The organism is Magnetospirillum sp. LM-5 (assembly GCF_902729445.1).
GTDB lineage: Bacteria > Pseudomonadota > Alphaproteobacteria > Rhodospirillales > Magnetospirillaceae > Magnetospirillum.
Genome location: NZ_CACVCE010000012.1, coordinates 112,485 through 168,854 on the forward strand (window position 1 = coordinate 112,485; position 56,370 = coordinate 168,854).

A 56,370-nucleotide genomic window follows, 5' to 3' on the forward strand; every position below is an offset into this window, starting at 1 on the left:
AGGGTCTGCTGGCGCTGGTCGAGGCGGCGGGCGTGGCGGTGTGCGCCATTGCCGGTGCCCTGGCGGCGGCCCGCCATCGCATGGATTATTTCGGCTTCATCGTCGTGGGGGCTGCGGCAGCCCTGGGCGGCGGCACCGTTCGCGACGTCGTGCTGGGCCTGCAGCCGGTGTTCTGGGCCGGTCGCCAGGACATCTTGCTGGTCGCCATCGTCGCCGCGCTGGCCACCTTCTGGCTGGCCCGCCTGGTGGAACGGTGGGCCAGGGCGCTGGACTGGTTCGACGCGGTCGGCATGGCGCTGTTCACCGTGGTCGGCACCGAGAAGGCCCTGCGCGCCGGGGCGCCGCCCGTGGTGGCCATGGCCATGGGGGTGGTGACCGCCTGTTTCGGCGGCGTCATCCGCGACATCTTGTGCGGCGACAAACCGATGCTGTTCCACAAGGAAGTCTATGCCACCGCCTCGCTGGCCGGGGCGGCGGCGCTGGTCGGCATGACCCTGTCGGGGCTGGGCGGCGGGCCTGCCGCCTGGGCGGGCTTCGCCGCAGCCCTGGCGGTGCGATCCGCTGCGATTGTGTTCGGCTGGTCGTTTCCGCCCTATGGCGGGCGGTGATGGTCAGATTCGCCACATTCGGTCGGCACCCAACGCGATCGCGCATCGCAAAGTACTGCCGCAGATTGTTGCTACCTTCAATAGAATATGCTGTCATTGTGGGCTCGACGTTGATCCGCTCCACAATCTCCGGATGTTGGCATGCATCTTGTCTTGTTCTCGCCAAAAGTCATTTTGAAATCGGATGTGGAGGCACTCTGGGCAATTCAGCCGCGCCGGATATGCTTCGCATCTACGCATCGCGACCAACCGAAGCGATCTGCTCCACCTCATGTGGGAAAGTTCGAGGTTCCGTTCGACAATACGGTGGGCCGACAATTTGAGGCGGATACGGGACTGACATTGCGCCCAAGTAAGTTCCAGGGTGTATGGCGTCCGATCCAGTCCGAGGACGAGTTCGTGGCGATTCAAAATTGGACTGCTCGCCAAGGGACTCGCGTGTTCATTCGCGATTGTTTGGACATGTCCGTCGCTCTGGATGTCAATCTGGTGGATAACCAATCTGGCCAGTACACGGAACTGGGCGCTTTGGAGGCTCGAGCGAAGGCGCGTCAAGATGACGCGGCAGTGCAGGAGTTGGCACAAGCCTGCTATCGGGCCATCTGCAACTTGTCTGGCTATCGCGATGCCCGTTACGTCGCTTCCGTTCCGGCTCGCCTTGGAAAAGGGTACGATCTGCCGGCTGCAATTGCCGATAGGGTGTCGGCTCTTTCCGGTCTGGAGAATGTAACCAACAGATTTACATTCGCGCATGACAAGGGGGCGCTTAAGGGCCTCCCTCTTGACCAGAAATGGGATGCCCTGGAAAAAGCTGGGCTGACCTTTTCGCCGAACCTTCCCCGGGGGGCTTCAATAATCCTGATCGACGACAAATATCAGTCCGGGGTAACGATGCAATTCGTCGCCTCGCGGCTTTACCTCGCCGGCGCTTCGGAGGTGCTTGGGCTTTGCGTCGTCAAGACCTTGCGCGATACCGATAACCAGTAGGAACGGAGAGGTGGTATGTTTCGGCAGACGTGTTTCGTAAAATTTGGTTGATACGGTGATGGCTTTCGATAGGCCCGACGTCGTGCAGTTGGTTCCGGGGGCTCCCTCATATCCCGAGGCGGTCTCGATGGTGTTTGGTCGCAAGTCGCCAGCCTTATGGGCTCTGGGTAACATCGGATTGCTTGGGCTTCCAGGCATCGGCTTTTGCGGGTCGCGAAAAGCCAGTGAAAAAGGTATGGCTACGGCGACCGACTGCGCCGAGCAGGCTGCGGCGAATGGCTTTACGGTGATTTCGGGAAATGCTGCGGGCGTGGATTTCTTTGCGCACGAGGCGGCCCTGAGGGTTGGAGGGTGTACAGTCCTCGTTTTGCCTGAGGGAATCGATCACTTTCGAATTCGGAAAGACTTGCGTGCTGCTTGGGATTGGCGGCGCGTACTTGTTCTTAGTCAATTTCCACCGGATGCTGCATGGCAGGCCTATCGAGCCATGGAGCGCAATGCCCTTATCGTCGCCTTAAGCAAGGCGATGATCGTGATTGAAGCGGGGGCCACCGGTGGGACTCTCAATGCTGGGTTGGCGACATTGTCTGCTGGCAAGCCACTATTTGTCGCAGTCTATGAAGACATGGGCGGCTCGGCCGTTGGCAACGCCGCCTTACTGGAGCGTGGCGGTATGCCCTTGGCCAGAAGTCGCACCACCGGGCGCGCCAATTTAGAGAAGGTCCGTGCGGCGACCCAAGGCTTTGGCGTCGGTATTGTGCCGAGAGGGGCGCAACCCGCACTTCTTTAGCCAGAGGTGTCGAAGTTTAGTCGCCGGGTAGCCCCCCCCTCCATCCGACCTGCCCATGCCAAAAACGTCGAACCACCCTGTTGGGTAGGTTAAAACCTGACCCGGGTAGGCAAATTCGAACGAGTCCAAGGGTTTAGGCTGGCGCTGGCCGGTGGCGACTCGCAAGCCGAGAGAATATCGCGAATATCAGCCGATTCTAATGTTGCGGCGCGGGCGTCATCCCCCTTGCCCTGGGGCGCGAATCGCGTTACCTAAGCCACCCGGGATGCCGGCCACGTGTAATTTCGCGGCCCACCCGTTCGACCAGAACTCCGAACCACAGTTCGAGGGAACCTCATTCATGGCACGCAAGAAGATCGCTCTCGTCGGCTCCGGCAACATCGGCGGCACGCTCGCCCACCTCATCGGCTTGAAGGAGCTGGGCGATGTGGTGATGTTCGACATCGCCGAAGGCGTCCCCCAGGGCAAGGCTCTGGACATCCTGCAGTCGACTCCGGTCGAGGGCGTCAACTGCGCCTATTCCGGCGCCAACGACTATTCGGCCATCAAGGGCTCGGATGTGGTCATCGTCACCGCCGGCGTGCCGCGCAAGCCCGGCATGAGCCGTGACGACCTGGTCGGCATCAACCTGAAGGTGATGGAATCGGTCGGCAAGGGCATCAAGGAAAACTGCCCCGACGCTTTCATCGTCTGCATCACCAACCCGCTGGACGTGATGGTGTGGGCCCTGCAGCATTTCTCGGGCGTTCCGAAGAACATGATCTGCGGCATGGCTGGCGTGCTGGACTCGGCCCGCTTCCGGACCTTCCTGGCGGAAGAGTTCAATGTCTCGGTCGAGGACGTCACCGCCTTCGTGCTGGGCGGCCACGGCGACACCATGGTCCCGCTGGCCCGTTACTCGACCGTCGCCGGCATTCCGCTGCCGGACCTGGTCAAGATGGGTTGGACCACCCAGGAGAAGCTGGACAAGATCATTCAGCGCACCCGTGACGGCGGCGCCGAGATCGTCAATCTGCTGAAGACCGGTTCGGCCTTCTATGCTCCGGCCGCCTCTGGCATCGCCATGGCCGAAGCCTATCTGAAGGACAAGAAGCGGGTCCTGCCCTGCGCCGTCGAGGTCAAGGCCGGCACCTACGGTCAGCCGGACGACGTGTTCGTCGGCGTGCCGGTGGTGATCGGCGCCGGTGGCGTCGAGCGCGTGGTCGAGATCGAGCTGAACGCGGAAGAGCAGGCCGGCTTCAACAAGTCCGCCGACGCCGTCCGTGGTCTGGTCAAGACCGCCAAGGGCCTGATGGGCATCTAAATCCCAGTCACAAGGGAGCAAACCCCCTATGAATATCCATGAGTATCAGGGCAAGCAGCTGCTTTCCAAGTACGGCGTCGCCGTGCTGAAGGGCGGCGTCGCCTACACCCCCGACGAGGCGATCCAGGTCGCCAAGGACCTGGGCGGCCCGGTGTGGGTCGTCAAGTCGCAGATTCATGCCGGCGGCCGTGGCAAGGGCACCTTCGTCGGTGACTCGTCGGGCAAGGGCGGCGTTCGCGTCGTCAAGTCGGTCGAGGATGTCGGCAATGCCGCCGACGCCATGCTGGGCAAGGTGCTGGTCACCAAGCAGACCGGCGCCTCGGGCAAGGAAGTCAAGCGCGTCTATATCGAGCAGGGCTGCGACATCCGTCGCGAACTGTATCTGGGCATGCTGATCGACCGCGGCACCTCGCGCATCACCATCATGGCCTCGACCGAGGGCGGCATGGAGATCGAAGAGGTCGCCCACAAGAGCCCGGAAAAGATCCTGAAGGCCGCCATCGACCCGGTGCAGGGCTTCCAGCAATATCATGGCCGCCAGCTGGCCTTCGGCCTGGGCCTGACCGGCAAGCAGGTCGGCGCCGCCGTCAAGTTCATGGCCGCCATGTACAAGGCGTTCGTGGATCTGGACTGCTCGGTGGTCGAGATCAACCCGCTGGTGGTGACCGGCGACGATCAGCTGATCGCGCTGGATGCCAAGGTCAATTTCGACGACAACGCGCTGTTCCGTCACAAGGACATCGAAGAGCTGCGTGACGAGTCGGAAGAAGATCCGTCGGAACTGGAAGCCGCCCGCCACAGCTTGAACTACATCAAGCTGGACGGCTCGATCGGCTGCATGGTCAATGGCGCCGGTCTGGCCATGGCCACCATGGACATCATCAAGCTGTACGGCGGCGAGCCGGCCAACTTCCTGGATGTCGGCGGCGGCGCCACCAAGGAGCGCGTCACCACCGCGTTCAAGCTGATCCTGTCCGACGCCAACGTCGAAGGCATCCTGGTCAACATCTTCGGCGGCATCATGCGCTGCGACGTCATCGCCGAAGGCGTTGTCGCCGCTGCCCGTGAAGTGTCGCTGAATGTCCCGCTGGTGGTTCGCCTGGAAGGCACCAACGTCGAGCTGGGCAAGAAGATCATGGCGCAGTCGGGCCTGCCGATCATTGCCGCCGACAACCTCGCCGACGCCGCCGAAAAGGTGGTCAAGGCCGTGAAGGAGGCTGCATAAGATGGCTGTTCTCGTTAGCAAGGAAACCAAGGTGATCTGTCAGGGCTTCACCGGAGCCCAGGGCACCTTCCATTCCGAACAGGCGATCGCCTATGGCACCAAGATGGTGGGCGGCGTCACCCCGGGTAAGGGTGGCACCAAGCACCTGGACCTGCCGGTGTACGACACCGTCGCCGAGGCCAAGGCCAAGACCGGTTGCAACGCCACCGTGATCTACGTGCCGCCGCCGTTCGCCGCCGACGCCATCCTGGAAGCCATCGACGCCGAGCTGGAGCTGGCGGTGTGCATCACCGAAGGCATTCCGGTCGCCGACATGCTGGCCGTCAAGCGCGCCCTGGTGGGTTCCAAGACCCGCCTGGTCGGCCCGAACTGCCCGGGTGTCATCACGCCGGGCGAATGCAAGATCGGCATCATGCCCGGTCACATTCACCAGCGCGGCAAGATCGGCATCGTGTCCCGTTCGGGGACCCTGACCTATGAAGCCGTCGCGCAGACCACTGCCGCCGGCCTGGGCCAGACCACCTGCATCGGCATCGGTGGCGATCCGATCAACGGCACCAACTTCGTCGATTGCCTGGACATGTTCCTGGGCGATCCCGAGACCCAGGCGATCATCATGATCGGCGAAATCGGCGGCGACGCCGAGGTCCAGGGCGCCGAGTTCCTGCGCGCTTCGAAGATCAAGAAGCCGGTCGTCGGTTTCATCGCCGGTCGTACCGCTCCTCCGGGCCGTCGCATGGGCCATGCCGGTGCGGTGATCTCGGGCGGCAACGACACCGCCGACTTCAAGATCGAGGCCATGCGTTCGGCCGGTATCGCCGTGGCGGATTCGCCGGCGGCGCTCGGCTCGACCATGCTGAAGGTCCTGAAGGGCTAAAATAAGAAGCGGCCCGACGGTACGCCGGCTCGTCGGGCCGCCTTTTTTCTGTCAGTGTATATCGCGCCGTGGTGACCAGCGGCGCCCGGCGGCGTAGCCCTCGTGTCTCCTGAAACGTGAAAGGGATGCGGGATCAACCCGCGTCAGCCCCCATGACGAAGCAGTTCGACGAAACGTCCTTCCTGTCCGGCGGCAACGCCGTGTTTCTGGCCGAGCTTTATGCCCGCTACGTCGAGGATCCCGCCGCGGTCGATCCGTCGTGGCTGGCTTTCTTCCAGAATCTGAAGGATGACGGCACCGCCATCGCCCGCGACTTCAAGGGCACCGATCAGGCCAAGCGCGACCTCAAGGTCATCGGCGCCATCGACCCCGAAGCCGCCGCCGCCGCCGTCGCCGCCGCCAAGAAGGCGGGCAAGGACGGCAAGGCCGCCCCGGCCGCTCCCGCCGCCGCTCCCTCGCAAGCCGAAATCCGCCAGGCGGTGATCGATTCGGTCCGCGCCCTGATGATGATCCGCGTCTATCGTGTGCGCGGCCATCTGGAAGCCGACCTGGACCCGCTGGGCATCGCCGCCCGCGAGCCGCATCCCGAGCTGGATTACCGGTCCTACGGCTTCACCGATGCCGACCTCGACCGTCCGATCTTCCTGGACAACGTCCTGGGTCTGGAAACCGCCACGTTGCGCCAGATTGTCCAGATCGTGCGCGCCACCTATTGCGGCAAGATCGGCGTCGAGTTCATGCATATCCAGGACCCCGACCAGAAGGCCTGGCTGCAAAAGCGCATCGAAAGCGTGCGCAACCACACCGACTTCACGCCGCGCGGCAAGAAGGCGATCCTGGAGCGCCTGGTCGAGGCCGAGGGCTTCGAGCGCTTCCTGCAGCTGAAATATACCGGCACCAAGCGCTTCGGCCTGGAAGGCGGCGAATCGGTCATCCCTGCGCTGGAACAGATCCTGAAGCGCGGCGGTCAGCTGGGCATCGAGGAAGTGGTGGTCGGCATGGCCCACCGCGGCCGTCTGAATGTTCTGGCCAATTTCATGAAGAAGCCCTATCAGGCGATCTTCTCGGAATTCCAGGGCAACCCGGCCAATCCGTCGGATGTCCAGGGCTCGGGCGACGTCAAGTATCACCTGGGCACCTCGTCGGACCGCGATTTCGACGGCAACGTCGTCCATCTGACGCTGCAGGCCAACCCCAGCCATCTGGAAGTGGTTGATCCGGTGGTGATCGGCCGCGTGCGCGCCAAGCAGCAGCAGAAGAACGACACCGAGCGCAAGAAGGTCCTGGGCCTGTTGCTGCACGGCGACGCCGCCTTCGCCGGCCAGGGCGTGGTGCCGGAAACCATGCTGCTGTCCCAGCTGACCGGCTACTGCACCGGCGGCACCATCCACGTCATCATCAACAACCAGATCGGCTTCACCACCAGCCCGCAATATTCGCGGTCCGGTCCCTATTCCTCGGACATCGCCAAGGGCGTCCAGGCCCCGATCCTGCACGTCAACGCCGACGACCCGGAATCGGTGGTGCACGTCGCCCGCATCGCCACGGAATTCCGCCAGGAATTCCAGACCGACGTGGTGATCGACATGATCTGTTATCGCCGCCACGGCCATAACGAATCGGACGAGCCGGCCTTCACCCAGCCGTTGATGTACCGCAAGATCGCCAGCCATCCGACCACCCGGGCCATCTATGCCCGCCAGTTGGTGGCCGAGGGCACCCTGACCGAGGACGAGGCCAATGGCCTGGTCACCGGCTTCCAGGAGCTGCTGGAAAAGGATTACGAGGCGGCCAAGGCCTTCAAGCCCAACAAGGCCGACATGCTGGAAGGCAAGTGGCTGGGCATGGTCCAGCAGACCGACGAGGAAGAATACCGCGAGGACAAGACCGGCGTCGCCGTCGAGGTCTTGAAGGAACTGGGCCACAAGCTGGCCGAGATCCCCGAGGGCTTCAACGTCAACCGCAAGATCCTGCGCCAGATGCAGGCCAAGAAGGAAATGATGGACACGGGCGCCGGCATCGACTGGGCGACGGCGGAAGCGCTGGCGTTCGGCACCTTGCTGGTCGAGGGCCATCCGGTCCGCCTGTCCGGTCAGGATTGCGGTCGCGGCACCTTCTCGCAGCGCCATTGCCGCCTGACCGACCAGGAAAACGAATCCCGCTTCGAGCCCCTGAACCGGCTGCGCCCGGACCAGGCCCATTTCGAGGTGATCGATTCTCCGCTGTCGGAAGAGGCGGTGCTGGGCTTCGAATACGGCTTCTCGCTGACCGAGCCCAACGGCCTGACCCTGTGGGAAGGCCAGTTCGGCGACTTCGCCAACGGTGCCCAGGTCATCATCGACCAGTTCATCAATTCGGGCGAGTCGAAGTGGCTGCGCATGTCCGGCCTGGTGATGCTGCTGCCGCACGGCTATGAAGGCCAGGGGCCGGAACATTCGTCGGCCCGCTGGGAACGCTATCTGCAGCTGTCGGCCGAGGACAATTGGTCGGTGTGCAACATCTCGACGCCGGGCAACTATTTCCACGCCCTGCGCCGCCAGATTCACCGCAATTTCCGCAAGCCCCTGATCATCATGAGCCCCAAGAGCCTGCTGCGCCATAAACTGTGCGTCAGCAAGCTGGACAGCATGGGCGCCGGCACCCGCTTCTACCGCGTGCTGGGCGAAACCGACAATCTGGTGCCTGACGTCAAGGTCCGTCGCGTCATCCTGTGCTCGGGCAAGGTCTATTACGACCTGTACGAGGAACGGGCCAAGCGCGGCATCAACGACGTCGCCATCGTTCGCGTCGAGCAGCTTTATCCGTGGCCGAAGGACGCCATCAAGAAAGAGCTGGCCCGCTATCCGAACGCCGACCTGCTGTGGGTCCAGGAAGAGCCGGCCAACATGGGGCCGTGGACCTTCGTCGACCGCCGCATCGAGTATATCTGCGAGGAACTGGAGATCACCGCCAAGCGTGCCGCCTATTGCGGTCGTCGCGCCGCGGCGTCGCCGGCGACCGGCCTTTATAAGACCCATAATGCCGAGCAGGAATGGATCTGCGACATGGCGCTGTCGGGTGATGTCGCCAATCTGCCGCAACCCTTCCGTCGCGCCAGCAAGCTGTCGCGCCTGCACGCTTAAAGCCCGAGCGGCGTTTGAGCAGCCCGGCACGGGCATTTTTAAAGAATCGGGCCTGTTCCCCGCGAAGGGGACAGGCCCCGGAATAAGGGAACCAAAGCAATGACCGCCGAAATCAAGGTGCCCGCCCTGGGCGAATCCGTTAGCGAAGCCACCGTCGCCAAGTGGTTCAAGAATGTCGGCGACGCCGTCAAGGCCGACGAGCCGTTGGTCGAGCTGGAAACCGACAAGGTCACCGTCGAGGTGCCCGCCCCGGCCGCCGGCGTGCTGAGCCAGATCGTCGTCGCCGCCGGCGCCACCGTCGAAGTGGGTGCGGTGCTGGGCATGATCGGTGCCGGCACCGGCGCCGTCGCCGCTCCGGCCCCGGCTGCCGCTCCGGCTCCGGCTGCCGCTCCGGCTCCGGCCCCGGTCGCCGCCGCTCCGGCGGTTGCCCCGGCCTTCCCGTCGGCCGCCAAGATGGCCTCGGAAGCTGGGATCGACACGGCTTCCATCGCAGGTAGCGGCAAGGGCGGTCGCGTCACCAAGGGCGACGTCCAGGACGCCATCGCCAAGCCGGCCGCGGCTCCGGCCCCGGCTGCCCCCTCGGGCCCGCGCTCGAAGGCCGACCTGGAAGACCGCGTGCCGATGACCCGGCTTCGGAAGCGCATCGCCGAGCGTCTGAAGGAAGCCCAGAACACCGCCGCCATGCTGACCACCTTCAACGAGGTGGACATGGGCGCGCTGTTCGCGCTGCGTAACCAGTACAAGGACCAGTTCGAGAAGAAGCACGGCACCAAGCTGGGCTTCATGTCCTTCTTCGTGAAGGCCTGCATCGAGGCCCTGAAGGATTGGCCGGCGGTCAATGCCGAGATCGACGGCACCGATCTGGTCTACAAGAAGTACTACGACATCGGCGTCGCCGTCGGCACCCCCCAGGGCCTGGTGGTCCCGGTGGTGCGCAACGCCGACCAGCTGTCGTTCGCCGGTGTCGAGCAGGCCATCGCCGGCCTGGGCAAGAAGGCCCGCGACGGCAAGCTTTCCATGGAAGACCTGACGGGTGGCACCTTCACCATCTCGAACGGCGGCGTCTATGGCTCGCTGATGAGCACCCCGATCCTGAATACGCCCCAGTCGGGCATTTTAGGGATGCACAAGGTCCAGCAGCGTCCGATGGTGATGCCCGACGGCAAGATCGAGGCCCGCCCGATGATGTATCTGGCGCTGTCCTATGACCACCGCATCATCGACGGCCGCGAGGCGGTCAGCTTCCTGGTGCGCGTCAAGGAATGCATCGAGGACCCGCAGCGCATCCTGCTGGCGATGTAAGACCGCGGCCATCAAACCGTCATGGCCGGGCTTGACCCGGCCATCCACGTGGACCCCCGGGTCAAGCCCGGGGGTGACCCTGTGAGCAAGGGAAAACCCATGTCCGAAAACACCTTCGACGTCGTCATCATCGGCGGTGGCCCCGGCGGCTATGTCGCCGCCATCCGCGCCGCCCAGCTGGGCCTGAAGACCGCCTGCGTGGAAAAGCGCGGGAGCCTTGGCGGCACCTGCCTCAATGTCGGCTGCATCCCGTCCAAGGCGCTGCTATCGGCCTCGCACGCTTTTCACGCCGCCGCCCATGAATACGCCGCCTTCGGCGTCAAGGTGGCCAAGGTCGACATCGACGTGGCCGGCATGATGGGCCACAAGGACAAGGTGGTCGGCGACAACACCAAGGGCATCGAGTTCCTGTTCAAGAAGAACAAGGTGACCTATGTGGTCGGTGCCGGCCAGATCACCGCTCCGGGCCAGGTCAAGGTCACGGGCAAGGACGGCGAGAAGGTTCTGTCGGCCAAGGCGATCATCATCGCCACCGGTTCCGATGTCATGGGCCTGCCGGGCGTCGAGATCGACGAAGAAGTCATCGTGTCCTCGACCGGTGCTCTGAAGCTGGCCAAGACCCCGAAAAGCATGGTGGTCATCGGCGGCGGCGTCATCGGCCTGGAGCTGGGCACCGTGTGGGGCCGCCTGGGTGCCGAGATCACCGTGGTCGAGTTCCTGGATCGCATCCTGCCGACCAATGACGGCGAAGTGTCGAAGTCGATGCAGAAGATCCTGGCCAAGCAGGGCATGAACTTCAAGCTGTCGACCAAGGTCACCAAGGTCGAGAAGAAGGGCAAGGGCGCCATCGTCACCGTCGAGCCGGCGGCCGGCGGCGCTGCCGAAGAGATCAAGGCCGAAATGGTGCTGGTGGCCATCGGCCGCAAGCCCTACACCGACGGCCTGGGCTTGGACGCGGTCGGCGTTGCGGTCAATGCCCGCGGCTTCATCGAGGTGGACAGCCACTTCCGCACCAACATCCCGGGCATCTACGCCATCGGCGACGTGGTCGGCGGGGCCATGCTGGCCCACAAGGCCGAGGAAGAGGGCGTGGCCCTGGCCGAGCAGCTGGCCGGCCAGCACGGCCATGTGAATTACGACGTCATCCCGGCGGTGGTCTATACCTGGCCGGAAGTCGCCGCCGTCGGCAAGACCGAGGAGCAGCTGAAGGCCGAGGGCATCGCCTATAAGGCCGGCAAGTTCCCCTTCACCGCCAACGGCCGGGCGCGCTCGATGAACGAGACCGAGGGCTTCGTCAAGGTGCTGGCCTGCGCCACGACCGACCGCGTGCTGGGTGCCCACATCGTCGGCCCCAATGCCGGCGACCTGCTGGCCGAGCTGGTGCTGGCGATGGAATTCGGCGCGGCGTCGGAAGACGTGGCCCGGACCTGCCATTCGCACCCGGGCCTGGGCGAGGCGGTCAAGGAAGCCTGCCTGGCCGTGCTGGGCCGCGCGCTCCACGTCTAAGCGGATCGTTGTTGCGAAATCCCCCCGAGGGCCTGGCCTTCGGGGGGATTTTGTTTTTGAACGGCGCATGAACCGACCGTTCAGCCTGGGTTCCGGGGTGGGTTGCTACGGTTCTTGTCAGCAACCACCCCCCAGGAGTACCCCCCATGAAGACCTTGATTGCCGCGACCATCGCCGCCCTGTCGCTTCCCGTCATGGCCGTCGCCGACGACCGTGTCCCGGAAAATGTTCTGCCGCCCGCCGCGGTCATCCACCAGTTGGTCGCCGATGGCCATGACCTGCGCAAGGTGGAATATGAACGGGGCCGTTATGACGCCCTTGTCCGCACTGCCGATGCCCGTCTGGTCAAGATGGCGGTGGATCCGATGACCGGCCATGTGATCGCAGCGTCCGACCGCGCCAAGCACACCGACGTTCAGGCGGTTCCGGTCAGCGCCGTCGAGGCCATCGTCGCCGCCGCCGGAGAAGGCCATTACGACGTCACCGAGCTGGAGTTCCGCGACGGCCGCTATCGGGTCCAGGCCAGGGACGACGACGGCAAGACCGCCCGCGTTGAAATCGACGCCCAAACCGGCCAGATCGCCAGCATCAAGCATTAAGCGCCGGGGAGTGAACGAACAGACTCCCCCCGAGGGCTTTGGCCTTCGGGGGGATTTTGCTTGTTTGAACCACAGAGACACAGAGGCACAGAGAGTTCCTGCCGGACGGTGGTTTCATCGCGTTACCGCGAAGCAGTTATCTCTGTGCCTCTGTGTCTCTGTGGTTTCCCTCTTTCGGACACGTGTCATCTCGTGTCACTATTTCCGCCTGCGTCAGGGCGAGCGCTCTCGAGGGGACAAATCATGGAATTGCTGCTTTTCATTACCGTTGTGCTGCTGATCTGGTTCGCGAAGATTTACAATCAGCTGCAACGCTTCGGGAACGATGTGAAGCGTGCGCGTGCCGATATCATGGCCTCGCTGAAGAAGCGTCTGGACCTTGCCGGGCGACTTGTCGACATCACGCAGTCTTACGGCGAACACGAAAAATTCACGCAACTGACCACTGCCGAAAACATGTCGTCGATCACGGACGCGATGGTGGCGGCGCGCAAGGTCGATCAGGTCCTGAACCAGGTTTCCAGTTTGGCGATGGCGTATCCCGATCTGAAGGCCAATGCCACCTACCAGCAGCTGATGAGCCAGTTGCATGATATCGAGAGCGATCTGCAGAAGCGGCGCGAGGGATACAATGCCTCGGTCAGCCACTACAACGCCTATCGCAGTTCATTGCCTCAGACGCTTTTCGCCTCGTCGGTAGGCTTTCACGAAGCTCCGTTCTACTCGGTTGACGAGGCCGGGTTGGAAGCCCTTCCCGACTTCAAGACCGATGACGGCCAAATGTTGAAAGCAACGTTGCAGAAGATGGGCGACAAGGCGAGTGGACTGGTCAATCAGGCGGGCAAGCAACTCAACACCGCATTGGCCGAGGTCAAAGGCGGACAAGAGGGGCAGGGGCGACAGTAGCCGGCTCCCCCGCACCCTCACCCCACCTCGATATCCCCCATCGCCTCCTGCTCGGCGAACTTCGCCGCGAAGTCCTGCACCCGGCCTTCCTTGATCGCCGCCCGCAGTCCCGCCATCACCTCCTGGTAATAATGTAAATTGTGCCAGGTCAGCAGCATCGGGCCCAGAATCTCCTCGGCGCGGATCAGGTGGTGCAGATAGGCGCGGGAATAATTGCGACAGGCCGGGCAGGTGCAGGCTTCGTCCAGCGGGCGCGGGTCGTCCTGGTGGCGGGCGTTCCTTAAATTCACCGTGCCGCGCCGGGTGAAGGCCTGGGCGGTGCGGCCCGACCGGGTCGGCATCACGCAATCGAACATGTCGATGCCGCGCAGCACCGCGCCGACGATGTCCGATGGCCGGCCCACCCCCATCAGGTAACGCGGCCGGTCGGTGGGCAACAGCGGCGTGGTGAAATCCAGGGTCGAGAACATCAATTCCTGGCCTTCGCCCACCGCCAGGCCGCCGACGGCATAGCCGTCGAAGCCCATCGCCGTCAGGGCAGCGGCGGATTCGGCGCGGAATTCCGGGTAGATGCCGCCCTGGACGATGCCGAACAGGCCATAGCCCGGGCGCTCGACGAAGGCATCCCTGGACCGCCTGGCCCAGCGCATCGACAGCCGCATGGACTCGGCCGCTTGTTTCTCGGTGGCCGGAAACGGCGTGCATTCGTCGAAGGCCATGGTGACGTCGGCATCCAGCCAATTCTGGATTTCCATCGATCGCTCGGGCGTCAACAGGTGCTTCGAGCCGTCGATATGGGATTGGAAGGTGACGCCGTCCTCGGTCAGTTTCCTCAGTTTCGCCAGGCTCATCACCTGGAAGCCGCCGGAATCGGTGAGGATGGGCCCAGGCCAGTTCATGAAGCGGTGCAGCCCGCCCAGCTTGCCGATGCGTTCGGCGCCGGGGCGCAGCATCAGATGATAGGTGTTGCCCAGGATCATCTGGGCGCCGGTGGCCGCCACGCTGTCCGGCATCATCGCCTTGACGGTGGCCGCCGTGCCGACCGGCATGAAGGCCGGGGTGTCCATCGGGCCGTGGGCGGTGTGCAAGGTCCCACAGCGGGCGGCGCCGTCGGTGGCGTGAAGGTCGAAGCGAAAGGCGGTCACGCGAAGGTCTCCCGGTGCAGCAGGCAGGCGTCGCCATAGGAATAGAAACGATAGGAGCCGGCGATGGCGTGGGCATAGGCCGCCCGCATGCGATCCAGCCCGGAAAAGGCCGAGACCAGCATGAACAGGGTCGAGCGCGGCAGGTGGAAATTGGTCATCAACAGATCGACCGCCCGGAAGCGATAGCCCGGCGTGATGAAGATGTCGGTGGCGGCGTCGAAGGGCCGGATCAAGCCGTCGGGATCGGCGGCACTTTCCAGCAGCCGCAGCGAGGTGGTGCCGATCGCCACCACCCGGCCGCCATTGGCCCGGGCGCGGTTGATCGCATCGGCGATGTCGGCCGTCACCACGCCCAACTCGGCATGCATGCGGTGGTCATCGGTGTCATCGACCTTGACCGGCAGGAAGGTGCCGGCCCCGACGTGAAGGGTCACGGTCAGCCGGGTGGCGCCGGCGGCATCGATGGCGTCCAGCAAGGCCGGGGTGAAATGCAGGCCGGCGGTGGGGGCGGCCACCGCGCCTTGTTCCTTGGCGAACACGGTCTGGTAATCGGCGCGGTCCTGCTGGTCGGCGACGCCCTTCCTGATATAGGGCGGCAGCGGCATGCGGCCGAACTCCTCCAGCGCGGCCATCAGCTCGGGGCCGGCGCGGTCGAAGGCCAGGGTAACCTCGCCGGCCTCGCCCTTTTCGGCGATGGTGGCGGTGAAATCGGGGCCGAAGCGGACCAGATCGCCCGGCTTCAGCTTCTTGGCCGGCCGGGCGAAGGCCTTCCATTGGGCCAGGCCCAGGCGCTGGTGCAAGGTCACCTCGATGCCGGCCTCGCCCCGATGGCCGAACAACCGGGCCGGGATGACGCGGGTGTCGTTGCTGACCACCACGTCGCCGGGACGCAAAAAGCGCGGCAGATCGGCGACCACATGGTCGGCCAGACCGCTGGTCGTCACATGCAGCAGGCGGGCGCAATCGCGAGGATTCACCGGGCGCTCGGCGATCCGCTCGCGCGGCAGGTCGAAATCGAACAGGTCCACTTTCATGGTGAGGGTTTAGGCGGGATTGCGCCGGCCCGTCAACCCTCGCACAATGATCGGGTAATGATCGATGAAAAGAGCCCGAATGGACCTGTTCCCCCCGATTGAGCCCTATGCCTGGGGTGCCCTGGAGGTAGGCGACGGCCACACCCTTTACTGGGAGGAATCCGGCAACCCCCAGGGTCCGGCGGTCCTGTTCGTCCATGGCGGGCCAGGCGCCGGCACCGCGCCACCCTATCGCCGTTTCTTCGATCCGGCCCATTGGCGGATCGTCTTGTTCGATCAGCGGGGGTCGGGCCGCTCGGTGCCCTATGCCGAGACCCGCTTCAACACCACCGGCCACCTGATCGCCGACATGGAGAAGCTGCGCCGCCACCTGGCGGTGGATCGTTGGCTGTTGTTCGGCGGCTCGTGGGGCAGCACCCTGGCCCTGGCCTATGGCCAGGCCCATCCCGAGCGGGTCACCGGCTTCGTCTTGCGGGGCGTGTTCCTGTTCCGCGAAAGCGAAACCGAGTGGTTCCTGCACGGCATGGCCGCTTTCTATCCCGAGGCGCACCGCCGTTTCGTCGCCCATGTCCAGGGTGACGGCGGCGACGTGCTGGCCGCTTATCATCGCCGCCTGACCCATCCCGACCCCAACATCCACCTGCCGGCGGCGCGGATGTGGTCGGGCTACGAGGAAGCCTGCGCCCGCCTGGTCGCCCGGCCCGACCCGGTCGAGCCCGACGGCGCCGCCGCCCTGGCGATGGCGCGGATGGAATGCCATTACATGGTCCATGGCGGCTTCCTGCGGCCGGGCCAGTTGCTGGAGGAGGTCGGCCGGATCGCCCATTTGCCGGCCCGCATCGTCCAGGGCCGCTATGACGTCATCTGCCCGCCGGTATCGGCCTTCGACCTGGCCCAGGCCTGGCCCAAGGCGCGGCTGACCGTGGTGGCCGAGGCCGGCCATTCGGCGATGGAGCCCGGCCTGCGCACCGCTTTGGTGGCGGCAGTCGAGGAGATGCGGCGGATCTGTCCGTGATCAATCGTCGCGGGCGAACTGTTCGGTGTCCAGCGGCTGCGGCTGCTTGGGGTCGCCCGGCGCGGTGACCAGCACGATCTCGGGGATGGTGGTGGCCGCCTTCAGGCGCGCCGCCGAGATCTGGTGATAGGTCAGGGTGAAGGGCAGCAGGGCCGCCTGCATCGATTGGGTGAACACCCCGCAGGCGCGGGAATAGTGGCTGCCGCTGGCGAACTCGATGCGGAAGGTGCCGTCGGGCAGGCCGCCGACGCCGATATGGTGGGTGGCCGGCACGAAATAGGCGGCGACGGTGTGCCCGCCCATGGTCTTCAGCTTGACCACGGCGTCGCGTCGGCCGTCATTATGGATCAGCAGGCGATGCTCGCCGGTGGCGCGACGGATCAGCACCTCGCCGGCCTCGGGCGTCGAGCCGGGATTCTGGGCGCACCATTCCTGCTTGTGCAACGCCGAGGTCCCGGCATAGAGCGCCCGGCGGGTAACCCAGCCGACCACGCCCGACGGCGTGCGCACCTGGGCCCATTCCGGGCTGGTGACATCGACCACCTGGACGGTGGTGAAGCGGTCCAGCAGGGTCAGGACCGGCGCGCCATCGACCGGCGACTGGCGCAGCTTCAGATCCTCGATGGCGACATAGCGGATGTCGCCGATCTCGGCGGCCTGGACGCTGATGCCGGCGCGGGCGGCCATGGGCGGCTCCCACGGTTTCAGGGCGATCAGGGCGGCCACCCCCAGCACCAGCGGCAGCGCCACCAGCGGCAGCGCCTGAGCGAAGAACACCCCGCCATTCCACAAGGCCCAGCGATTTTTCAGGCGCCGGCCGCCCTGGCCGGTTTCGGCGCGCAATTGCTCGATCTGGCGGGCATGGACCGACAGGCGGGCGAAGCGCGACGCCTGCTCGGTCAGGGCGCGGGCCAGGTCGGTCTCGTCCAGCGCCAGGAAGGCCCGGGCCTGGCGGATCAGCATGCGGGCGTTCTGGTCCTTGGGCTTGGTGCCGCCAAACAGGTTTCTGACCAGTGCGATGGGGGTCAGGATCAGGCCGGGCAACGACCACCAGCCCAGCAGCCAGCTGACCGTCGAGGCCCTGGCGGCGATGCGGTCGGCGCAGTCCCGGCAAAAAATGCCCTCTTCGCGGGTGCGCCTGGCCCACACCAGGTAACTTTTTACCTGGTGGAAGATGACGTAACGCGGCTGCACGGTGATCTTGCCGCAGGCCGAACAGGCGAATGGCGTCGCCGGGTAATCATCGCCGTCATCGACCAATGGCGGGACCCCGGTGGCATGGTATTCGGCGCGGTAGACCACATCCTTCAAGACCCGGTAAGCCTCGACGATTGCTTGGAATTCCTGGCGTGCCGCCTCGGACGGATTGCGGTCGGGATGCACCTGCTTGGCCCGGTTGCGATAGGCAGTCTTGATGGCCGCCAGGTCCGCTCCGGGGAGCAGTCCAAGCACCGCGTAATAGCCTTTGGGGTCCGGGTAGGTGGTGGTCATCTGCATCGACATAGGGCCTTGTTGCCCTCAGTCTGCTGCAAGTGCCGTGCCGATTTAAACCACGATCTTCGTGGGCGGCGGAGCGTCCGGGGGCAATTCGACCCAGCGGCCGCCCGATTGGAAAGCGACCGAGCCCTTGGTGCCGACCAGTTCTGCGGCGTTGGTGAAGATGCCTAAGATGTCGTGGCGCATCTCGGGCGGCAGCGGCTGGTCGGTGCGGATGATCAGGTCGAACAATTTGTCGTCGCGCCGCACCAGCCCGTCCATCTGCATGCGGCCCAGCCGCGACAGGTTGAAATCCAGCAAGAAGCGTTCGCCGCCACCACCCTTGGCCGGGTCGGATTCGTCCTCGCCCTGGCGGCGGCGGACATAGAGCTGGACCGGATCGACCACCTGGCCGAACAAAAGCGGCAGGGTGAAGGCGGTCCATTCGCCGCCCGCCACCGGCCGGCCGCCCTCGGGTGCCATCTGTTCCAGTTCGGCCTTCAGCCGTTCGGCCAGATCCTTGCGGCCGGCCTTTTCCAATCCCCTGGTGGTGCCGTCGGGCAGGACCGCGCGGACGTCGCCCGACCGCATCGCCCCGGCGAACAGGGCGATGTTGGCGGCCAGGCGCGGTCCGACCTGCGGCAGCGACCGCATCAGCATGTCCAGCGCCTGGCGGTCTCCGGCCGCATTCAGGGTGGTCATGGTTTCGGCCAGGGTCGGCCAGCCCCCCGGGCGCAGTCCCGTCGATGCCGCCTGGCCTGGGCCGGCGGCGGCGGCAGGCGGCGGCGGTTCCGGCTGGCCGGCCAATTCCAGTTGCAGCCGCGTGCCGACCGGCAGATCGGACCCGGTCGGCAGCGCCAGGGTGCCGGCCGGGGTCTGCACCACCGCCTGGCCGCCGGGCGGATGGGCGACGACGGTGGCGGTCAACAGGCGGGGCGCCGTGGCGGCGGCCGGAACGGCAAGATCGCCCGGCAGGGTGGGCGGCGCCGACTGGGGCGCTTGGGCCGGCTGGCCGGGTCGGCCCGGCGACGCGGCGGCAGGCGCCATGGCGGTCTGCGGCGCGGCGGGGATGGTCTGGGGCGGGGTCTGCCCCGGCAGCTCGATTCCGGCGATGCGGACGGTCAGCCGGGTGCCCGCCGGCAGATCGGGCGGCAGGCCGGCGTCAAGGGTGCCGGGCTGGGCGGCGGTGGCCAGCGCCATCCCTTGGCCTGAGGCCGGGCGGATCATGGTGGCGGTCAGGCCGGCGGGAGCGCCGGGCAAGGACGCGGCGGGGGCTCCGGCTTGCGGCCCGGCCATGGGGGTGCCGGTCTGGGTGCCCGGCGTGCCGGGGGCTCCCGCCTGGCCGGTGGCGGCGCCCATGAAGGGGGGCATGGCGGTCTGCGGGCCGGCGAAGGGGGCGCCGGCCAGGGTGGGGGCGCCGGGCAGGGTCATGCCGGCCAGCGGGCGGCCGTTCACCGCCAGCAAGGTGACGCCCTGGTCGGTGACCTGCAAAAGCAGCCGAGCCCCTTCGGGGATCGGCGGCAGGGTCTGGCCGGGCAGGGCCTTCAACTGGACCATGCCATCGGGGGTGGCGACGGTCATCGCCCCCTTGGCGGCGCGGGCCTGGGCCACCGCTTCCATCATCGAGCCGAGCGCCGCATTGGCGATCTGGCCGCCGGTCACCGTCAGCGCCACCGGCCCGCTGACCGCCGACCCGGTAACGGGCAGCGGAGCGGGTGGCGGCGCGACGCTGGACATGGTCTAGCGCGCCTGGGCCAGCAGGCGCTCGACGATGGCTTCGACGTCGGCGGCGGCCTCGGAATTGGGCGAGCGGATCAGGATCGGCGTCTGGTTGCGGATGGCTTCCCGCACCTTGAGGTCGCGGCGGATCACGCCGGCCAGCGGCGGGCTGATCTTCAAGAAGCCCTCGCAGGCCTTCAGAAGGGTGTTGTAGATGCGCTCGCCCTCGCGGGTCGAGTTGGCCATGTTGACGACGATGCGCATGTCGGTGCCGGGCCGTTCCATCTGGGTGACCTTGATGAAGGCATAGGCGTCGGTCAGCGAGGTCGGCTCGTCGGTGGTGACCACCAAGATGGTGCCGGCCTGGGTGGCGAAGTTGCGGGTGGTCTTCTCGACGCCGGCCCCCAGATCGACCACCACCTTGTCATAGGAATTGGACAGCAGCACCAGATCGTCGCCCAGCAATTGCAGGCGCGACAGCGGGATGTTGGCCAGCGTGCCCGAACCCGAGCGGCCGGCAATGATGTCGAAGCCGCCTTCGGGGAAGCGCACCAGGGCCTGGTTCAGGGTCAGGCGGCCGGCGACCACGCTGCCCAGGTCGGTCTTGGGCATCAGGCCCAGCTGGATATCGACGTTGGCCAGGCCCAGATCGCCGTCGAACAACAAGACGCGACGGCCGGCCCGCGCGATGGCGTGGGCCAGGGTGATCGAGAACCAGGTCTTGCCGACGCCGCCCTTGCCGGACGCCACCGCGACGAGGTTTCGTCCCTTGGCGCGTTGAACCGGGCGAGGGGCCAGGGTCGGAGCTTCGGATGCCGTGGTCATGATAAGGGTGCCTCGTCGGTCCAGAAGTTTTGATCGAGATGGGGGGCGGGCGCCTGCGGCAACAGCAGACGGGCCAGGGAAATGGCGGAAATGGGCGATAATCCGTCGGCGACATGCGGGCTGGCCGAGACGTCGCACAGGGCCAGCTGGCCGGCTTCGGCCGCCGCCAGCATGCCGCCCAGCCGCCGGGTGGTGTCGAGCCGGGTGGTGAACAGTCGGGTGGCGCCGATGGCGGCGAAGGCCTCGGCCGCCTCGGCCGCTTCGGCCGCGTCGCCGCCGGCGGCCATCACCAGGATCGGTTCGATGTCGGCCGCCTCGATCAGCGACTGCAGGTAATCCATGTCCGAGGTGCGAAACGGGTTCAGGCCGGGGCTGTCGATCAGCACCAGGTCGAACATGCCGGTAACGTTCTCGACCGCCTGACGCAGGCTGTCCGGCCCCCGGGTCTTGACCAGATCGATGCCCAGGATGCGGGTGAAGGCGGCCAATTGCTCGACGGCGCCGGCCCGGATGTTGTCGCAGGTGATGATGCCGACATGGCGCTGCTTCAGCACCGAGCGGGCCGCCAGCTTGGCCACCGCCATCGATTTGCCCGAGCCATGACCGCCGATCATCATGAACGGGCGCAGCGCGCCATGGTCGGGCAGATGGGCGAACGAGAAGCCGGCTTCCAAGGCGGCGGCGCAGGCCAGGGTCGGGTCGGCGATGTCGGATGCCCGCGCCGCGTTGGCCAGCCGTTCGGCCATACGGCTTGGGAGTCCGTGGGTTTCCAGCGCTGCCTTGACGGCATCGGCCGACGAGGACGGCGCGCTTTCCTCGAACAACTCGGCCACCGCCAGATCGGCGTCGGCCGGCTCCAGCGCCGCGGTGATCCGCACCCCCTTGGCGCCGGCGGCGCGCTGGGTCGAGACGATGATCGCCTCGTCGCCCAGTTCGGTGCGCACCATCTCCATGGCCTCGGCCATGGTCGGCGCGGTGAAGGATTTCAGCCTCATGGCCTAGACGTCCCCCCGGTCATATCTGTCCCCGCCCCGCTCATATCTGACCCATGGTCTTGATCTTGGCCTTGGGGTGAATTTCCGCCTGGCTCATCACCACGGTCACCGGGCGGAAGCGTTCGATGATCGAGCGCACATAGGGCCGGACCATCGGGCTGGTCAGCAGCACCGGAGTCTCGCCCTGCATGGCGAAGCGTTCGAAGCTTTGCCGGGTGCGGGTGATGAAGTCCTGCAATTGCGACGGCGGCATCGACAATTGCTTTTCCTCGCCCTGGCCGACCAGCGATTCGGCGAAGGCCTGTTCCCATTCCGGCGACAGGGTGATCAGCGGGATGAAGCCCTGCGGGCCGGTGTTGCTGTCGGAAATCTGGCGGGCCAGGCGGGCGCGCACATGCTCGGTGATCATGGTGACGTTGCGGGTGTGGCCGCAGGCCTCGGCGACGCCTTCCAGGATGGTCGGCAGGTCGCGGATCGAGATGCGCTCGGTCAGAAGGTTCTGCAGCACGCGCTGCAGGCCGCCGATGGTGATCTGGGCCGGGATCAGTTCGGCGATCAGCTTCTGATGCTCCTTGTCCATTTCGTCCAGAAGCTTCTGGGTCTCGGAATGGGACAGCATCTCGGCCATGTTGTCCTTGATCACCTCGGTCAGGTGGGTGGTGACCACGGTGGGCGGATCGACGACCGTATAGCCGCGGAACAGGGCTTCCTCGCGGTTGGTCGGCTCGACCCACATGGCCGGCAGGCCGAAGGTCGGCTCCTTGGTCTTCTCGCCGGGCAGGGTGATCTCGTCGCCGCGGGGGTCCATGATCAGCAGATGGTTGGGGCGCAGGTCGCCGCGCCCGGATTCCACTTCCTTGATGTAGACCACATAGGCGTTGGCCGGCAGCTGCATGTTGTCCTGGATGCGGACCGACGGCATGACGAAGCCCACTTCCGAGGCCATGGCCCGACGCAGGCTCTTGATCTGGTCGGTCAGCTTGACGCCCTTGGGATTGTTGATCATCTGCAACAGGCCATAACCCAGTTCCAGGCGCACGGTGTCGATGCGCAGCGCGGTCGAGATCGGCTCTTCCGCGACGGGGGTGGTCTGGCGGGCCTTTTCCTCGGCCTCGATGGTCTCGCGCTCGACCTTGATGCGCTGCTGCTTGTCGACGAAATAGGCGGCCAGGCCCATGCCGCCGCCCAGCATGAAGAATGGCAGGAACGGCATGCCCGGCACGATGGCCATCATGGTGATCAGGCCGGCCGCCGTGCCCATGGCCCGGGGATAGCCGCCCAGCTGGGTGCTCAGGGCCTTGTCGACGGTGTCGGTGACGCCGGCCTTGGTGACCAGGATACCGGCGGCGACCGAGACCAGCAGGGCCGGGACCTGGGTGACCAGGCCGTCGCCGACGGTCAGCTTGGTATAGATGTCGGCGGCCTGGGCGAACGTCAGGTTGTTCTGGGCCATGCCGATGATCATGCCGGCGATGATGTTGATGCCGGTGATCAGCAGGCCGGCGATGGCGTCGCCGCGCACGAACTTCGAGGCGCCGTCCATGGCGCCGAAGAACTGGCTTTCCTGTTCCAATTCGCTGCGGCGCTTCTTGGCGGTCTGTTCGTCGATCAGGCCGGCCGACAGGTCGGCGTCGATGGCCATCTGCTTGCCCGGCAAGCCGTCCAGGGTGAAGCGGGCCGCCACTTCGGCGATACGCCCCGAGCCCTTGGTGATGACCACGAAATTGACGATCACCAGGATGATGAAGACGATGATGCCGATGACGAAATTGCCGCTCATGATGAAGCTGGCAAAGGCGGCGATGACCTGGCCGGCGCCTTCCGGGCCTTCGTGGCCGTGGCCCAGGATCAGGCGGGTCGAGGCCAGGTTCAGCGACAATCGGATCAGCGTGGTCAACAGCAGCACCGTCGGGAAGGACGAGAATTGCAGCGGCTTTTCGATGAACAGGCTGACCATCAAGATCAAGACGCTGACGGTCACCGACAGGGCCAGACCCATATCCAGCAGCCAGGACGGCAGTGGCAGGATCAGCATCAGCATGATCGCGACCACGCCGATGGCCAAGATCACGTCGCCGCGGCGCAACGCCTTGTTGAAGCGCGACCAGGCGGCCTGGGCGGTGTCGTTGGCTGCCAAATTTCCCGGAGACGGAGCGCCGTCGGCCATGTGCTATTTCCCGACGGGGTTAAAGGCTGGCACGTTCTTCGCCGCCGGCCGGCGGCGGAACGTTGATTCCTTCTTCGGAATATTGCTTCAGCTTGTTCCGAAGGGTGCGAATGGAGATGCCCAGGATGGTCGCCGCATGGGTGCGGTTGCCCAGACAATGGCTCAGCGTGTCGATGATCAGGTCGCGCTCGACGTCGGCGACGGTGCGTCCGACCAGGCCTTGGGTGGCCCCGGCGCCGCTCATCACCGCCGCCGCCGCGTGGGTCACCTGCGACACCACCGGATCGTGGCCGCCCAGGGGCGCCCCGGTCAGGATGATGGCCTCGGGGCCGATGGTGGCGCCGCTGGCCAGCAGCACGGCGCGATGCATGGTGTTTTCCAGCTCGCGCACATTGCCGCGCCACGAATGCTTGATCAGCATCTGACGGGCCTCGGGCGAGAGCGGGCGAATGGCGATGGCGTTGGTTTCGGAATATTTCTTGATGAAGAAATCCGACAGGATCGGAATGTCCAGCGGCCGCTCGCGTAAGGACGGCAGGGCCAGGTTGACGACGTTCAGGCGATAGAACAGATCCTCGCGGAAGCCGCCCTGGCGAACGTAATCTTCCAGGTTGCGGTTCGAGGTGGCGACGATGCGGCAATCGACCTTGACCGGCTGGTTGCCGCCGACCCGGTCGATTTCCTTCTCCTGGATGGCGCGCAGCAGCTTGGCCTGCAGGCGGATGTCCATCTCCGAGATTTCGTCCAGCAGCAGCGTGCCGCCGCTGGCTTCCTCGAACTTGCCGATGCGCCGGGCCACCGCGCCGGTGAAGGCGCCCTTCTCGTGGCCGAACAGCTCGGATTCCAGCAGGTTTTCCGGGATGGCGGCGCAATTGACGGCGACGAAGCGGGCCTTGGCGCGGGGGCTCTTGTCGTGGATGAAGCGGGCCATCAATTCCTTGCCGGTGCCCGATTCGCCGGTGATCAGGATCGAGGCATGCGAGCCCGCCACCTGCTCGGCCAGGCGCATGGTCTGGGCCATGCGCGGGTCCTTGTGGATGATGGCGTGGTTTTCGGCGGTGACGGCGGCCAGGACGGCGGCGATCAGTTCGGCGTCGGGCGGCAGCGGGATGTATTCCTTGGCGCCGGCCTTGATGGCGCGCACGGCGGCCGAGGCGTCGGTCGAGATGCCGCAGGCGATGACCGGCACGACGATGCGCTCGACTTCCAGGGCCTCGACCAGGCGCGAGACGTCGCGGCGGACGTCGATCATCACCAGATCGGCCCCTTGGCCGCGCAACGCCTCCAGGCCCTGTTCGACGTCGTCGGCGATGGACACCTTGGCGCCACGCGCCATGGCGATCTTGCTGGCCGCCCCGATCTGTCCATCCATCGCGCCGATGATCAGCAACCGCATGATCTGTTCTCCCCCGGGGACTTGGTTAGCTGCGATCGGTCTTGATGATTTCCGTCATGGTCACGCCCAGACGGTCTTCGACCACCACCACCTCGCCGCGCGCCACCAGACGGTTGTTGACATAGATGTCGATGGCCTCGCCGACCTTGCGGTCCAGTTCGACCACCGCGCCGCGACCCAGCTTCAGCAATTGGTTGACCTGCACGCTGGACTTGCCCAGCACCGCCGACACCTGAACGGGAATGTCGTAGACCGCTTCCAGGTCACGGGCCGAACGCGGGATGTCCGGGGTATCGGACATCGACTCGCCGCCTTCCGGGATGAAGTCGTTCAGTTCGAAATCGGCCATAGGATCACCTCGTCAATTCAAAAAATCAGTGGCCTGCCTATCCCCGAAACCCGCGGGCGGATTTCCGGGGCAGGACACTTTTCAAACCGAGCCCATCTCGGCTTCGTGTGCCGCTTCCACCGCGGCGCGGCGTTCGGGCGGCGCCAGCGCCCGTTCGACCGTCACTTCGATCTCTTCCAACAGGCGGGCCTGGTCACGTTCGGCACCGCCATCGGTCCATTCCACCCGGGCGTCGCCGACGGCCAGGCGCGGATCGGCCTGGACGACGACGCGGCCCTCGAACCCCTGGCCCTCGGCCGCCGCCTCAAGCCGCTCGCGCACCGGTTCCACCAGGGGGGCGGCGACGCGGACGATGATGCGCGGCTCGTCCAGGATATGGGCGACCACATCCTCGACCACCCGGGCCACCTCGTCGAAGGCGTGCTTCTCGCAGGCGGCCGGCAGCATCTTCTTCAACACCGCCATCGCCACCCGGACCGCGGCGCGGGCATTGGCATCGTTGGCTTCGTCCTGCTGGCGGAACACGGCGTCGATGCGTTCGGTCAGCGCGGTGACCGCCAGGGCGATCTGCCGGGCATCGGCCTCGGCCGCCTCGGCGAAGCCGGCTTCGCGGCCTTCCTGGAACGAGGCCTCGCGCACCATGTTCAACTCTTCCTCGGTGAACATCGGCGGCGGCGGCTCGTCGGCGATTTCCTCCTCGGCGGCTGCGGCTGCTGCGGCCTGTTCCTCCTCGATCTTGGCCTGGCGCGCCTGCTGCGGCGGCTGGCCGAAATCGAGGTCGAACATGTATTTGCGGTAAGGCATCGCTTAGTAGACCAACTCGTCTTCTTCGCGGCCTTCCGAGATGACCAGCTGGCCCGAGGCCGCCAGTTCCTTGGCCATGACCACGATCAAAGCCTGGGCCTGATCGACGTCGCGCAGGCGGACCGGGCCCAGGGCCTCCATGTCGTCCTTGAGCATCTTGCCGGCGCGTTCGGACATGTTCTTGAAGAACAGGTCCTTGATGGCGTCGCTGGCCCCCTTGAGCGCCATGGCCAGCTTGTCCTTCTCGCACTGGCGCAGCAGGGTCTGGACGCCGGCGGCATCCAGGCGGACCAGATCCTCGAAGGTGAACATCAGCGCCTTGATCTTTTCCGCCGATTCGCGGTTGCGTTCCTCCAGGGCCGACATGAAGCGGTTTTCCGCGTTGCGGTCCAAATTGTTGAAGATATCGGCCATCATTTCGTGGGCGTCGCGACGCTGGGTGCGGGCCAGGTTGGTCATGAATTCGGTACGCAGCGTCTTTTCGACGCCGTCCAGCACTTCCTTCTGCACCGCCTCCATGCGCAGCATGCGCATGATGACTTCCATCGCGAAGTTTTCCGGCAGGATCGACAGCACGCGGGCGCCGTGGTCGGGCTTGATCTTGGCCAGCACGACGGCGACGGTCTGCGGATATTCGTTCTTCAGATAGTTGGCCAGCACCGCTTCGTTGACGTTGCCCAGCTTGTCCCACATGGTGCGGCCGGCCGGGCCGCGGATTTCTTCCATGATGGTCGAGACGCGGTCCTTGCCCAGCGACTTCATCAGCAGTCGCTCGGTGCTTTCCATCGAGCCCACCAGCGAGCCGGTGGACGACAGCTGGTCGGCGAATTCGACGAACAATCGCTCGATCAGGTTGGCCGACACCGTGCCCAGGTTGGCCATCACCTGCGACAATTCCTTGATTTCCTCGTCGTCCATCATCCCGAACAGCTTGGACGAATGCTCTTCGCCCAGGGACAGCATCAGCATCGCCGCCTTTTGCGGGCCGGTCAGCGAACGGTAGTCCTCTTTCATGCGGGCCATGGGCGGGGGCTCCTTTTACGCTTCCTGATACAGCCAGTTGCGGATGATGGACAAAGCCTCTTCCGGGTGCTTCTCGACGATTTCGCCGATCTTCCTGATCGACGAGGCCTTGACGCGGCCTTCGACCTTGTCGATGTCGATCAGTTCGTCGGCGATCACTTCTTCCTCGCCGCCCAGGGCAGGCGCCGGCATCGGCGGCGCACCGGGGCCGGTCAGCTGCGGCACGCCCGAACCGTCGGCGGTCAGCAGGCGGCGACCGTCGGGGCCGACCTGGCCTTGCATGCTTTCGATGGCCCGGCTGATGAGCGGGCGCAGCACCAGCAGCAGGAACAAGATGGCGACGATGGACAGGCCCAGGTTCGAAGCGACCTTCTCGACGAAGTCGCGCCGCATGCCGAAGATGAACTCGCCCGGCTCTTCCGCCTGGTATTGCTCTTCGCCGCCGGCGAACTGCATCGACAGCACCTTGACCTGGTCGCCGCGATTGCGGTCGAAGCCGATGGCGTTCCTGACCAGCTCTTCCAGCTTGGCGACGTCCTCGGGCGTGCGGTCGCGATAGGTCTTCTTGCCGTCGGCGGCGACGTCGTAGATGCCATCGACCAGCACGGCGGCCGAGACCCGGCGGATCTCGCCCATCTCGCGCACGACGTTCTTGGTCTTCTTGGAAATCTCGTAATTGACGGTTTCCTGGGTCTTCGACGCCTTGGACGAGGATTTGTTGGCGCTGGACGAATTGGCGTTGGGGTCGGGCAGGTTGTTGGTGACCGAGACGTTGGGCGGCTCGCCCTCGTTCGAGCTTTCATCCTCGTTGACGGTGACCTGGCTGCGCACGACGCGGCTTTCCGGGTCGTAGGTCTCTTCGGTGGTGACGGCGCGGCTTAAGTCCATCTCGACATTGACTTCGGCGCGCACGCGGCCCGGGCCCAACGACCGCTCCAGCATGCCCTCGACGACGCGGGCCATGCGGTTCTCGGTGTTGAGCTTCATTTCCTCGGCGGTCTGGGCGGCGACCTCCTGGTCGTTCTCGAAGCCCTTGGCCAGCAGCGTGCCCTTGTCGTCGATGATCGAGATGCGGGTCGGCTTCATCTTCGGCACGGCGGCCGCGATCAGATGCTGGATGGCGATGACCTGGCCGCGTTCCAGCCGGTTGGTGCCGGCCATCTTCAAGATCACCGAGGCGGACGGCTCGTTGGCCTCGCGCGAGAAGGCCTCGCGCTTGGGCAGCACCAGGTGGACGCGGGCGCTTTTGACCTTGTCGATGGCGCGGATGGTGCGGCTCAGCTCGCCTTCCAGGGCGCGGACGTAATTGATGTTCTGCTGGAAGCTGGTGGACGACAGTGCGTCTTGCTTGTCGAACAGTTCGTAGCCGGCGACCCGGCCCGAGGACGGCATCGCCTGTTCGGCCATGCGCACCCGCAGCTCGTTCTTCTTGTCCTTCGACACCCAGATTTCATGGCCGTCGCGACGGACCTCGAACGGGGTCTTCTCGGCGGCCAGCTTCTCGACGATGGCCTTGGAATCGGCCATTTCCAGATCGCCATACAGCAATTCCATCTGCGGCGCGGCGACGCGACTCATCAGATAAATGAAAAAGCCGAGGATCGAGACGCCGACACCGGCAATCGCGGCGAGCCGCATCGGGCCCAGGCCGCGCATCATCTGCAGGAACGCGTTCACGTCGGTTTCACCCAGAGCCGTCAGGACAGACTGGGTCCTGCAAGACGCAAGGACCACAGCGTCAGGGTAACCGGGCAAGCTTTAAGGAAGGTTAATACCCGGCAAGATTTGCCGAGCTAACGCTTCCGCAACACCGCCACCAGGCCGGGGACCGGGTGGCCGGCCTCGTGGCGGGTGACGGCATCTTCCAGCAGGGCGACGGTGAAACCGGCGGCCTCGGCATGGGCGCGGATATAGGGGACCGAATGGGCATAGCGCTGGGTCGGCCCCAGCACCCAGGCGCGGTCATCATTTCTCTCGGCGGTGAAGGCCAGGGTGCCGCCGTCGCGCAAGGCCTTGGCGGCGGCGGCGAAGATCGGTTCCAGGTCGCCCAGATAGACCAGCACATCGGCGGCCGCCACCAGATCGACCGAGCCGGGGCGGGACTCCAGATAGGCGACGACGTCGCCGGTCTCGAGATGGTCGTAAAGGCCGCGCTCGGCCGCCTTGGCGATCATCGCCGGCGACAGATCGACGCCGTCCAGGCGGCCGGCCAGGGGCTTCAACACCGGTGCCGCCAGGCCGGTGCCACAGCCGATATCGACCACCTCCAGACCCGAGACCGGTCCCAGCACCTCGGCCAGGGCCTGGCCCAGCACGGTGGGGGCGCGGTATTCCAGCTTGCCGACCAGGGAATCGTCGAAACGTTCGGCATAATCGTCGAACAGTTCGCGGACATAGGCCTCGGGGGCCTTGGCCGGCGCGTTGGCGCCGCCGGCCAGGGCCAGGCCAAGGGCGGCGCCGCAATGGTCGGCCGGGTCCAGCGCGAGATAGCGGCCATAGGCCTTGCGGGCGAGGTCGGGCTTGTTCTGCTGGCGGCGGGCCTCGCCCAGGCAGAACCACGCCTTGGCCAGGTCCGGCTTGGCGGCGACGGCCCGTTCGAAGGCGGCGGCGGCGCCGTCGGAATGCTTGAGCGCCTGGCGGACCAGCCCCAGTTCCATCCAGGATTCGGCGTGGCGCGGGTCGGCGCGGGTGGCGGCTTCGGCCTGGGAGCGGGCGTCGGCCAGACGGTCGAGGGCGCGGTAGACGGCGGCCAGGTTGGCGCGCGCGCCGGCATGGCTGGGGCGCAGATCGACCGCGCCTTCCAGGATCACCGCCGCCTCGGTCAGCCGGCCCAGTTCCTTGAGCGCCACGCCGTAATTGTTCAGGGCCGCCGGCCAGTCGGGCCTGAGCGCCAGGGCCTTGCGCGCGGCCTCGGCCGCCTCGGCCGGCCGGCCGGATTCCTGCAGCAGGCCGGCCAGGCTGTTCCAGGCATCGGCATGGGCGGGGTCCTGCGCCACCGCCTCGCGGCAATGCGCCATCGCCTCGTCGCGCTTGCCCAACAGGCGCAGGCCGTTGCCCAGGCGGGCATGGGCCTCGGCATGGTGGGGCATCAGGCCTAGCACGGTGCGGAAATGCAGGCAGGCCTCGGCGTTGTCGCCGGTCAGTTCCAGGGCGCGGCCCATGGCCATGTGCAGCACCGGCTGACGCGGCGTGATGGTGATGGCCTTGGCCAGATGGCCGGCCGCCTGCTTGCCCTGGGCGCGGTCCAGCGACAACAGGCCCAGCAGGTAATGGGCGCCGCCGAAGGTGGGGTGGTGGTCGGCGATGCGTTTGGCCAGCCGTCGGGCCTCGGCGCCGTTGCCGTTCTGGTAGGCGTTCATCGCCTCGGCGAAGGCTTCGGCGACGCTCTTTTCCTTATGACCGCTCATGCCGGCCTGGTGTCCCGTCCGCGATTTGGTTGGCTCGCCCCCCTTAAAGGCGGCTCCACGATAGGCCCCATTACGGGGCCATGACAAGCCTGGCAACCAGAGGTATGGTTAGGTCGATGGTTTGTATCTGTGGGGTGATCAATGATTCGGCCGGTCGGACTGATTCTTGCGGTGCTGTTGTTGGCTTGGCCGGCGATGGCGGCGGACCGGGCGGCCAGGACCGAGACGCAAAACACCCGCACCGGGACCCATCCCGACCTGACCCGGGTGGTGCTGGATGTCAGCGAAATCAGCAAATTCTTCACCAACGTCACCGATGACGGACGGCGGGTGATGGTCGGCATCCCCTCGGTCGATTGGGAGGCCAACCGTCACCGCCTGAAGCCGCACGGGCTGGTGGCGCGCTATGATTTCGTCAAGCGGGGGATGAAGAAGGGGTTGTTGGTGATCTACACCAACGCGCCGGCGCGGGTGGAATACAAGTTCGCGCTGCCGCCCGACCCGGCCGACGGCAAAGGCAACCGCCTGGTGATCGATTTGGCGCCCAGGGATTTGCCCGGCAAGGCCAAGCTGCCGCCAAGGGTCGAGCCGAAGGCGGCGGCCAAAACGGCGCTGTCCAAGGCCGAGACGGCGAAGGCCGAGCCGAAGGTCGAGCCCCAGCCCCCTCTCCAGCCCCAATCCAAGCCCGAGGTCAAGCCGATCGCCAAGCCCGAGCCCGGCACGGCGCCCGCGCCGACGCCGGTCTTCCCGGTACCGATCAAGTCGCGCTAAACCGCCGTTCCGCCGACGGTCAGGCCGTCAAGCCGAAGCGTCGGTTGGCCGACGCCGACCGGCACGCCCTGGCCGTCCTTGCCGCAGGTGCCGATGCCGGGATCGATCTGCAGGTCGTTGCCGATCATGGTGACCCGCGTCAGGGCATCGGGGCCGTTGCCGATCAGGGTGGCGCCCTTGACCGGGGCGCCGATCTTGCCGTTCTCGATCAGATAGGCCTCGGTGGCGGCGAACACGAACTTGCCCGAGGTGATGTCCACTTGGCCGCCGCCGAAATTGACGGCATAGATGCCCTTCTCGACTGACGCCAGAATCTCGGCCGGGTCCAAGGCGCCCGCTTCCATGAAGGTGTTGGTCATGCGCGGGATCGGGGCGTGGGCATAGGATTGGCGCCGGCCGTTGCCGGTGGCCTTGACCCCGGTCAGACGGGCGTTCAGGCGGTCTTGCAGATAGCCGACCAGGATGCCGTCCTCGATCAGCACGGTGCGGCCCGAGGCGGTGCCCTCGTCGTCGATGGTGATCGAGCCGCGACGGTCGGGCAGGGTGCCGTCATCGACGACGGTGACGCCCTTTGCCGCCACCCTTTGCCCGATCTTGCCGGAAAAGGCCGAGGTGCCCTTGCGGTTGAAGTCGCCTTCCAGGCCATGGCCGACCGCTTCGTGCAGCATGACGCCGGGCCAGCCCGGCCCCAGAACCACGCTCATCTCGCCGGCCGGGGCCGGGATCGAGGCCAGATTGACCGAGGCCTGGCGGATCGCCTCGTCGACGCAATGGCGCCACGCCGTCTCGTCCATCATGCCGCCATAGGTGACGCGGCCGCCGATGCCGTGGCCGCCGGTTTCCATGCGGTCGCCCTCGGCCAGCACCACCGACACGCTCAGGCGCACCAGCGGGCGGATGTCGGCGGCGTGGCTGCCGTCGGCGCGCTGGATGAACACCGCCTGCCACGATCCCGACAGCGAGGCCGACACCTGCTTGATTCGGGGCTCGCGTCGGGCATAGGCATCGATCTCCTCCAGCAGCTTGACCTTGGCCTCGAAGGGCACCAGGACCAGCGGATTGATATCGGTGTAAAGGCTGGCATTGGTGCCGACGGGCGCTAAGGCCATGGTGCCGGAATGGTTGCCGCGCACCGCCTTGACCGTCGTGGCACCCCGGCGGATCGCCTCTTCCGACAAGACCGAGCCGTGGGCGTAGCCGTGCGCCTCGCCGACCACCGAGCGCAGGCCGAACCCTTGCGTGGTGTCGAAATTGGCCGACTTGATCTGGCGGTCGTCCATCAGCACGCTTTCCGACTGACGGTATTCCAGGAACAGCTCGCCGTCGTCGGTGCCGGCCAGGGCCTCGGCGACGATGGCGGCGACATTGTCCTCGTCCATGCCGGCACGGGTGAAGAACAGCTCTTGGGCTTGGGACACGTGCGGCATTTGGGCTCCTTGGCAGGCGGGACGGGGTACTGTACATCAATGTGGTTGTTTGCGACGAGGTGGGCAATGGCCGAAACACGATCGCTGGTCGCCAGCGAGCATCCGCTGCGCCGCCCCCTGGCCGGCGAGGTGCACGCACGCCCCTATGAACAGCTGGCCGCGCCGGTGCGGGCCAGCCATCTGGCCATCCTGCACGACGGTCTGGGCGAGGGCGTCGAGCGGGCCTATCTGGCCGAACTCCTGCAAAGCCATGGCGCCGAGCCGCCGGGTGATGGCGCGACCTATTTCGCCCGCGACCTGGGCGGGCTGCGCCTGCGCTGGGAGCGTCACACCGAATTTTCCACCTACACCTTCCTGCGCTTCGACCCGTTCGACGAGCCGTTCGCCGCCTCGGCCCTGGATCTGGTGGCGGCCGATTGGCTGGAGCGGATGCCGGGCGCGGCCATCTCGGCGGTCCATATCGCGATGTCGTCGGGCCGGCTGGCCGGAGACGAGCTGGCCGCCCGCTTCGATGGCAACGCGCTGATCGGTTCCATGGTGCTGGGCGGCGCCGCCGAGGCGTGGACCGATCTGCGCCTGCATGCCGATGGTTTCGGCCGCATCCTGGTGCAGGACCGATCCCTGACCAGGGGCCAGACCGGCCGGGTGATGCAGCGGCTGTTGGAAATCGAGACCTATCGCATGATGGCGCTGCTGGCCTTCCCCGAGGCCCGGCGCATTCACGGCGAGGTGGCGCGCATGGATCGCCAGCTGGCCGACATCGTCACCGAACTGGCCGATCCGGCCATCATGCAAAATGACCGCGAATTGCTGGACCGGCTGACGGCGGTGGCGGCCGAGGCCGAACGACTGGACGCCGCCTCGGGCTTCCGGCTGGCCGCGGCCCGGGCCTATCACGCCATCGTCATGCAGCGCATCGCCGAATTGCGCGAGGACCGCATTCCCGGCATCCAGACCCTGGGCGAGTTCATGGATCGCCGCCTGGCTCCGGCGATGAAGACCTGCGAATCGGCGGCCGAGCGGCGCGAGCTGTTGTCGGTCAGGGCCGGCCGGGCCGGCGACCTTTTGCGGACCCGGGTCGATATCGCGCTGGAAGAAAAGAACCGCGATCTTTTGAAATCGATGAACCATCGCGCCCACATGCAGCTCAGGCTGCAGGAAACCGTCGAGGGCCTGTCGGTGGTGGCGATCTCGTACTACCTGCTGGGGCTGGTGCTCTACGCCGCCAAGGGATTGAAGGGGGCCGGGGTTCCACTGGACCCCGACATCGCCGCCCTGGTGTCGCTGCCGGTGATCATCGGCGCGGTGGTGCTGGGGGTCCGGCGGCTCAGGAAGGCGTTACTGCATCCCGAGTGACGGGTTGTCCGTCAAAAATGGCGTTCCGTGCGACACAAGACGGTTTGATGCGCATGCGTTCCGCCTGATGGCGTTTGTGTCGCGCGAATCCGGCTTTCATGCGCAACAAGCCCGTTTGGTATGTGTCCACTCTGGACAACTCGGTTTGTTTCGCATAAAAGCCTATTTCGTTAACGACAACCCGCATGTGGGCTCATATTGCGCATGGCAGGGTGCGTGATGTTCGCGCCGGAGGCGGTTGATGGATCAGCGACTCGATTTCAGCGAAGCGGTTCAGTACCACTACGGGCATTTTCCTCCCCCTTCACTGGATGCGGCTCGTCTGATCAAGCCCCTGACTCGGGCCGCCGCGTCGCTGGCCCGCTACGATCAGATGCTGAAGGGCATGCATAACAGCGAAATCCTTCTGGCGCCGTTGCGGAGCCAAGAGGCTGTGGTGTCGTCGCGCATGGAAGGGACGGTCAGCACCTTGGACGAGGTCCTGCAGTACGAGGCCGACCATGCCGAGGATGGCGATGCGCCAGGGGTGCGCGTGCGTGACGATGTCATCGAGGTGGCGCTGTACGGTCGGGCCATGCGCAACGCACAGCGGCGGATGGAGGATGGCGCGCCCTTGTCGGAATGGCTGATCCGCAGCGCCCATGCCGAGTTGCTGGGACTCGGGCGCGGAGCCAGGATGACGCCGGGGAGTTACAAGACCGAGCAGAATTACATCGCCGACAGGGGGCGTCGGAAGGTTAGTTTCGTCCCCGTCAGTCCCGAACGCCTGACCGATGGAATGGGCGCGCTGGTCGGCTACATGGCCGACGACGAGCAGGAAATCCTGATCAGGACGGCGCTGGCTCATCTGGAATTCGAGGCGCTCCACCCGTTCAAGGACGGGAACGGCCGAATCGGGCGGATGCTGATTACCCTGATGTTGTGGAACCATCGGGTGATTTCGGCGCCACACTTTTATGTCAGCGCCTTTCTCGAAGAGAACCGCGACGAATACATCGACCGCATGCGGGAAGTGTCGCGGGTCGGGGCCTGGACCGACTGGGTCGAGTTCTTTCTGGGAGGGCTGGACGCCCAGGCGCGGCGGAACTTGGCCAAGGCCGAGGAGATCAGCGATCTCTACGAAGACATGAAGGACAGGTTCCGCGAAACGCTGTCGTCACAATGGAGCACCAGGGCGCTGGATTTCCTGTTTTCCCGTCCGGTCTTTCGCAACAGCGATTTTACGCGCAAATCGGGCATCCCTGAGGCCACCGCCCAGCGCTTCGCGCGGGCACTCAGCGACGCCCGACTCCTTAAGACGGTCAGCCCCGCCGCCGGGCGACGGCCAGCCCTTTTCTCGTTCGAGCCATTATTGTCGGTGGTCCGCTCGGCGTGACCTTCATATCGTCAGCCCGGGCTACGGCCCAACCGGGCCCGGGTTAAACCCGTTCCTCGCCCAGCCGTTCGACCAGCAGGTTCATGGTCTTGCGGATTTCCGGGTGACGTTCGGCGATGCGATGGGCCAGGACATGGGCGCGGCGGCGGTCGAACGGGCGGCCCTCGGCCTCGGCCTCCAGATGTTCGCCCAGTTCGCGCAACTCAGGGATCATGTGGGTCATGACGCATCTCCTCGAACGGGTGTGATGCGGCATTGTCGCGACCGCCATGCTGCAGCGCAACAGACGGTTTGATGACTCGATGGGTGTCTTGTAACCTCGCTCAGGCGTCGCGGTCGGCGACCACGCGGTTGCGACCGCCATTCTTGGCCCGGTACAAGGCCTGGTCGGCGCGGGCCAGCACGATATCGACCGAATGATCGGCCTCTTCCAGGCCGGCGATGCCGATCGAGGCGGTGAAGCGGACCTGGTGGCCGTCGGCCTCGACGCAGATGGCGGCCACCGCCTCGCGCATGCGCTCGGCCAGGATGCGGCAGCCGGTCAGGTCGGTTTCCGGCAGGCAGATGGCGAATTCCTCGCCGCCCAGACGGCCCAGGATGTCGGACCCGCGTAGCGCGCCCATGCAGGTGGTAGCCAGCGCCTTGATGGCCAGGTCGCCGACCGGATGGCCATAGGTGTCGTTGATGCGTTTGAAATGGTCGATGTCGAGCATCATCACCGAAGCGGCGCGATGGTGGCGTCGGGCGACGGCGACCATTTCCGCCGCCTGCTCCATGAAATGGCGGCGGTTGAAGGTGCCGGTCAGGGCGTCGGTGGTCGCCAGGCGACGCAACTCGTTTTCCAGGTCCTTCTGGCGCGAGATGTCGACCATCACCCCGATCAGGCCGGCCGGTTGTTGGCGCTCGTTCAGCCAGGCGGTCTTGTTGACCAGGAACTGCCGCTTGCCGTCTCCGGCCTGCAGCTCCATCTCATAGGCGATCGGCGGCCCGTTCAGGGCCTGTTCGTCGCGCGCCTTCGACAGGGCGACATGGTCGCCCGGGGCGACATCCTCGATCGAGCGGCCGACCCAGGTGTCGGAATCGGCGTTCAGCAACGTCGCGAAGGCGTTGTTGAAGCCAAGATAGCGGCCGTCCAGGCCCTTCCACCACACCGGATTGGGCATGGCCGTCAGCAGGCGTTCCAGGAAGCCCTTCTGGATGTTGAGTTCCGAGGTGCGCTCGGCGACCCGGCGTTCCAGCGAGTCGTTCATCGCCCTCAGGGCCGACACCGCCTTGTTCTGGCCGGTGATGTCGCGCGCTTCCAGCATGAACTCGATGTCGTTGTCCTCGTCGGGCAGGCGGGTGATGCGGACCTGCACGTCGATGGCGCTGCCGTCGATACGACGGAACCGCACCGGGACGATGCCGGTCTCGTCCAGCAGGGCGGACAAATCCTCGTGGAACAGGCTGCGATAGGGCTCGTCGAAGAAGGTCCAGATCGGCCAATTGGCCTCGCCATCGTCGGGCGACAGACCGATCAGGTCGCGCCCGGAGCTGTTGATATAGACCACCCGCTCGCCATGGCAGCGGCAGATCATATGCATGGCGTTGTCGACCAGGCTGCGGAACAGCGCGTCCATGCGCCGGGCCTGCATCGCCGCCCGGGTTTGCGCCGCCAGATCGCGCAAGGTGACGATCGCCGACCCGTCACCCAGCTCGCGGGCCGGATGGATCTTGATCTCGGCCTCACGCGACTTGCCGTCGGGGGTGTGGATCATCAGCGGGATGGGGTCCAGCTCGACGACGTGCAGGTCCAGCAATTCCTGGATCACCGGGCGGTAATCGTCGGCGATGAAGTCCAAGAGCGACCGGCCCAGCAGACCCTCGAGCTGTGCCACGCCCAGGAAGCGGGCGGCGGCGCTGTTGGCCTCCTCGACGGTGCCGAAGCGGCAGCGGGCGGCGAACTGGTCGGTTACCTCCAGGGTGACGATGGCGTTGTCGGAAAACTGGACCTTGCGCTTTCGCCGTTCGGCCGCCCCCACGTCATTCCCCATCTGTCCGTAATCCCCGGCCCCGATATCCCGTCGGCGATCATATACATATTCAGATTTATAAATACAAGCTCTGTATCTGGGTTACATCCGATGGTTTTGTTCTCTGTTGATTACTTGTGTCTTTGGGTACTTTTCATGAAAACGAAAACCCCCGCCAGTTTCCTGGCGGGGGTTCCCGTAGCGATTTTGTTCGACGCTCGGATTAGACCGAGTAGTACATGTCGAACTCGACCGGATGCGGGGTGTGCTCGAAGCGATAGACTTCTTCGTACTTCAGCTCGATGTAGCTCTCGATGAAGTCCTTCGAGAACACGTCGCCCTTGCACAGGAAGTCGTTGTCGGCGCGCAGGGCCTCGAGGGCCTCACGCAGGCTGCCGCACACGGTCGGGACCTGGCTCAGCTCTTCCGGAGGCAGGTCGTACAGGTTCTTGTCCATCGGATCGCCGGGGTGGATCTTGTTGGCGATACCGTCCAGACCGGCCATCAGCATGGCCGAGAAGGCCAGGTAGGGGTTCGCGCCCGGATCGGGGAAGCGGACCTCGACGCGCTTGCCCTTCGGCGAGGCCGAGTAGGGGATGCGGCACGAGGCCGAACGGTTGCGGGCCGAGTAGGCCAGCAGCACCGGGGCTTCGAAGCCGGGGATCAGGCGCTTGTAGCTGTTGGTCAGCGGGTTGGTGAAGGCGTTGATGGCCTTGGCGTGCTTGATGATGCCGCCGATGTAGTACAGAGCCATGTCCGACAGGTCGGCATAGCCCGAACCGGCGAACAGCGGCTTGCCGGCCTTCCAGATCGACTGGTGGACGTGCATGCCCGAGCCGTTGTCGCCATAGATCGGCTTCGGCATGAAGGTCGCGGTCTTGCCGTACGACGCGGCGACGTTGTGCACGACGTACTTGTAGGTCTGGATGTTGTCGGCGGCCTCGATCAGGCTGCCGAACTTGATGCCCAGCTCGTGCTGCGAAGCGGCCACTTCGTGGTGGTGCTTCTCGATCGGCAGGCCCATCTCACCCATGATGGTCAGCATTTCGGCGCGCATGTCGACGGCCGAGTCCACCGGCGGAACCGGGAAATAGCCGCCCTTGACGCCCGGGCGGTGGCCCAGATTGCCTTCCGAGAATTCCTTGCCCGAGGCTTCGCAGCCATCTTCCGACGACAGCTCGTAATAGCCGACATTCATGCCGGTCTTGAACTTGACGTCGTCGAACACGAAGAATTCGGCTTCCGGGCCGAAATAGGTGGCATCGCCCACGCCCGACGACTTCACATAGGCTTCGGCGCGCTTGGCGATCGAGCGGGGGTCGCGGTCATACAGCTGGCCGGTGGCCGGCTCGACGATGTCGCAATTGATGATCAGCTGGGCCTGGGCGGCGAAGGGGTCCATCATCGCCGACGAGCAGTCCGGCATCAGGATCATGTCGGATTCGTTGATGCTCTTCCAACCGGCGATCGACGAGCCGTCGAACATGATGCCTTCGGTCAGCATTTCCTCGTCGATGGTCGAGACGTGCTGAGCGGTGTGCTGCCACTTGCCGCGCGGGTCCGTAAAGCGGAAGTCGACGTACTTGACGTCGTGTTCCTTGATCAGTTCGAGGACTTTCTTGACTTCGTCAGCCATGGTCAAAGTTCCTGAGTTTGGATGTGGTGGAAAAAACGTATTTGAAATCGTCGTGGGCAGGACTAGATGGCGTCGCTGCCGCGTTCACCGGTGCGGATGCGGATCGCTTCCTCGACGGTGGAAATGAAGATCTTGCCGTCGCCGATGCGCCCCGTGTGGGCCGCCTGCTGAATGGCTTCGACCGCACGTTCGACGAGGTTGTCCTCGATCACCAGCTCGATCTTCACCTTCGGCAGGAAGTCGACCACGTATTCGGCGCCACGGTACAATTCGGTATGGCCCTTCTGGCGGCCGAAGCCCTTGGCCTCGGTCACGGTCAGACCCTGGAGTCCGACTTCATGCAGGGCTTCCTTCACTTCATCGAGCTTGAACGGCTTGATGATCGCTTCGATCTTCTTCATGGACCGGGTCTCTCGGATAACGTGGAACCAGCGCTTGGCGCGGCACGACATGTAGCACGCCTTGTGCCAGTTCATCCACCGGGAAAACAAAGGGAACATTGGCGCAATCCCTGGAAAACTGCCGTTTTTTTTGGCAGCAAAGCCCAAAGCTTGGGCAATTCGCCGCCGCTGACGTTCTGCCTCTTCCGTGGTAGATAGGAGAACCCGCCTCTTCGCCGGAGCAAGTCAGCGTGGCCCGCGCCAATACCGTCTTCGCCGCCTGCGGCACCACCATCTTCGAGACCATGTCGCGTCTGGCCCAGGCCCATGGCGCCGTCAATCTGGGCCAAGGCTTCCCCGAGGGGCTGGAGCCGCCGGCGCTGATCTCGGCCCTGGCGGAAGCCGCCTTGGCCGGGCCGCACCAATATCCGTCGATGATGGGCATCCCCGCCTTGCGCGAGGCGGTGGCCGGCCACGAATGCCGCTATTGGAAGAATGCGGTGCGGCCGGACGAGGTGATGGTGACCTCGGGCGCCACCGAGGCGCTGGCCGCCTGCCTGTTCGGCCTGATCGAGCCGGGCGACGAGGTGATCTTGTTCGAGCCCTTGTACGATTCCTACCTGCCGATCATCCGCCGGGCCGGCGGCGTGCCCCGACTGGTGCGCCTGTTGCCGCCCGACTGGGGCATCGACCGCGAGGCGCTGGCGGCGATGTTCGGGCCGAAGACCAAGCTGGTGGTGCTGAACAGCCCGACCAATCCGTGTGGCAAGGTGTGGAATGCGGACGACCTGGCCTTCCTGGCCGGTCTGTTGGAAGCCCACGACGCGCTGGCGGTGTGCGACGAGGTCTACGAGCACCTCAGCTATGACGGCCACGCCCACATTCCGCTGATGAGCCTGCCCGGCATGCGCGCCCGCTGCGCCAAGGTCGGCTCGGCCGGCAAGATTTTTTCCCTGACCGGCTGGAAGGTCGGCTGGGTGGTGGCCGAGGCGCCGCTGCTGGCCCCGATCGCCAAGGCCCACCAGTTCCTGACCTTCACCACCTCGCCGACCCTTCAGGCGGCGGTGGCGCGCGGGCTGGACGATGCTGGCGATTATATCGACAGCCTGCCGGCGGTCCTGACAGCCAGGCGCGACCGCCTGGCGGCCGGGCTGAAGGCGGCCGGGCTGGCCCCGCTTCCCTGTTTCGGCAGCTATTTCCTGTCGGCCGATTTCCGTCCGCTGGGCTTTGCCGGCGACGACCGCGATTTCTGCCGCACCATCACCGAGCAGGCCGGCGTGGCGGCCATCCCGGTGTCGGCCTTCTTCGACGGCAACGGCCCCGACCATTACGCCCGCTTCTGCTTCGCCAAGACCGACCAGGCCATCGACGAGGCGATGAGCCGACTGAAGGCCTTCTTCGCGAAGGGGTAGCGGGTTGCGGAAAAACACCGATCTGGTGCCCGAAAGCCCCTCTTCGTCATGCCCGGACTTGATCCGGGCATCCACGCGCCGCCGCCTAATTACCTGTTTTCAATGGAATTTTTGCGAAGACACGTGGATGGCCGGGTCAAGCCCGGCCATGACGGATTGAGCAAACTGACAGGAACGCCGAGTTTTTCCGCAGCCTGTTAGACGTTCGACAGGCCGTCGCCGTGCTGGCCCTGGATCAGCGACATGAATTCGCGCCGGGTCGCCGGGTTGTCGCGGAACTCGCCCAGCATGCGGCTGGTGACCATGGTCACGCCCGGCTTGCGCACGCCCCTGGTGGTCATGCATTGGTGCGCCGCCTCGATCACCACAGCGACGCCCTTGGGCTGCAGCACCTCGTTGATGGCGTTGGCGATCTGGCTGGTCAGCTTTTCCTGGATCTGCAGGCGCTTGGCGAACACCTCGACGATGCGGGCCAGCTTCGAGATGCCGACGACACGCCGGCCCGGCAGATAGGCGACATGGGCCTTGCCGATGATCGGCACCATATGGTGCTCGCAATGGCTTTCCAGGCGGATGTCGCGCAGGACGACCATTTCGTCGTAGCCGTCGGTTTCCTCGAAGGTGCGCTGCAAAATCTCGACCGGGTCCTGCTCGTAGCCCTCGAAGAATTCCTCGTAGGCGCGCACCACCCGCTCCGGGGTGCCGACCAGACCCTCGCGGTCGGGGTCGTCGCCGGCCCAACGCAGAAGCGTGCGCACGGCGGCCTCGGCCTCGTCGCGGGTGGGCCGGTCCTTCAGGTGCGGGCGCAACTCGGCCGGCAATGTGGCGGTGGTCATGGTGGTGTTCTCCTGGCTCGACGCTCCCTGGCCCATGTGGCGTCGAACGGCTCGTCTTGCAAGGTCAGTTCAACCGCACGGTTTCGTGCGGGCTGTCCAGCGAGAAGGCGGGGACGGCGATATCGAACACTTCGCCGGTCTCGGCCTCCATCTCGTAGCTGCCGACCATGATCCCCGACGAGGTCGGCAATGGCGTGCCGCTGGTATATTCGAATGATTGCCCGGGCTGCAGCACCGGCTGTTCGCCGACGACGCCGGCGCCCCGGACTTCCTGCACGCGGCCCAGGGCGTCGGTGATCACCCAATGGCGGCGCAGCAGCTGGACGGTGGTGTCGCCCTGGTTGTCGATGCGGACCTGATACGCCCAGACATAACGGTTCTCGGTGGGGTCGGACTGGTCGTCCAGATAGACCGGCTGCACCGTCACCGTGATGCCTCGGGTGGTTTGGCTGTACATGGCGAGGTCCCCGCGATGCCTTCCGTCAAACCCCTATCTTAGAACCGTTCGCGCCGGGTTCCAAGGCCAGCCGTAGATCGTCGATCAGGTCGGCCGCGTCCTCCAATCCGACCGACAGGCGGATCAGGCCCTCGCCGATGCCTTGGGCCAGCTTGTCTTCCGGGCTCAGGCGCTGGTGGGTGGTGGTCCAGGGATGGCAGGCCAGGCTTTTCGAATCGCCCAGATTGTTCGAGATGTCGATGACCTCGAGGCGGTTCAGCAGGTCATAGGCCGCCTGCTTGCCGCCCTTCAAGGTGAAGGCGACGATGCCGCCGAAGCCGCCCTTCATCTGGCGCTTGGCCAGATCGTGCTGGGGGTGGCTTTCCAGGCCGGGATACAGCACCCGGGCGATCTCGGGCCGTCCTTCCAGGAAGCGGGCCACCGCCAGCGCGTTGGCCGAATGGCGCTCGACCCTGAGGTCCAGGGTTTCCAGCCCCTTCAGCAGCACCCAGGCATTGAAGGGCGACAGCGCCGGGCCGGTATGGCGCAGATAGGGCGACAGCGTGTCGGCGATGAAATCCTTGCTCCCCAGGATGGCGCCGCCCAGGCAGCGGCCCTGGCCGTCGATATGCTTGGTGGCGGAATAGACCACCACGTCGGCGCCCAGCTCCAGCGGGCTTTGCAGGATCGGCGTGGCGAACACGTTGTCGACCACCACCCGGGCGCCGGCCCGGTGGGCCAGCTCGGCCACCGCCGGCAGGTCGATCACCTCCAGCGTCGGGTTCGAGGGCGTTTCCAGGAACACTATTGCGGCGGGCGTCGCCAGGGCGGCCTTCCATTGGTCAAGGTCGGTGCCATCGACGAAGGTCGGATTGACGCCGAAGCGCGGCAACAGGTCGTTGATGATCCAGGTGCACGATCCGAACAGGGCGCGCGGCGCCACCACCCGGTCGCCGGCCTTCAACTGGCAGACCAGGGCGGCGTGGACGGCGGCCATGCCCGAGGCGGTGGCGCGGGCTGCCTCGGCGCCTTCGATGGCGGCCAGGCGATCCTCGAAGGTGGCGACGGTGGGGTTCTTGAAGCGGGAATAGACCATGCGGTCCAGCGTGCCGTCGAAGGCGGCCTCGGCCTCCTCGGCGCTGCCATAGACATAACCCGAGGTCATGAAGATGGCTTCCGAGGTTTCCGAGAAACCGGAACGGTTAAGGCCGGCGCGGACCTGACGGGTGCGGGAACGAAGAGGGCGGTCGGTCATGGCGGATCCCTGGAAAACGAAAGCCCCGGCCAACAGAAGCCGGGGCGGGAAAGGGACCCACTACCGGACCTCTTTAGCGTTTGGTTTTACGTGGCCGCAAGCCGGTCGGTCAAATCACCACGATGGATTCCTCTTAGACGATCCGAGCTATATGCGTCAAGGCGAATAATTCACTTATGTTAAATGTGGTTTTCCGAACTTGTCATACCAGGGGCAAGTCCCTATTTTGCAGTGCAGCATCATCGGAATGAAGAAGGACGCACGCTATGGATGCCATCGTTAAGCCTTATCAGCAGGTCGCCACCTTGAACCTTGCCGGCAAGAAGGGCCTGGTCGTCGGCATCGCCAACGAGCAATCGATCGCCTATGGCTGCGCCAAGCATTGCCGGGCCTACGGCGCCGACTTGGCCGTCACCTATCTGAACGACAAGGCGGAAAAGTGGGTGCGCCCGTTGGCCGAGGGCCTGGACGCCCAGATCGTCCTGCCCTGCGACGTGCGGGAAGAAGGCCAGCTGGAAGCGGTGTTCGCCGAGATCGAGAAGACTTGGGGGCGGCTGGATTTCGTCATCCATTCCATCGCCTTCGCCAATCGCGACGACCTGCATGGCCGCGTCGTCGATTGTTCGCGCGACGGCTTCCAGATGGCGATGGACGTGTCGTGCCATTCCTTCATGCGCATGGGCAAGCTGGCCGAGCCGTTGATGACCAATGGCGGCTGCCTGATGACCATCTCGTTCTATGGCGGCCGCAAGGTGGTCGAGCATTACAACGTCATGGGGCCGGTCAAGGCGGCGCTGGAAAGTGCCACCAAGTACATGGCGCACGAATTGGGCCCGAAGGGCATCCGCGTCGTCGCCCTGTCGCCCGGCCCGTTGAAGACCCGCGCCGCCTCGGGCATCGACCGCTTCGACGAACTGATGGAAGCCGCCGCCGCCAAGGCGCCGACCCATCAATTGGCCGACATCGACGATTGCGGCTCGTTCGCGGCCTATCTGGTCAGCGACGGTGCCAAGTCGGTGACCGGCACCACCTTGTTCATCGACGGCGGCGCCCACATCGTCGGCTGATCATGAAAAAAGGGGCGGCCCCAGCCAGGGCCGCCCACACAGGACTTTTCCACGGGGGACTAATTACCCGCGCGCGCCCGACAGCAGGCCGCGGGCGATGACCTGGGCCTGGATTTCGGCCGCACCCTCGAAGATGTTGAGGATGCGGGCGTCGCACAGGACGCGGCTGATCTGATATTCCTCGGCATAGCCGTTGCCGCCATGCACCTGCAGGGCGTTGTCGGCGTTGGCCCAGGCGACGCGGGCCGCCAGCAACTTGGCCATGCCGGCCTCGATGTCGCAACGATGGCCGCCATCCTTCTCGCGGGCCGAGAAATAGGTCAGCTGGCGGGCGATCATGGTTTCCACCGCCATCCAGGCGATCTTGCAGGCGACGCGCGGGAAATTATAGATGGCCTTGCCGAACTGAACGCGTTCGTTGGCGTATTTCAGGCCGATTTCCATGGCGTTCTGGGCCACGCCGATGGCGCGTGCCGCGGTCTGGATGCGGGCCGATTCGAAGGTTTCCATCAGCTGCTTGAAGCCCTGGCCTTCCACCCCGCCCAGCAAATTGGCGGCCGGCACCTTGAAGCCGTCGAAGCCCAGTTCGTATTCCTTCATGCCGCGATAGCCCAGCACCTTGATCTCGCCGCCGGTCATGCCTTCCGATGGGAAGGGATTTTCCTCGGTGCCCCTGATCTTCGGGGCCAGCATCATCGACAGGCCCTTCCAATCCTTGGTGGTGGGATCGGTGCGGACCAGCAGGGTCATCACGTCGGTCCGCGCCGCGTGGGTGATCCAGGTCTTGTTGCCGGTGACGACATAATGGTCGCCGTCCTTGACCGCGCGGGTGCGAAGCGAGCCCAGGTCCGAGCCGGTATTGGGCTCGGTGAACACGGCGGTCGGCAGGATCTCGCCCGAGGCGATCTTGGGCAGCCATTCCTGCTTTTGTTCCTCGGTGCCGCCCAGACGGATCAGCTCGCCGGCGATCTCGGCCCGGGTGCCCAGGCTACCCACGCCGATATAGCCGCGGCTCAATTCCTCGGTGACCACGCACATGGCGGTCTTGCCCATGCCCAGCCCGCCATATTCCTCGGGCAGGGTCAGGCCGAACACGCCCATCTCGGCGACGGCGTTCAGCACGTCCAGCGGGATCAGTTCGTCCTTCAGGTGCCATTCGTGGCAATAGGGGGCGACGTTGTCCTCGACGAAGCGGCGGAACTGTTCCTGGATCAGCACCAGGGTCTCGTCGTCCAGGCCCAGCTCGCCGAAATGGTGACCGTCCTGGATCAGCTGGGCGATGCGCACCCGCACGGCGGCGGCGTTGCCCTTCTTGCGCAGGATGCTGGTGGCATCCGAGCTGTGCTTGTGGCAGATGCCCGATTCCAGCCCCAGGTCGGACGGACGGATCAGCTCGCCCTGGCTCATCGGGATGCCGCCATAGATCTGGGCGACATACTCGCCGAAGGCCGATTGCAGCATCAGCTGTTCCAGCTCGCCGAACTTGCCGCCCGCCTCGATGCGCTTGGCCCAGTCCAGCATCTGCTCAAGCGCCGAGACGTAGGTGGTCAGCCAGGCATAGCCGTGGGCGGCCTGCTGGTTGGCCTCGAACAGGGCGCCGTCGATCTTGGTCCCGTTCGACACCATGGCGGTGACGGATTCCTTGGCGGCGGCATGCAGGCCCTTGACGGTCTCCAGCGCGGCGGAGCAGGTGGGGATCAGGTCGGGAAGCAGGATGGTGGCGGTCATGGGGGCGGTCCTTGGTTTCTTCATGCGAACCCCCTCCTTCGCGCGTGGGCCAAGGAGGGGGCGAGGCTTAAGCGAAGGGCGATCAATCGCCTTCGATGCAATCCTCGATGGTGTGGCGGCCGGGCTTCAGGGCCTGGACCAGCACGGCCATGTTGCCGGGCTTGTGCTGGTTCTTCAGCATCTTCATGTGGGCGGCCGGGATGTCGTCCCACGAGAAGCATTCCGACATGCACGGATCGATACGGCGCTCGATCACCAGCTGGTTGGCCTGGCTGGACTGCAGCAGGTTGGCGAAGTGGCTGCCCTGGATGCGCTTCTGGCGCATCCACACGAAGCGGGCGTCGAAGGTCAGGTTGAAGCCGGTGGTGCCGGCGCAGAACACCACCATGCCGCCACGCTTGACCACGTTGCACGACACCGGGAAGGTGGCTTCACCGGGATGTTCGAACACGAAGTCGACGTCGTTGCCCTTGCCGGTGATGTCCCAGATGGCCTTGCCGAACTCGCGGGTCTTCTTCATGTAGTCGGCGAAGGCCTTCTGGTCGCCGTCGACGTCGGGCAACTGGCCCCAGCAATCGAAGTCCTTGCGGTTGATGACGCCCTTGGCGCCCAGACCCAGCACGAACTCGCGCTTGTCTTCTTCCGAGATGACGCCGATGGCATTGGCGCCCGACACGGCGATCAGCTGGATGGCCATCGAGCCCAGGCCACCGGCGGCACCCCACACCAGCACGTTATGGCCGGGACGCAGGACGTGCGGACGATGGCCGAACAGCATGCGGTAGGCGGTGGCCAGCGTCAGGGTGTAGCAAGCGCTTTCTTCCCAGCTCAGATGCTTGGGACGCGCCATCACCTGCTGGGCCTGGACGCAGGTGAACTGCGCGAACGAGCCGTCCGGGGTCTCGTAGCCCCAGATGCGCTGGCTGGGCGAATTCATCGGGTCGCCGCCGTTGCACTCTTCGTCGTCGCCGTCGGTCTGGTTGCAGTGAACCACCACCTCGTCGCCGACCTTCCAGCGCTTGACCTTCGAGCCGACCTTGTAGACCACGCCCGAGGCGTCGGAGCCGGCGATGTGGTATTCGGCCTTGTGATAGTCGAACGGCGAAATCGGCCGGCCGAGCGCGGCCCAAACGCCGTTATAATTGACGCCGGCGGCCATCACCATGATCAGCACTTCGTGCGGATCGACATCCGGCACGTCGACCACTTCGACCTGCATGGCGGTGTCGGGATCACCATGGCGCTCGCGCCGGATGCACCAGGCGTACATCTTGCTGGGGACGTGCCCCAGCGGCGGGATCTCGCCGACTTCATAGAGGTCCTTGATCACCTGGCCGGGCTTGGTCGCCACTTCGCTCATGCCACTCTCTCCTAAACAGGCAGGGGTTCAGCCACGCCCGAAGGGGCCGGCGGACAGTCCGATGGTTTTAGCGTTTTGCGGCTTTCTTCGCAATGCACAAAATGATAGTTTGTTTCGCCACGCCCGCGGACGAAGAAATATTAGGTCGCGCGCTTCCTTGAGTACGGACATATAGAGGCCCCCATGACGGACAAGACCCCCGCCCGCGAAAAGCCCTGGCTGTTTCGCACCTATTCCGGCCACAGCTCGGCGGCGGAAAGCAACAAGCTTTACCGTACCAATCTGGCCAAGGGTCAGACCGGTCTGTCCATCGCCTTCGATCTGCCGACCCAGACCGGCTATGATTCCGACCATCCGCTGGCCAAGGGCGAGGTGGGCAAGGTCGGCGTGCCGGTCTGCCATATCGGCGACATGATGACCCTGTTCCAGGACATCCCCCTGGAAAAGATGAACACCTCGATGACCATCAACGCCCCGGCCGCCTGGCTGTTGTCGCTGTATATCGCGACCGCCGAACGCCAAGGCGCGGCGCGCTCGGCCCTGAACGGGACCACCCAGAACGACGTCATCAAGGAATATCTGTCGCGCGGCACCTATATCTTCGCGCCGCAGCCTTCGTTGAAGCTGACCGGCGACGTGATTTCCTTCACCTACCGCGAGGTTCCCAAGTGGAACCCGATGAACGTCTGCTCGTACCATCTGCAGGAAGCGGGCGCGACGCCGGAACAGGAACTGGCCTTCGCGCTGGCCACCGCCATCGCCGTGCTGGACACGGTCAAGCCCATCGTGCCGGACGCCGATTTCGAGCAGGTGGTCAGCCGCATCAGCTTCTTCGTCAATGCCGGCATCCGCTTCGTCACCGAGCTTTGCAAGATGCGCGCCTTCACCCAATTGTGGGACGAGATCTGCCGCGATCGTTACGGCGTGAAGGACGAAAAGGCGCGACGCTTCCGCTATGGCGTGCAGGTCAATTCCTTGGGGCTGACCGAGCAGCAGCCGGAAAACAACGTCTATCGCATCGTCATGGAAATGCTGGCCGTCGTGCTGTCGAAGAACGCCCGCGCGCGGGCCGTGCAGTTGCCGGCCTGGAACGAGGCGCTGGGCCTGCCGCGTCCGTGGGACCAGCAATGGTCGCTGCGCCTGCAGCAGATCATGGCCTATGAAAGCGACCTGTTGGAATTCGGCGACATCTTCGACGGATCAATCGAGATCGAGCGCAAGGTGAACGAGCTGATGGCGGGTGCCCGCGAGGAACTGAAGCGCATCGACGAGATGGGCGGCGCGGTCAACGCGGTTGAATCCAGCTACATGAAGCAGAAGCTGGTGGAATCCAACGCGCGGCGCATCGGCGCCATCGAGGCCGGCGAGCAGATCGTCGTCGGCGTCAACAAGTGGACCGAGACCGAGCCTTCCCCGCTGACCACTGGGGATGGCTCGATCCTGACCGTCGATCCCAAGTCGGAAGCCGAGCAGATCGAGCGGCTGAAGGCCTTCCGCGCCGGGCGCGACCAAAGCGCGGTCGCGGCGGCGATGGCGAACTTGCGCTCGGCCGCCCAGGAAGGTCGCAACGTCATGGAGCCGTCGATCGCCTGCGCCCATGCGGGTGTGACCACCGGCGAATGGTCGCAGGCCTTGCGCGAAGTGTTCGGCGAATACCGCGCCCCGACCGGCGTGGCCCGCGCCGCCGCCCAAAGTGGCGGCGACAAGATCGGCGTGGTGCGCACCCGTGTCGATCAGGTCTCGGCCGAGTTGGGTCGGCGCATCAAGATGCTGGTCGGCAAGCCGGGCCTGGACGGCCATTCCAACGGCGCCGAGCAGATCGCCGTGCGCGCCCGCGATGCCGGCATGGAAGTGGTCTATGAAGGCATCCGCCTGACGCCGGCCCAGATCGTCAACGCCGCGCTGGAAGAAGGCGTGCACGTGGTCGGCCTGTCGATCCTGTCGGGCAGCCACATCCCGCTGGTGACCGAGGTGCTGGACCGCATGCGCGCCGCCGGCATTGGCGACATCCCGGTGGTGGCCGGCGGCATCATTCCCCCTGAGGACGAAAAGATCCTGCTGGCGGCCGGCTGTGCCCGGATCTACACGCCGAAGGATTACGACATCACCGCCATCATGGGCGACATCGTCGAACTGGTGGCCGGGCGCGCGAAAGCGGCGTAGCTTTGCTTGAAAGAAGCGGCCCGCCGGGGGAAACCCCGGCGGGCCGTTTTGCGTTCAATTGCCGCCCGGATCGCGCGGGCTGACCTTGTCCCACAGGGCGGTGCAGTTGGACGATTGCGCCGAACCGGGCGCCATGGTGCCGCCACTGCCCTGGAACAGCTGGACCTGGCCATTGGCGGCATAACGGGTCCAACCGGCGGGCGGGGCCAGATTGGCGGCGAAGCTGGTCCAGGCCTGGCCCATGGCTTGCGCCAGGGCCGCATCGGCGGCCGGGACCGGCTGCACGAACTCACTCAGGGTGTTGAACACGTAAGGCAGTTCGTTACCATGGCAGACCTGGCCGTTGCCGGGCGCGCAGGCCTGGGTCGGCACCGTCGGATAGGAATTGAACAAGGGCGGCTGGGCGAAGCGATAGGCCCAGATCGGGTTGTTCGGCGCCTGCTTCAGGGCGGCGTTGGCGCTTTGCAGGTTGCCGCACTGGAACGATTGGTCGTTGATGACCGCGGCGAAGGTCTGGGCGGTGCCGTTGTAGAAGCTGGTGCCGGTGGCGGCGCTGGCCCGATAGGGGTGATTGCCGGACGGGTCCTTGAAGTTGGTGATGCGCGGCTCGTTGATCGGCTTGAACAGGCCGGCGATGGCCTCGCCATACAGGGTCGGATCGAGCGGCGAGGTTTTCTTGCCGGCCGGGATGCACTGGGCCAATTGGCCGGCATCGGGGTTGGGAACGCCGTTGGTGGTGGCTTCGCCGGCACAGGCGATGCCGGCAAAGATGGCGCCTTCGTCGGCATTGGTGCCGAACAGGGTCGGCTTGGCCGGCATGCCCTTGGCATAGCCGTCCAGCGGCTGGCCGGTGACGAAGGCCCCATCGACCACCGGGGTCCAGGGCAGTGCCTCGGGGAAGCCGCTACGGATGATCCGCCACAAGGACGAGCCCTGGGCGCTATAGGCGGTCTGCGCCGCCATCACCTGATCCAGGCTCGCCGTCTGCAATTGCGCGACCGTCGGCGCGCATTTCTTCCAGCGGGCCTGGTCGCACAGCATCTTGAGATAGGTCTTGCCGTCCTTCGACCCCTGGGTCGGCGTGCGGTACAGCACCGACATCGGGTTGCTTTCCATGATGGCGGCCCGGAACAGCGCGGCACTTTTCGGCACGGCATAGAGATGCAGGCCGACGCTCATGGCGCCGGCGCTTTCGCCGAAGATGGTGACCTTGGTCGGGTCGCCGCCGAAATTCTTGATGTTGGCCTGCACCCATTGCAGGGCGAAATTCTGGTCCTGGATACCCAGGTTGGCCGGCACCGGTCCGGCCTTGCCATCGGGGGCCTTGTCGGCGGCCAGGAAGCCCAGCGCGCCCAGGCGGTAATTCAGGGTCACCACCACCGCGTTGCCGGTCTCGGCCAGCGAGGCGCCGTTATAAAGCGGCTCGGAACCCGAGCCGATGACGAAGGCGCCGCCATGGATGAACACCATTACCGGCAGCGCCTGGCCGTTGGTCACCGCCTGGGACGGCGTCCACACGTTGAGATACAGGCAATCCTCGGAACTGCCGGGCTTGGGCGGGCTACCCTGGGCGCAGATCGGGCCGGCCACGGTCGCCTGGCGCACGCCTTGCCAGGCGGCCATGGCGGTGGGCGGCTGCCAGCGCAGCCCGTTGGCCGGAATCGGCGGCGTGGCATAGGGCACGCCCATATAGGCGAACAGGTTGCCCTGCTGGGTGCCGCACACCTGGCCGGCGGCGGTGGAGACCGTCGAACCGGCGGCGCAGCTCTGTTGGGCCTGCGCGTCCTGGGCGCCGGTCCCCAGGGACAGCGCGGCGACGGCGAAAGCCCATCCGAATAAACGCTTCATTCGCCCCTCCTGCGATTGTATTTGCGTCAATGAACTCCATAATTCGCACCTTGTGCGAGTAACTGCAAGTTACGCAGGTATAAATGTCACAAAAAGACGACTTTAAGGGTTGTGTGACGGCAGTTGCGCTGTGCCCCGGGAAAGGTGCACACTGGGACGGTCAGCATTCCAGAAGGGAGGGCGGGCATGGCAACGATCGGCAAGGTGACCACGGGGTCGCCATTGGTTCGGCCAGTCCAGTCGGCAGAAGCCGGGAAAGTAGCGGGACAGATGCGCTTGGCGGCGGAAGAGGCCGACAAGGTGATGGGGCGCGTCCGCCAAGCGGTCGAGGACGGCCGGCGTGTCGCCGACGGGCTGCGTCAAAGCATGTCGGCAGAGCGCAAGGCCCGCGCGCGTGAGACCGTCGAGCGGCTGAAGCAGCAACTTTTACAGTTGGCGCCGGTCCTGGCGCTTAATCCCAAGGCGGCGGCCAGTGTGCTGCGTCAGATGGCGCGGCAATTGGCCGATGCCGTCTCGGATTATGCCCGGGATGGCGAACCTCGGGCCGACGTCGCTCCGGCCTCGGCCGCGTCATCGTCTGAAACCGCCGCCGCCGGGCCGGCTGCCCAGCCGGGCGCAGCGTCGGACGCCGCTGCCCGTGCCGCCGAGCCGGCGGCCCCGTCGGGCGCGGCCAAGACCGAGACGCCCGCCCGGGTGAGCATGACCACGGGCGAGGCTTCGGACGCCGCCGCCGCCGCCCATGCCGCCGAACGCGAGAAGGCGCGAAATGCCTATCAAGCGGCCGCCGGCGCCCAGCAAATCCACGCACCCGATGAAAAATTCATCCGTGACGCCCGCCAAGTCTTCGAACGGCTGAAAGTGATGGTGCGAGGAATGCTGGCGCTTCTGGAAGACGAGCATCAGCGCAAGAAGGAAGCCCGCGCCTTCGACGAAAACGCCGAGATCATCGAAAAGGGATTGGCCGAGATCGAGGGCTGGAGCAAAGAGCCGGCGCCGGTGGCACCGCCGGTCTCGCCGGATGCTCCGGTGTCCTTGGCGGTGTGAGCGGTTCCGGGTAGAATCGGCCCATGACGACCGAGATCTATTCCTGCAAGGACGGCCAGCCCCTGAAAGAGGGGCGGTTGGATTATTCCGACAGCATCACCACCCGCGAGGACGCCGAGCCCGACGCCAAGCGCCGTTGCCAGAAGGACCCGACCATCAAGAAGGTGGCCTATTACAAGGTCGATGCCTCGGGCGACTTCAAGGTGTTCTATTCCTACACCAATCCCAACTGCAAGCCGGTGGGCGCGAAGCCCGCGGCCGCTGCGAAACCGCCGGCCAGGAAGCCGCCCCCGTCGAAGAAGAAACCCGGCCTGATCGCCCGCATCGTCAAGGCGCTGGGGGGCTGACCTTCAGGAACACGAACTTGGCCGCGCCATAGGTGCGGCGATCCAGTTCGGTGAAACCCGGCGGCGGGGTGAAATCCTCGTCGGCGGCCACTTCCACCACACACAGCGCGTCTGGCGCCAGCCAGCCCTTGGCCGCCAGTGACGTCAGGCAGGGTGCCGCCAGGTTCAGGTGATAGGGCGGGTCCAGCAGGGCCAGGGTGCAGGGCTGTCCGGCCGGCGGCAGGCGGGTGGCGCAGGCCTTGACGATGGTGGCGCGCTGGCCCTCCCGCAGCGTCTCGACATTGGCCTTCAGCGCCGCCAGGGCGGCATGGGCCTGCTCGATCAAGGTGACGTGGGCGGCGCCGCGCGACAGCGCCTCCAGCCCCAATCCGCCGCTGCCAGCGAAGCAATCGACCACGCGGGCGCCGTCCAGCTCGACATGGGCCGAGTGGGCCAGGATGTTGAACAAGGCCTCGCGGGCGCGGTCGGCGGTCGGGCGGGTGTCGCGGCCCGAGGGTGCCGCCAGCCGGCGCCCCTTATGAACGCCGCCGACGATCCGCATGGGGGGCGGCCTTGCCGGTGGGCTTATCGGTGGGTCTCTCGGGGCGGGCCGGCTTCTTCTTGGGGGCCGGCGGGCGGGCGCGTTCGGTGGTGTCGGCCTTGGCCCAGCCGGATTCGCGGTCGCCCAATTGTTCCTTGACCACCTTGGCCGGCACTTCCTCGACCGCGCCTTCTTCCAGACTGCCCAACTGGAATGGGCCATAGGCGACGCGGATCAGGCGGCTGACCGGCCAGCCCAGATGGTCCATGACGCGGCGGACCTCGCGGTTCTTGCCTTCCTTCAGGGACAGGGTCAGCCAGGCGTTCGAGCCCTGCTGGCGGTCCAGCTGGGCCTTGATCGGGCCATATTTGACGCCCTCGATGGTGATGCCCTTTTCCAGCCCGACCAGGGTCTCGGGCGGCACCTCGCCATGGACGCGCACGCGGTAGCGCCGCACCCAGCCGGCGGCCGGCAATTCCAGCTTGCGGGCCAGTTCGCCGTCATTGGTCAGCAACAGCAAGCCTTCCGACGACAGATCCAGGCGGCCGACCGACATGACGCGCGGCAGGCTGTCGGGCAGCTTCTCGAACACCGTCGGGCGGCCCTGGGGGTCGCGGTGGGTGGTGACCAGCCCGGCCGGCTTGTGATAGCGCCACACCCGGGTCCGCTCCGGCTCGCCGACCAATTGGCCGTCGACGACGATGCGGTCGGCATCGGTGACCAGAACCGCCGGGGTGTCCAGCACCTTGCCGTTCAGGGTGACCTTGCCCAATTGGATCAGCCGCTCGGCGTCGCGGCGCGAGCAGATGCCGGCCCGCGCGATGCGCTTGGCGATGCGTTCGCCGCTGGCTTCCTTGGCGCCCGTGGATTCGTCTTCGACGTCTTCGGTCATGTGCAGGCCTCGATGAAGGCGCGGGCCAGGGCCCGGTCGGCTTCGGAAATGTTGAATTCAGGATGCCATTGCACCCCGATGCAGAAACGCTTGTCCGGGGCCTCGATGCCCTCGATCACCCCGTCGGGGGCGGTGGCATCGACGATGCAGCCGGGTGCCACATTCTTGACCGCCTGATGGTGGGCGGAATTGACCGCCACGGTGCCGGCCCCGGTGATGGCCGCCAGCCGGGTGCCTTCGGCGATGGCGACGGTGTGGCCGGGCTCGTTCCTGGGATTGGGCTGCTCGTGGGCCAGGCAGCCTGCCACCTCGTCGGGGATGTGCTGGATCAAGGTGCCGCCCAATGCCACGTTCAGAAGCTGCTGGCCGCCGCAGATGCCGAGAATCGGCATGTCGCGTTCCAGCGCGCCCTGGACGATGGCCAGCTCGAACGCGGTGCGGCGGCTTTTCAGGGTCACCGTGGCGTGGCGGCTGGCGGCCCCGAACAGGGCCGGATCGACATCGAAGGCGCCGCCGGTCACCAGCAGCCCGTCGATGCGGTCAAGATAGTGGGCGGCCAGCTCTGGCTCGTGCGGCAGCGCGATGGGCAGGCCGCCGGCCTCGGCGATCCAGCCGGCGTAATTCTGGCGAAGCGCGTACCACGGGAACTTCGAATAGCCGCCGGGCTCTTCGCTGTCCAGGGTGATACCAATGACGGGTGTGCGGGTCATCCCTGCTGTATAGAGCCCTGCGCCGCCGGCTTCAATGTGATAGATGATGGACATGACCGACTTCATGGCCGTCGCACTGGAACAGGCCCGCCTTGCCGCCTTGCGCGGCGAGGTGCCGGTGGGCGCGGTGGTGGTCCAAGACGGGCGGGTCGTGGCCCAGGCCGGCAACCGGGTCGAGGAACTGGCCGACCCCACCGCCCATGCCGAGATGCTGGCGATCCGCCAGGCGGCCCAGGCGATCGGCAATGTCCGCCTGGATGGCTGCGACCTTTATGTCAGCCTGGAACCGTGCCCGATGTGCGCGCAGGCGGTCTCGTTGGCCCGCATCCGCCGGCTGGTGTTCGGCGCCTACGATCCGAAAAGCGGCGGCACCGAGCACGGCGCCCGGGTGTTCGACCATTCCACCTGTCATCACCGCCCCGAGGTGGTGGGCGGCGTGCGCGAGGCCGAGGCGGCGGCCCTGCTGAAAAGCTTCTTTCAGGACAGACGAGGAGAAAACGGATGAGCACCAAGGACTGGCCGCAGATGGCCAAGGAACTGTCGGGCCTGCTGGGTCAGGTGCGCGGCACCATCCCCGAGGTGATGAAGGGCTTTTCCGCCATGGCCAAGGCGGCGTCGGCGCCGGGCGTGCTGGATGCCAAGACCAAGGAGCTGATCGCCCTGGGCATGGGGGTGGCGGCCCGCTGCGACGGCTGCATCGCCTTCCACACCCGCACCGCCCTGGAACTGGGCACGACCCGCGAGGAACTGATGGAGGTCCTCGGCATGGCCATCTATATGGGCGGCGGCCCCAGCCTGATGTACGCAGCATTGGCGGTCGAGGCCTATGACCAGCACGCGGCCACCAAGGCGGGCGGCTGAACGACAAATCCCCTTCCGGCGGGACCGGAAGGGGAGGTCTCTAAAGCTGTTCGGTACGGGCGCGCCAAAGGCCAAAGCCCGAGCGGCGACTGAGCCGCCCGGCACGGGCGCGCCAAAGGCAAGACCGCTGATCGGCCGCGCCTTCAGCGGGACCGATCAGCGGGTCGGAACCGGCTTCTCGCCCGAATAATCATAGAAGCCGCGGCCGGTCTTGCGACCCAGCCAGCCGGCTTCCACGTACTTCACCAGCAACGGGCAGGGGCGGTACTTGGAATCGGCCAGGCCGTCATACAGCACCTGCATGATCGACAGGCAGGTGTCCAGGCCGATGAAGTCGCCCAGTTCCAGCGGACC

The 56,370-nt window shown here is 65.7% G+C and carries 50 protein-coding genes and 1 riboswitch (2 of these 51 running past the window's edge); of the genes, 22 read left to right on the top strand and 28 right to left on the bottom strand.

The features are described 5' to 3' along the window. The 11 genes from MTBLM5_RS06625 to MTBLM5_RS06675 form a co-directional block, all read left to right on the top strand. On the top strand, positions 1-608 hold the 3' portion of the coding sequence (locus MTBLM5_RS06625) for a trimeric intracellular cation channel family protein (protein ID WP_173974971.1). It extends 28 nt beyond the left edge of the window; only the last 608 of its 636 coding nucleotides appear in the window; the start codon falls outside the window, past its left edge; the stop codon is at positions 606-608. Between the two features lie 141 nt (positions 609-749). Beyond that, positions 750-1,595, top strand: a complete 846-nt coding sequence (locus tag MTBLM5_RS06630; protein ID WP_173974972.1) for a hypothetical protein — start codon at positions 750-752, stop codon at positions 1,593-1,595. A gap of 58 nt (positions 1,596-1,653) precedes the next feature. Continuing rightward, entirely contained in the window at positions 1,654-2,385 is a 732-nt protein-coding gene (locus MTBLM5_RS06635; protein WP_173974973.1) for a DNA-processing protein DprA, read from the top strand. A 340-nt stretch (positions 2,386-2,725) separates the two neighbouring features. Next, positions 2,726-3,688 carry a malate dehydrogenase gene (gene mdh, locus MTBLM5_RS06640; RefSeq protein WP_173974974.1) on the top strand — a complete coding sequence of 321 codons (963 nt, stop codon included), beginning with the start codon at positions 2,726-2,728 and terminating at the stop codon, positions 3,686-3,688. Between the two features lie 28 nt (positions 3,689-3,716). After that, positions 3,717-4,913 (top strand): ADP-forming succinate--CoA ligase subunit beta, encoded by a 1,197-nt coding sequence (gene sucC, locus MTBLM5_RS06645; RefSeq protein WP_173974975.1) that lies wholly within the window; start codon positions 3,717-3,719, stop codon positions 4,911-4,913. 1 nt (position 4,914) lies between these two features. After that, on the top strand, positions 4,915-5,790 hold the full coding sequence (sucD, locus tag MTBLM5_RS06650; protein WP_173974976.1) for a succinate--CoA ligase subunit alpha: 876 nt from the start codon (positions 4,915-4,917) through the stop codon (positions 5,788-5,790). A gap of 152 nt (positions 5,791-5,942) precedes the next feature. After that, positions 5,943-8,912 carry a 2-oxoglutarate dehydrogenase E1 component gene (locus MTBLM5_RS06655; protein WP_173974977.1) on the top strand — a complete coding sequence of 990 codons (2,970 nt, stop codon included), beginning with the start codon at positions 5,943-5,945 and terminating at the stop codon, positions 8,910-8,912. Positions 8,913-9,011: 99 nt separating this feature from the next. Continuing rightward, the gene (gene odhB, locus MTBLM5_RS06660; protein WP_173974978.1) at positions 9,012-10,214 is read left to right on the top strand and encodes a 2-oxoglutarate dehydrogenase complex dihydrolipoyllysine-residue succinyltransferase; all 1,203 of its coding nucleotides are present in this window, start codon (positions 9,012-9,014) and stop codon (positions 10,212-10,214) included. 99 nt (positions 10,215-10,313) lie between these two features. Next, positions 10,314-11,720, top strand: a complete 1,407-nt coding sequence (lpdA, locus tag MTBLM5_RS06665; RefSeq protein WP_173974979.1) for a dihydrolipoyl dehydrogenase — start codon at positions 10,314-10,316, stop codon at positions 11,718-11,720. A 146-nt stretch (positions 11,721-11,866) separates the two neighbouring features. Continuing rightward, positions 11,867-12,319, top strand: coding sequence for a PepSY domain-containing protein (locus tag MTBLM5_RS06670; protein WP_173974980.1), 453 nt, complete (start codon positions 11,867-11,869; stop codon positions 12,317-12,319). 243 nt (positions 12,320-12,562) lie between these two features. After that, positions 12,563-13,225, top strand: coding sequence for a LemA family protein (locus tag MTBLM5_RS06675; RefSeq protein WP_173974981.1), 663 nt, complete (start codon positions 12,563-12,565; stop codon positions 13,223-13,225). 17 nt (positions 13,226-13,242) lie between these two features. Here MTBLM5_RS06675 and tgt read toward each other — a convergent pair whose 3' ends face one another. Together tgt and queA are read right to left on the bottom strand one after the other, a co-directional pair. Continuing rightward, the gene (gene tgt / locus MTBLM5_RS06680; protein ID WP_173974982.1) at positions 13,243-14,370 is read right to left on the bottom strand and encodes a tRNA guanosine(34) transglycosylase Tgt; all 1,128 of its coding nucleotides are present in this window, start codon (positions 14,368-14,370) and stop codon (positions 13,243-13,245) included. Beyond that, the gene (gene queA / locus MTBLM5_RS06685) at positions 14,367-15,404 is read right to left on the bottom strand and encodes a tRNA preQ1(34) S-adenosylmethionine ribosyltransferase-isomerase QueA (protein ID WP_173974983.1); all 1,038 of its coding nucleotides are present in this window, start codon (positions 15,402-15,404) and stop codon (positions 14,367-14,369) included. Before queA ends, tgt begins: the two co-directional genes overlap by 4 nt. 79 nt (positions 15,405-15,483) lie before the next feature. On the opposite strand from queA, the gene pip reads away from it, so the two are divergent. Next, positions 15,484-16,419 (top strand): prolyl aminopeptidase, encoded by a 936-nt coding sequence (gene pip / locus MTBLM5_RS06690; protein ID WP_173974984.1) that lies wholly within the window; start codon positions 15,484-15,486, stop codon positions 16,417-16,419. On the opposite strand, the gene MTBLM5_RS06695 is transcribed toward pip, so the two are convergent. From MTBLM5_RS06695 to MTBLM5_RS06745, 11 genes are all read right to left on the bottom strand, one after another. After that, a complete protein-coding gene (locus tag MTBLM5_RS06695) occupies positions 16,420-17,910 on the bottom strand; it encodes a DnaJ domain-containing protein (RefSeq protein WP_173974985.1) in 1,491 nt (496 codons plus the stop codon). Between the two features lie 54 nt (positions 17,911-17,964). Next, positions 17,965-19,632, bottom strand: a complete 1,668-nt coding sequence (locus MTBLM5_RS06700) for a DNA polymerase III (RefSeq protein WP_173974986.1) — start codon at positions 19,630-19,632, stop codon at positions 17,965-17,967. A 3-nt stretch (positions 19,633-19,635) separates the two neighbouring features. Beyond that, positions 19,636-20,439: a MinD/ParA family protein gene (locus MTBLM5_RS06705; RefSeq protein ID WP_068501674.1), complete on the bottom strand. Its 804-nt coding sequence runs from the start codon at positions 20,437-20,439 to the stop codon at positions 19,636-19,638. After that, positions 20,436-21,434, bottom strand: coding sequence for a GTP-binding protein (locus MTBLM5_RS06710; RefSeq protein WP_173974987.1), 999 nt, complete (start codon positions 21,432-21,434; stop codon positions 20,436-20,438). The genes MTBLM5_RS06705 and MTBLM5_RS06710 overlap by 4 nt, the downstream gene beginning before the upstream one ends. Before the next feature lie 40 nt (positions 21,435-21,474). After that, a complete protein-coding gene (gene flhA / locus MTBLM5_RS06715) occupies positions 21,475-23,601 on the bottom strand; it encodes a flagellar biosynthesis protein FlhA (protein ID WP_173974988.1) in 2,127 nt (708 codons plus the stop codon). Positions 23,602-23,620: 19 nt separating this feature from the next. After that, on the bottom strand, positions 23,621-24,997 hold the full coding sequence (locus tag MTBLM5_RS06720; protein WP_173974989.1) for a sigma-54 dependent transcriptional regulator: 1,377 nt from the start codon (positions 24,995-24,997) through the stop codon (positions 23,621-23,623). Between the two features lie 25 nt (positions 24,998-25,022). Beyond that, positions 25,023-25,346 (bottom strand): flagellar motor switch protein FliN, encoded by a 324-nt coding sequence (gene fliN / locus MTBLM5_RS06725; protein WP_173974990.1) that lies wholly within the window; start codon positions 25,344-25,346, stop codon positions 25,023-25,025. Positions 25,347-25,427: 81 nt separating this feature from the next. Next, positions 25,428-26,150, bottom strand: coding sequence for a FliH/SctL family protein (locus MTBLM5_RS06730; RefSeq protein ID WP_173974991.1), 723 nt, complete (start codon positions 26,148-26,150; stop codon positions 25,428-25,430). Between the two features lie 3 nt (positions 26,151-26,153). Beyond that, a complete protein-coding gene (fliG, locus tag MTBLM5_RS06735) occupies positions 26,154-27,173 on the bottom strand; it encodes a flagellar motor switch protein FliG (RefSeq protein ID WP_173974992.1) in 1,020 nt (339 codons plus the stop codon). A gap of 15 nt (positions 27,174-27,188) precedes the next feature. Continuing rightward, positions 27,189-28,850 (bottom strand): flagellar basal-body MS-ring/collar protein FliF, encoded by a 1,662-nt coding sequence (gene fliF / locus MTBLM5_RS06740; protein ID WP_173974993.1) that lies wholly within the window; start codon positions 28,848-28,850, stop codon positions 27,189-27,191. 116 nt (positions 28,851-28,966) lie between these two features. Next, positions 28,967-30,580: a tetratricopeptide repeat protein gene (locus MTBLM5_RS06745; protein WP_173974994.1), complete on the bottom strand. Its 1,614-nt coding sequence runs from the start codon at positions 30,578-30,580 to the stop codon at positions 28,967-28,969. Positions 30,581-30,721: 141 nt separating this feature from the next. Between MTBLM5_RS06745 and MTBLM5_RS06750 the strand changes: the two genes are divergently transcribed. Then, positions 30,722-31,351 (top strand): hypothetical protein, encoded by a 630-nt coding sequence (locus MTBLM5_RS06750; RefSeq protein ID WP_173974995.1) that lies wholly within the window; start codon positions 30,722-30,724, stop codon positions 31,349-31,351. Here the strand turns inward: MTBLM5_RS06750 and tldD are convergent. Beyond that, entirely contained in the window at positions 31,348-32,778 is a 1,431-nt protein-coding gene (gene tldD, locus MTBLM5_RS06755) for a metalloprotease TldD (RefSeq protein WP_173974996.1), read from the bottom strand. The two genes, MTBLM5_RS06750 and tldD, sit on opposite strands and share 4 nt — an antisense overlap. A 66-nt stretch (positions 32,779-32,844) precedes the next feature. Here tldD and MTBLM5_RS06760 point away from each other — a divergent pair, with 66 nt between their 5' ends. After that, the gene (locus tag MTBLM5_RS06760; protein WP_173974997.1) at positions 32,845-34,134 is read left to right on the top strand and encodes a DUF3422 family protein; all 1,290 of its coding nucleotides are present in this window, start codon (positions 32,845-32,847) and stop codon (positions 34,132-34,134) included. Positions 34,135-34,375: 241 nt separating this feature from the next. Next, the gene (locus tag MTBLM5_RS06765) at positions 34,376-35,509 is read left to right on the top strand and encodes a Fic family protein (protein WP_173974998.1); all 1,134 of its coding nucleotides are present in this window, start codon (positions 34,376-34,378) and stop codon (positions 35,507-35,509) included. Between the two features lie 43 nt (positions 35,510-35,552). On the opposite strand, the gene MTBLM5_RS06770 is transcribed toward MTBLM5_RS06765, so the two are convergent. The 4 genes from MTBLM5_RS06770 to MTBLM5_RS06785 all read right to left on the bottom strand — a co-directional run bounded on the left by MTBLM5_RS06770 (position 35,553) and on the right by MTBLM5_RS06785 (position 39,558). Next, the gene (locus MTBLM5_RS06770) at positions 35,553-35,732 is read right to left on the bottom strand and encodes a hypothetical protein (RefSeq protein ID WP_173974999.1); all 180 of its coding nucleotides are present in this window, start codon (positions 35,730-35,732) and stop codon (positions 35,553-35,555) included. A gap of 100 nt (positions 35,733-35,832) precedes the next feature. Beyond that, on the bottom strand, positions 35,833-37,542 hold the full coding sequence (locus MTBLM5_RS06775; protein WP_173975000.1) for a diguanylate cyclase: 1,710 nt from the start codon (positions 37,540-37,542) through the stop codon (positions 35,833-35,835). Between the two features lie 202 nt (positions 37,543-37,744). After that, a complete protein-coding gene (gene glnA / locus MTBLM5_RS06780; protein WP_068501636.1) occupies positions 37,745-39,157 on the bottom strand; it encodes a type I glutamate--ammonia ligase in 1,413 nt (470 codons plus the stop codon). A 62-nt stretch (positions 39,158-39,219) separates the two neighbouring features. Further along, a complete protein-coding gene (locus tag MTBLM5_RS06785) occupies positions 39,220-39,558 on the bottom strand; it encodes a P-II family nitrogen regulator (RefSeq protein ID WP_008616616.1) in 339 nt (112 codons plus the stop codon). Positions 39,559-39,788: 230 nt separating this feature from the next. Between MTBLM5_RS06785 and MTBLM5_RS06790 the strand changes: the two genes are divergently transcribed. Next, positions 39,789-40,949 (top strand): aminotransferase, encoded by a 1,161-nt coding sequence (locus tag MTBLM5_RS06790; RefSeq protein WP_173975001.1) that lies wholly within the window; start codon positions 39,789-39,791, stop codon positions 40,947-40,949. A 197-nt stretch (positions 40,950-41,146) separates the two neighbouring features. Here the strand turns inward: MTBLM5_RS06790 and folE are convergent, their stop codons facing one another. The 3 genes from folE to metZ all read right to left on the bottom strand — a co-directional run bounded on the left by folE (position 41,147) and on the right by metZ (position 43,476). Continuing rightward, positions 41,147-41,785: a GTP cyclohydrolase I FolE gene (folE, locus tag MTBLM5_RS06795; RefSeq protein ID WP_217424984.1), complete on the bottom strand. Its 639-nt coding sequence runs from the start codon at positions 41,783-41,785 to the stop codon at positions 41,147-41,149. Positions 41,786-41,849: 64 nt separating this feature from the next. Continuing rightward, complete coding sequence (gene apaG, locus MTBLM5_RS06800; RefSeq protein ID WP_173975003.1) at positions 41,850-42,242, bottom strand: Co2+/Mg2+ efflux protein ApaG; 393 nt, start codon at positions 42,240-42,242, stop codon at positions 41,850-41,852. Between the two features lie 25 nt (positions 42,243-42,267). Beyond that, complete coding sequence (gene metZ, locus MTBLM5_RS06805; protein WP_173975004.1) at positions 42,268-43,476, bottom strand: O-succinylhomoserine sulfhydrylase; 1,209 nt, start codon at positions 43,474-43,476, stop codon at positions 42,268-42,270. 52 nt (positions 43,477-43,528) lie between these two features. After that, positions 43,529-43,607, bottom strand: a riboswitch (SAM riboswitch). 135 nt (positions 43,608-43,742) lie between these two features. Here metZ and fabI point away from each other — a divergent pair. Next, positions 43,743-44,543 (top strand): enoyl-ACP reductase FabI, encoded by an 801-nt coding sequence (gene fabI, locus MTBLM5_RS06810; RefSeq protein WP_068497016.1) that lies wholly within the window; start codon positions 43,743-43,745, stop codon positions 44,541-44,543. Positions 44,544-44,606: 63 nt separating this feature from the next. On the opposite strand, the gene MTBLM5_RS06815 is transcribed toward fabI, so the two are convergent. Together MTBLM5_RS06815 and ccrA are read right to left on the bottom strand one after the other, a co-directional pair. Continuing rightward, on the bottom strand, positions 44,607-46,271 hold the full coding sequence (locus tag MTBLM5_RS06815) for an acyl-CoA dehydrogenase family protein (protein ID WP_173975005.1): 1,665 nt from the start codon (positions 46,269-46,271) through the stop codon (positions 44,607-44,609). A gap of 82 nt (positions 46,272-46,353) precedes the next feature. After that, the gene (gene ccrA / locus MTBLM5_RS06820) at positions 46,354-47,631 is read right to left on the bottom strand and encodes a crotonyl-CoA carboxylase/reductase (RefSeq protein ID WP_173975006.1); all 1,278 of its coding nucleotides are present in this window, start codon (positions 47,629-47,631) and stop codon (positions 46,354-46,356) included. Between the two features lie 183 nt (positions 47,632-47,814). On the opposite strand from ccrA, the gene MTBLM5_RS06825 reads away from it, so the two are divergent. Then, on the top strand, positions 47,815-49,794 hold the full coding sequence (locus MTBLM5_RS06825; protein WP_173975007.1) for a protein meaA: 1,980 nt from the start codon (positions 47,815-47,817) through the stop codon (positions 49,792-49,794). 54 nt (positions 49,795-49,848) lie between these two features. Here the strand turns inward: MTBLM5_RS06825 and MTBLM5_RS06830 are convergent, their stop codons facing one another. Next, a complete protein-coding gene (locus MTBLM5_RS06830; protein ID WP_173975008.1) occupies positions 49,849-51,642 on the bottom strand; it encodes a carboxylesterase/lipase family protein in 1,794 nt (597 codons plus the stop codon). Positions 51,643-51,912: 270 nt separating this feature from the next. Between MTBLM5_RS06830 and MTBLM5_RS06835 the strand changes: the two genes are divergently transcribed. Beyond that, positions 51,913-52,686, top strand: coding sequence for a hypothetical protein (locus tag MTBLM5_RS06835; protein WP_173975009.1), 774 nt, complete (start codon positions 51,913-51,915; stop codon positions 52,684-52,686). Between the two features lie 23 nt (positions 52,687-52,709). Continuing rightward, complete coding sequence (locus MTBLM5_RS06840; RefSeq protein ID WP_173975010.1) at positions 52,710-53,033, top strand: hypothetical protein; 324 nt, start codon at positions 52,710-52,712, stop codon at positions 53,031-53,033. On the opposite strand, the gene rsmD is transcribed toward MTBLM5_RS06840, so the two are convergent. From rsmD to MTBLM5_RS06855, 3 genes are read right to left on the bottom strand one after another with little or no spacing between them, the layout of a single operon-like run. Next, entirely contained in the window at positions 53,014-53,574 is a 561-nt protein-coding gene (gene rsmD, locus MTBLM5_RS06845) for a 16S rRNA (guanine(966)-N(2))-methyltransferase RsmD (protein WP_173975011.1), read from the bottom strand. The genes MTBLM5_RS06840 and rsmD overlap by 20 nt on opposite strands. Continuing rightward, on the bottom strand, positions 53,549-54,445 hold the full coding sequence (locus MTBLM5_RS06850; protein ID WP_173975012.1) for a pseudouridine synthase: 897 nt from the start codon (positions 54,443-54,445) through the stop codon (positions 53,549-53,551). Before MTBLM5_RS06850 ends, rsmD begins: the two co-directional genes overlap by 26 nt. Continuing rightward, positions 54,442-55,155, bottom strand: coding sequence for a gamma-glutamyl-gamma-aminobutyrate hydrolase family protein (locus MTBLM5_RS06855; protein ID WP_173975013.1), 714 nt, complete (start codon positions 55,153-55,155; stop codon positions 54,442-54,444). The genes MTBLM5_RS06850 and MTBLM5_RS06855 overlap by 4 nt, the downstream gene beginning before the upstream one ends. 46 nt (positions 55,156-55,201) lie before the next feature. Here MTBLM5_RS06855 and MTBLM5_RS06860 point away from each other — a divergent pair, with 46 nt between their 5' ends. Together MTBLM5_RS06860 and MTBLM5_RS06865 are read left to right on the top strand one after the other, a co-directional pair. Next, positions 55,202-55,660 carry a nucleoside deaminase gene (locus MTBLM5_RS06860; RefSeq protein WP_371814002.1) on the top strand — a complete coding sequence of 153 codons (459 nt, stop codon included), beginning with the start codon at positions 55,202-55,204 and terminating at the stop codon, positions 55,658-55,660. Further along, complete coding sequence (locus MTBLM5_RS06865; protein ID WP_173975014.1) at positions 55,657-56,016, top strand: carboxymuconolactone decarboxylase family protein; 360 nt, start codon at positions 55,657-55,659, stop codon at positions 56,014-56,016. The genes MTBLM5_RS06860 and MTBLM5_RS06865 overlap by 4 nt, the downstream gene beginning before the upstream one ends. Positions 56,017-56,172: 156 nt before the next feature. On the opposite strand, the gene MTBLM5_RS06870 is transcribed toward MTBLM5_RS06865, so the two are convergent. After that, a protein-coding gene (locus MTBLM5_RS06870; protein WP_173975015.1) for a 3-hydroxybutyryl-CoA dehydrogenase crosses the window boundary here: on the bottom strand, positions 56,173-56,370 show its 3' portion. Its footprint extends 681 nt past the window's final position; only the last 198 of its 879 coding nucleotides appear in the window; the start codon falls outside the window, past its right edge; it ends in the stop codon at positions 56,173-56,175.

What these genes read in the sequence shown, in the direction of transcription:
- sucC (WP_173974975.1), top strand. Translation starts at nt 3,717, where the DNA reads ATGAATATCCATGAGTATCAGGGCAAGCAGCTGCTTTCCAAGTACGGC.
- MTBLM5_RS06860 (WP_371814002.1), top strand. Translation starts at nt 55,202, where the DNA reads ATGGACATGACCGACTTCATGGCCGTCGCACTGGAACAGGCCCGCCTT.
- MTBLM5_RS06770 (WP_173974999.1), bottom strand. Translation starts at nt 35,732, where the DNA reads ATGACCCACATGATCCCTGAGTTGCGCGAACTGGGCGAACATCTGGAG.
- MTBLM5_RS06635 (WP_173974973.1), top strand. Translation starts at nt 1,654, where the DNA reads ATGGCTTTCGATAGGCCCGACGTCGTGCAGTTGGTTCCGGGGGCTCCC.
- MTBLM5_RS06825 (WP_173975007.1), top strand. Translation starts at nt 47,815, where the DNA reads ATGACGGACAAGACCCCCGCCCGCGAAAAGCCCTGGCTGTTTCGCACC.
- MTBLM5_RS06835 (WP_173975009.1), top strand. Translation starts at nt 51,913, where the DNA reads ATGCGCTTGGCGGCGGAAGAGGCCGACAAGGTGATGGGGCGCGTCCGC.
- MTBLM5_RS06855 (WP_173975013.1), bottom strand. Translation starts at nt 55,155, where the DNA reads ATGACCCGCACACCCGTCATTGGTATCACCCTGGACAGCGAAGAGCCC.
- MTBLM5_RS06865 (WP_173975014.1), top strand. Translation starts at nt 55,657, where the DNA reads ATGAGCACCAAGGACTGGCCGCAGATGGCCAAGGAACTGTCGGGCCTG.
- MTBLM5_RS06850 (WP_173975012.1), bottom strand. Translation starts at nt 54,445, where the DNA reads ATGACCGAAGACGTCGAAGACGAATCCACGGGCGCCAAGGAAGCCAGC.
- mdh (WP_173974974.1), top strand. Translation starts at nt 2,726, where the DNA reads ATGGCACGCAAGAAGATCGCTCTCGTCGGCTCCGGCAACATCGGCGGC.
- MTBLM5_RS06815 (WP_173975005.1), bottom strand. Translation starts at nt 46,271, where the DNA reads ATGACCGCCACCATCCTGCTTCCCGACCTGATCCCCACCTGCTCCGCC.
- MTBLM5_RS06710 (WP_173974987.1), bottom strand. Translation starts at nt 21,434, where the DNA reads ATGAGGCTGAAATCCTTCACCGCGCCGACCATGGCCGAGGCCATGGAG.
- MTBLM5_RS06720 (WP_173974989.1), bottom strand. Translation starts at nt 24,997, where the DNA reads ATGCGGTTGCTGATCATCGGCGCGATGGATGGACAGATCGGGGCGGCC.
- sucD (WP_173974976.1), top strand. Translation starts at nt 4,915, where the DNA reads ATGGCTGTTCTCGTTAGCAAGGAAACCAAGGTGATCTGTCAGGGCTTC.
- odhB (WP_173974978.1), top strand. Translation starts at nt 9,012, where the DNA reads ATGACCGCCGAAATCAAGGTGCCCGCCCTGGGCGAATCCGTTAGCGAA.
- MTBLM5_RS06675 (WP_173974981.1), top strand. Translation starts at nt 12,563, where the DNA reads ATGGAATTGCTGCTTTTCATTACCGTTGTGCTGCTGATCTGGTTCGCG.
- MTBLM5_RS06705 (WP_068501674.1), bottom strand. Translation starts at nt 20,439, where the DNA reads ATGACCACGGCATCCGAAGCTCCGACCCTGGCCCCTCGCCCGGTTCAA.
- MTBLM5_RS06695 (WP_173974985.1), bottom strand. Translation starts at nt 17,910, where the DNA reads ATGACCACCACCTACCCGGACCCCAAAGGCTATTACGCGGTGCTTGGA.
- apaG (WP_173975003.1), bottom strand. Translation starts at nt 42,242, where the DNA reads ATGTACAGCCAAACCACCCGAGGCATCACGGTGACGGTGCAGCCGGTC.
- fliG (WP_173974992.1), bottom strand. Translation starts at nt 27,173, where the DNA reads ATGGCCCGCATGAAAGAGGACTACCGTTCGCTGACCGGCCCGCAAAAG.
- MTBLM5_RS06700 (WP_173974986.1), bottom strand. Translation starts at nt 19,632, where the DNA reads ATGTCCAGCGTCGCGCCGCCACCCGCTCCGCTGCCCGTTACCGGGTCG.
- pip (WP_173974984.1), top strand. Translation starts at nt 15,484, where the DNA reads ATGGACCTGTTCCCCCCGATTGAGCCCTATGCCTGGGGTGCCCTGGAG.
- MTBLM5_RS06840 (WP_173975010.1), top strand. Translation starts at nt 52,710, where the DNA reads ATGACGACCGAGATCTATTCCTGCAAGGACGGCCAGCCCCTGAAAGAG.
- rsmD (WP_173975011.1), bottom strand. Translation starts at nt 53,574, where the DNA reads ATGCGGATCGTCGGCGGCGTTCATAAGGGGCGCCGGCTGGCGGCACCC.
- fabI (WP_068497016.1), top strand. Translation starts at nt 43,743, where the DNA reads ATGGATGCCATCGTTAAGCCTTATCAGCAGGTCGCCACCTTGAACCTT.
- MTBLM5_RS06670 (WP_173974980.1), top strand. Translation starts at nt 11,867, where the DNA reads ATGAAGACCTTGATTGCCGCGACCATCGCCGCCCTGTCGCTTCCCGTC.
- lpdA (WP_173974979.1), top strand. Translation starts at nt 10,314, where the DNA reads ATGTCCGAAAACACCTTCGACGTCGTCATCATCGGCGGTGGCCCCGGC.
- glnA (WP_068501636.1), bottom strand. Translation starts at nt 39,157, where the DNA reads ATGGCTGACGAAGTCAAGAAAGTCCTCGAACTGATCAAGGAACACGAC.
- MTBLM5_RS06730 (WP_173974991.1), bottom strand. Translation starts at nt 26,150, where the DNA reads ATGCCTTACCGCAAATACATGTTCGACCTCGATTTCGGCCAGCCGCCG.
- MTBLM5_RS06750 (WP_173974995.1), top strand. Translation starts at nt 30,722, where the DNA reads ATGATTCGGCCGGTCGGACTGATTCTTGCGGTGCTGTTGTTGGCTTGG.
- MTBLM5_RS06785 (WP_008616616.1), bottom strand. Translation starts at nt 39,558, where the DNA reads ATGAAGAAGATCGAAGCGATCATCAAGCCGTTCAAGCTCGATGAAGTG.
- flhA (WP_173974988.1), bottom strand. Translation starts at nt 23,601, where the DNA reads ATGGCCGACGGCGCTCCGTCTCCGGGAAATTTGGCAGCCAACGACACC.
- MTBLM5_RS06760 (WP_173974997.1), top strand. Translation starts at nt 32,845, where the DNA reads ATGGCCGAAACACGATCGCTGGTCGCCAGCGAGCATCCGCTGCGCCGC.
- fliN (WP_173974990.1), bottom strand. Translation starts at nt 25,346, where the DNA reads ATGGCCGATTTCGAACTGAACGACTTCATCCCGGAAGGCGGCGAGTCG.
- folE (WP_217424984.1), bottom strand. Translation starts at nt 41,785, where the DNA reads ATGACCACCGCCACATTGCCGGCCGAGTTGCGCCCGCACCTGAAGGAC.
- queA (WP_173974983.1), bottom strand. Translation starts at nt 15,404, where the DNA reads ATGAAAGTGGACCTGTTCGATTTCGACCTGCCGCGCGAGCGGATCGCC.
- MTBLM5_RS06830 (WP_173975008.1), bottom strand. Translation starts at nt 51,642, where the DNA reads ATGAAGCGTTTATTCGGATGGGCTTTCGCCGTCGCCGCGCTGTCCCTG.
- MTBLM5_RS06775 (WP_173975000.1), bottom strand. Translation starts at nt 37,542, where the DNA reads ATGGGGAATGACGTGGGGGCGGCCGAACGGCGAAAGCGCAAGGTCCAG.
- MTBLM5_RS06765 (WP_173974998.1), top strand. Translation starts at nt 34,376, where the DNA reads ATGGATCAGCGACTCGATTTCAGCGAAGCGGTTCAGTACCACTACGGG.
- tldD (WP_173974996.1), bottom strand. Translation starts at nt 32,778, where the DNA reads ATGCCGCACGTGTCCCAAGCCCAAGAGCTGTTCTTCACCCGTGCCGGC.
- MTBLM5_RS06630 (WP_173974972.1), top strand. Translation starts at nt 750, where the DNA reads ATGCATCTTGTCTTGTTCTCGCCAAAAGTCATTTTGAAATCGGATGTG.
- MTBLM5_RS06655 (WP_173974977.1), top strand. Translation starts at nt 5,943, where the DNA reads ATGACGAAGCAGTTCGACGAAACGTCCTTCCTGTCCGGCGGCAACGCC.
- MTBLM5_RS06745 (WP_173974994.1), bottom strand. Translation starts at nt 30,580, where the DNA reads ATGAGCGGTCATAAGGAAAAGAGCGTCGCCGAAGCCTTCGCCGAGGCG.
- ccrA (WP_173975006.1), bottom strand. Translation starts at nt 47,631, where the DNA reads ATGAGCGAAGTGGCGACCAAGCCCGGCCAGGTGATCAAGGACCTCTAT.
- metZ (WP_173975004.1), bottom strand. Translation starts at nt 43,476, where the DNA reads ATGACCGACCGCCCTCTTCGTTCCCGCACCCGTCAGGTCCGCGCCGGC.